Source organism: Streptomyces sp. NPDC060027 (assembly GCF_042737005.1).
GTDB lineage: Bacteria > Actinomycetota > Actinomycetes > Streptomycetales > Streptomycetaceae > Streptomyces.
In genome coordinates, this window is the sequence record NZ_JBHWVI010000020.1 from 1 (window position 1) to 55,393 (window position 55,393).

Here is a 55,393-nt window from a genome sequence, read left to right on the forward strand (position 1 = left end):
GCGCCGGATGCCGTCGGGATCCGCCTCTGCCAGGCCGTACCGCAGGGTGATGGGATCCCACAGCTTGGCGAAGGCCTTCTTCGCCGAGCTCGCTTCCCTGCTGTGGGGTGCGGCCTCGCAGGCGGCCCGGCAGCGCTCCCGTCACCGCCCACGGCGGCGACCCCGTGGCCCGCGCGCGGGCCACGCGCGGACGGGCGGTATTGGTCCCCGCACGCCCTCATCGGAACCTGCGCTCTCCGGAGCCGAGGGCGGGTGCGCGTCCGGCCGACGAGCGGGCACGGTCGTCCAGTTCGATGGCCAGCGGGTTGGCGGTGAACATGGAGGAGTAGGTGCCCACCGCGAGGCCGATGAGGAGGGCGAGGGCGAAGTCCGCCAGGGTGTCGCCGCTGAGGACTGCCAGTGCCGTGAGGATGAAGGCGGCGCCCATACCGGTGTTGACGGTTCGCGGGAGGGTCTGGAGGAGCGCCTGGTTGGCTGTGCGGACGAACGGCGCCCGGCTGTCCTGGCGCCGCAGTTCCCTGACGCGGTCGAAGACGACGACCGAGTCGTTGACGGAGTAGCCGATGACCGTCAGGAGCGCGGCGAGGAAGACGCCGTCGACGGGCTTGCCGAGCCAGGCGAAGATACCGACGAGGATCACGACGTCGTGGGCCAGCGCGGCGACCGCCGCGGTTCCCAGCAGCCAGCGGAAACGGGCGGCAAGGTAGAGGAGTTGGGCGGCAAGCGCGATCACGAGGGCGACCAGAGCGCCTTGGCGCAGCTCCTTGCCGAGGCTCGGGCCGATGGTCTCGTCGCGGAGCCTGTCGGCCTGCGTGGTCAGGTCGCCGACCACTTCGGTGATCGTGACTGCCTGGGCGTTGGTCAACTGGTCTGTCCTGACGGTGAGTTGACGCTCGCCGGAGGTCTGGACGACGGCCCGGGGGAACCCCGCGTCGGCGAGCGCGTCGCGCAACCGGTCGGGGTCGACGGGGGTCGCGGTGGAGTATTCGATCAGCCGGCCGCCGGTGAATTCGATGCCGAAGTCGAGGCCGCGCACAGCGATTCCGGAAGCGGCCAGGACGAGAGCCGCGGCGGAGGCGGCCAGCCAGCGGCGCGGGGCGCGCATCAGGTCGGGATTCCTGCGGGTGAGGTGGTCGCGGACACGGCCGGTGTGGGCGATGCCGGTGACGCGGGGACGGCGGCGTATCCAGGGGCGCGCGGCGGCGTACTCCGCGAGGACACGTGTGATCACCAGGGCGCTGAACATGGACGCGAGGACGCCGATGCCCAGCGTGACGCCGAAGCCGCGTACGGGTCCGGCGGCGAGGAAACAAAGCAGTCCGGCGGCGATGAGGGTGGTGACGTTCGAGTCGGCGATCGCGCTGAAGGCACCGCGGAATCCCGCGGTCAGGGACGAGCGCGGGGTGGGACGTTTTCGCGCGGCGTAATCTTCGCGGGCGCGCTCGAAGACGAGCACGTTGGCGTCCACCGCCATGCCGATGGCCAGCACGAACCCGGCGAGGCCGGGCAGTGTGAGGGTGGCGCCGACGGCGGCCAGGGCCGCGTAGGAGATCAGGGCGTAGCAGGCCAGACCGACGGTGGCCAGGACACCCATGAGCCGGTAGACCACGCTGATGAACAGCGCGGTCAGGGCGGTGCCGAGGACGGCGGCCCAGGCGGCGGCCGCGATGGCCTCCGCTCCGAGGGTGGGACCGACGATGCGCTGCTCGACGGTCTCCACGGGCACGGGCAGGGCGCCGCCGTTGATGAGCAGGGCCAGTTCGCGTGCCTCGCCGTCGCTGAAGGAGCCGGTGATCCGGGTGGAGCCGCCCCCGATCCCGGAACCGCAGAGCACCGAGGGGTCGACCTCGGGCGAAGAGATGACCTTGCCGTCCAGGACGATGGCGACGCGTCGGGACGGGTCTCCCGCCGGACGGCAGGCGGCCTCGCCGGTGAGGCGGGCCCATGCGTCGCGGCCTGACCCCTTGAAGTCGATGGTGACGTGCCACCCGGCACCGCCCTGCTGGTCGAAACGGGCGGCGGCTTCGTCGACGTCGTTGCCGGTCAGCGTGGCGGCCGGCAGGCGCAGGAACCGGCCGGACTCGTCGGGCAGGATCAGCTGGCGAGGCCGCTTGGGCAGGGACGCGGGCTCGTCGTCCGCGTCGGCGGCGCTGCCGAGGACCGGGTGGACGGTGAGCTGAGCCGTGCGGCCGAGCACATCGGCGGCCTTCCTGGGGTCCTGCACTCCGGGCAGTTCGACGACGATCCGGTCTCTGCCGGAGCGGACGATGGTGGGATCGGCGACTCCGAGCGCGTCGATACGGCCGCGCAGCACCTCCACGGTGCGGTCCGTGGCCCCAGCGCCGGGGTCGCGGTCGGCGGGTGAGGCGGGGCGGGTTTCCAGCACGATCTGGGTGCCACCGCGCAGATCCAGTCCGAGCTGGACGGGCACGGTGAAGGCGACGTAGAGCGAGAGGGCGACAGCGGCGAGAGCGAGCAGCCCTCGGATGCGTAGGGCGCGGGTCAAGGCGGGCCTCCGGCAGGCGAACGCGGCCAGGACAGTGGCGGCGGTGATCGGGATGACGACATGGAGATGTCTCGGCTGGTGATGGCTGGTCGGAAGCGGTCCCGAGCGCTGGTGGGGTCGGGGCTCAGGCCGTGGGAGGCCTCAGGGCTCCGACGGGGGAGTGGGGCCGGAGCCCTGAGGCGGTCGGTGGGGCGGACGTCAGGGCTCGATGAGGCCGGCGCGGATCGCGTAGCGCGTAAGCTCCAGGCGGTCGCGCAGGCCGAGCTTGTGGAGCATGTTCGCCCGGTGCCGGTGGACGGTCTTGATGCTGATGAAGAGCATCTCGGCGATCTCCTTGGAGGAGTGGCCCTCGGCCACGAGCTTGAGCACTTCCTCCTCGCGGGGCGTCAGGACCTGCTCGGGGAGTTCTTCGCCGTCGTGGACGCGGTCGAGGTAGTTGCGGACGAGCGCGGTGACCGCGCCCGGGTACAGGAAGGGCTCGTCCCGCATGGCGGCCCGGCAGGCGGCGACCAGATCGCGGTCGGCCACGGACTTCAGCACGTATCCGCTGGCGCCCACCTTCAACGCCCGGAAGAAGTACTGCTCGTTGTCGTGCATCGTCAGCATCAGGACACGTACGCCCGGCTTCAGCGCGATGAGCTCGCGGGCGGCCTGCAGACCGGTCATCCGGGGCATGGCGATGTCCAGTACGACCAGGTCGACCTCGTGTTCGCGCGCCATGGCGATGGCCTCCGCGCCGTCCCCCGCCTCGGCGACGACCTCGAGATCCGGCTCGCTGTCGAGGATGAGCCGCACCCCGCGTCGTACCAGCGCGTGGTCGTCGGCGAGAAGGATACGGATCACGGACGCGTCGGACGGGGTCATGACTGCTTCCTCGGGTCGGGCACGGTCAGCCGGATCTGTGTACCGGAGGGCGCGGAGGTGATGTCGAGCGTGGCCCCGATGAGCAGGGCACGCTCACGCATCCCGCGGATCCCGGCGCCTTCCCGCGCGACGCCGCACCCGTGGCCGTCGTCGGTGACGGCCAGGACGACCGTGCCATCGGCGTGGCGCAGGCTGACCTCGACCCGCCCGGCCTCGGCGTGCCGGGCGGCGTTGGTCAGGGCTTCCTGGGCGACGCGGTACAGCACCAGTTCGGTCTGCGGGTCCAGGGACGGCAGGCCGGGGTCGAAGGCGCGCAGCACACGCAGTCCGGTGTGGGTGGAGAACTCGGTGGTCAGTGAGGTCAGGGCGCTGACCAGACCGAGATCCTCCAGCACCCCGGGCCGCAGTCGGCGTACCAGACGGCGCACCTCGTCCAGGCTCGCTCTGGTGATCTCCTGCGCTTGCTGGAGCTCGCCGCGCAAGGGCTCGGCGGCCTCGTCCGACGACCGCTTCAGGGACAGCAGGATCGCCGTCATCGTCTGCCCGACCTCGTCGTGGAGCTCCTGGGCGACACGACGCCGTTCCGCCTCCTGCGCGATCAGGACACGGGCGCTGCTGGCGGCCCGTTCGTGCTCAAGGCGCTCCAGCATGGCGTTGAAGGTGCGGATCAGCTCGGAGATCTCCCCGCGTCCACGCTCCGGCAGCCGCTGGCCCGGGCGCAGCAGGTCGACGGTGGTCATCAGCTTCTTGAGCCGGGCCACCGGGGCCAGCCCGATCCGCAGCAGGGCGGCGTTGGCCACCAGCATGACGGCCAGACCGCCCACGAGGATCACGGCCTCGGTCAGCACCACCGGCACGGAGACGGTCACCGGAGCCCACAGCAGCAGCGCGGTGGCGCTTCCGAGCACCAGCGCGTTCAGCGCGAAGATCCGCCAGAACAGGGACAACGGGATGACACCTTCCTCGTGTGCACGGCTTCTTCTCTACTGTCGGCCACCGCGCACCCCGAGCATGAGCTGCGGCCACTGGTCTCGACCGGCCTGCCGTCCAGCCTGCCTGGGTCCGGCTCCGTCCGTCGATGGGGTCCCATGCCCATTTCCGCACGCGTGCCCGGCCACGCCACGAGGGCTGCCCGGCACTCCGTACCTGCTGGTCCTCGGCGTACACGGGTGCTTCGGAGGCCGGCCGCACATGGGTATTGCGCCCGATGGGTTTCGCGCGGCGCATCGGCCAGGGTGAAGGCATGGCAAGGCATCGCACAGCCACCGCGTTGCGAAAGCCGTGCTCCGCACAGGGCCCCGGCCCTGTCACGCCGTGCCGTACGGCACTCTCCGTGTTGCAGGAAGGACCCACCATGTCGCTCGACACGCCACGGACCGGACCCCACCGTCCTGAGCTCCTGACGGCGCACGAGGCACGTCAGCGTCTCGAACACGAACGCAATGCCCGGCTGACGCAACTGCGGGCGATCGACGAGGCCGTCGGGAGCGCGGAGGAGCAGGTGATGACGGCGCAGAAAGACGTCATCGAGCGTGTCCTCGGCGAGATCGACGCCGCCTCCGGCCGCCTCCAGGACGGCAGTTACGGAGTCTGCCAGGCCTGCGCCGCGTCCATCCCGGCCGAGCGTCTGGAGATCCTGCCGTACACAGGGTTCTGCGTCCCGTGCCGGCGCGACACCGCCTGACGAGCGGCCGTCCGCCCTTCGCGTCCCGTCCGGCCGCGTCAGATTCCCGCCCTGCCCGAGGGGTGAAGTGGTGACCCATCAGATCATCGGCGACCGCCGTACGACCCTGTCGGCCGAGGACCTCGCCGCGCTGCGCGAGGACCTGTATGAGCAGCGCCTGTTCCGGCAGGAGCAGCTCCAGCAGATCGCTGCAGCAGCCACGAACGCCACCGAGGCGCTGCCGACCCGGCAGACCGCCTCCCGGATCGAGGTCCGCGTCAAGCTCGCCGCCTCCGCCCGAATGGTCCTCGCCGACGTCGAAGCGGCCCTCCGGCGCATGGACGAGGGCCACTACGGCGCCTGCCACCTGTGCCGCGGGCCCATCGACCGGGAGCGTCTGAGCATCGTGCCGCAAGCCCGCCACTGCGGGCGCTGCCAGCAGGTCAGGGAGGCGGACCGGTGACCACGACACCCCGCCTCGGACGGCACCGGCCCTGGCCCCGGTGCCGGCACTGCTGCGGCATCGCGCTGGACCTCGGCAGCTCCCGCACCCGCGCCTGGATGTCCGGCCGGGGAGTGATCCTCGACGTGCCGACGGTGACCTTCTCCGGCGACGGGGCCGCCCACCCCGTCCAGCGGGGCACGATCGTCGACACCCCCGGAACGGCCCGGATGCTCGACCGCCTGCTCACCCACCGCCTGCCACGCCTCGGCCGCCCCCTGCTCATCATCACCGCGCCCGTCCTCGGCGGAATCGCGTTCCGTGCCGAGGCCCGCCTCGCGGTCGAGACCCTGCGACCGCGCACGGTGCTGACCGTCCCGGCGGCACGAGCCGTCGCGGCCGCCGCCGGCGCCGACCTGAGTACGCCCCTGCTCGTCGTGGACCTCGGGGCCCACGTCACCGAGGTCGTCCTCCTCACCGACGGCACCGTCACCGATGCCCGCCGCGCCGCTCTGGGCACCAGCGATCTGGACGCCCTCACCCCGTCCACGCGGATCGCCGACGCCGTCGTCGCCATGGTCACCACGATGCTGGAGCAGGACCACACCACCCAGACCCTCGACGCCGTCCACCGAGGAGCGCTCCTGGCGGGCGGAGGCGCCTTGCGCCCCGACATCACCTACCGCCTCACCGAGCATCTGCACGCTCCCGTCAGACCTGCCCCGGCCCCCCACACCGCGGCTGTCCGTGGCGCGGCCCATCTGTTGGCGGCGGCCCACACCCACCCGTCGTCGCTCTTCCTCTGCCCGCCGACCGTGCGGTGAGGCGGGCGTGGACCACGGAGGCGTACGAAGGCGTCGGAGGCGCGCGCCGGTAGGATCGTCCGCTCATGGATACGGGCACAGAGCACGAGATGATCGCGATCCCGGCGGGGCGGGTCACCCTGTCGGACCGGCGGACAGAGCGCAGTTGGACGGTGGAGTTCGCGCCGTACGCCATCGGGGAGCACCCGGTGACCCAGGGGCTGTACGCGGAGGTCACCGGCCTGTGTCCGAGCGGCGTCCGTGGGGACCGGCTGCCCGTCGAGGGCGTCTCCTGGTGGGACGCGGTGCGGTTCTGCAACGCCCTGTCCCGACGCGAGGGACTGAGGCCCGTCTACCGTTTCGGGGCCGACGGCGAGGACATCGAACGCGACGCATCCGCAGACGGATACCGGCTGCCCGGCGAAGCGGAGTGGGAGAACGCCTGCCGGGCCGGTACGACCGGACCGCGTTACGGCCCCCTCGACGAGATCGCCTGGCATCGGGACAACTCCGGCGAGCGGATGCACGAGGTGGGCGGCAAGCGGCCCAACTCGTGGGGCCTGCACGACATGTTGGGCAACGTGTGGGAGTGGTGCTGGGACATCTACGACCCCGAGATCTACGGCAGCTACCGGGTGCTGCGCGGCGGCGGCTGGTTCGACGAACACTGGAGCTGCCGAGCTTCCGTAAGGCGCCGCAGCCACCCCACCTTCACGGTGGACGACGTCGGCTTCCGCGTCGCCCGGTCCCTGGTCGGCGACGAGCCGGAGAACGAGACCGAGGAGAATCGAGTCGTGGGCGACCCGGCGAAGCCCCTCACTCAGCTCCTCACCGACCCCCGGTAGGGGCGGAAGAACGCGCGCAGTTCCTCCGCGTAGAGCTCGGGCTCCTCGAAGGCGGCGAAGTGGCCGCCGCGTGGCGGCTCGGTGACGCGCGTGAGGTTCGTGGTGCGCTCGAGCCACGCCCGCGGCGGGCGGACCACGTCGCCGCGGAAGATCGAGAAGCCGGACGGCACCTCGACGCGGCGGGCGAGCTGGGCGGGCGCGATCGCGCCGTTCGCGCGGTACATGCGCATGGACGAACCGATCGTCTCCGTGAGCCAGTAGAGCGTCACGTTCGTGAGGATCTCGTCCTTCGTGAAGGACCGTTCGATGTCGCCGTCGCAGTCGCTCCACGCCCGGAGCTTTTCGACGATCCAGGCCGCGAGCCCGGCCGGCGAGTCGGTGAGCCCCACGGCCGCCGTCTGGGGCTTCGTGCGGTGCATGGCGGCGTACGCGCCCTCGGTGGCGCCCCACGCCGCGGCGTCCTCCATCCAGTCCCGCTCCTCCTGTGTGAGGTCGGCGGGATCTCCGGTGAAGACGGGCAGACCCCCGTCCGTGCGGTGGACGGCCACGACGCGGTCCGGGTGGTCGAGCGCGAGATAGCGGCTCACATGGCTGCCGAGGTCACCGCCGGCCGCGCCGAACCGCTCGTATCCGAGGACGTCCATGAGCTCGGCCCACAGACCGGCGACGGCGATGGAGTCGAGTGGCCGGCCCGTGGGGCGGTCGGAGTATCCGAAGCCCGGCATGTCGGGCACGATCACGTCGAACGCGTCGGCGGGATCGCCTCCGTGCGCGCCGGGATCCGTCAGCAGCGGGATCACCTTCGTGTACCGCCAGAACGAGTCCGGCCAGCCATGGCTGAGCACCAGCGGCAGGACGGGCCCGGCCGGTGCGACGGCCCGGGCGTGCACGAAGTGAATCCCGAGACCACCGAGCCGGACGCGGTAGCGCGGGAGCCGGGCGAGCGCCGCCTCGCGCGCCGGCCAGTCGAACCCGTCGGCCCAGTGGGCGACGAGCTCACGCAGGTAGTCGAGGTCGGTTCCGAGTGACCATCCGGCGTCCTCGGGGGCGTCCGGCCAGCGCGTCCCGCGCAGTCGTGAGCGGAGGTCGTCGAGGGCGGCCGGGGCGGTCCGTGGTGTGAACGGCTCGGCGCGAGGCGCGACATCAGGCATGAGGCGCATCCTAGGGAGCGTGCCGCGCGACTTCCCGAACACGCCGGGCAGGTGTGGCGCCGCCGGCCGTCACCCTCCGGGGTCCCCCGACGGGAGGAGGCCGGTGCCGACGTGCCGCCGGGCGGCGGTCTCGCGGTGAATCGACGACCCGCGGTCGGCGGGCTCCGCGCCGAAGTGCCGTCGAGCCTGACGCACCGTCGGGCGACGAGCGACCTCCCCGCCGGGTGTGGAGCGGGTCCCGCCGGGCGGACCTCCGCCCCGGGTCACCGACCGCGCTGAGGCAGGCGGACGATCGCTGTCCCGCCGTCCAGATCCACCATGGTCCGGTTCGGCGGCGCTCCGTCCTCCTCGTCGTCCCGCAGGATCAGCACCGACTGCCGCTCCTTCAACTCGCTCTGCTTGCCCGGCGAGAAGCTCGCGTGCAACTGCTCGAAGCCGGTCGCCGATATCTGCCCGTGCCGGACGCCGACCGGGACACCAGGCCGTCGCGCTCCAGGTTCCGCAGGGTCAGCGTCAGCATCCGCTGCGAGATGCCGGGTATCTGCCGCTGCGGATCGGTGAAACGCGGATGTCCCCGCTCGAGGGTCGTCACGATCAGCAGCTTCCACTTGTCGCAGATCCGGTCGAGCACGGCGCGGATCGTCCGGCCGCCGTCCCCGCGGATCATGCACGTGTGTTCGTACTGCGACATGACAACAGGCTCGAATCGCCGTCCACGTCTCCCGCGGCGAGGCCCGGCTGATCGGACTCAACATCGCCCTGCTCGTGACCGCCGCGGCGACCGTCTGGCTGGGGACCACCTGGCTCTGACCGGCCCGCCGCGTGCCGAGGACCAGGACCCGACATGGCGCCGCGCGCGCCTCACAGGCCCCGCGCGGCGAAAAGGCGGGAGCCGGCACCTGGTGCCGACTCCCGCCCCGGAACGCGACCGCTCAGGTGCGGTAGGCGTAGTACGCCGCGTTCGGGTACGACGCGATGACGCTCGCCAGCGACCTGTTGTAGGTGTTGGTCGAGTGGTACGACACATACGGCACACCCTGCGGGCTGCGGTACGTGACGATCATGGTGTGGTCCTTGGACCCGTCCTTGTTGAAGTCCATCTGCAGCACGTCACCGATGTCCGCCTGGTAGACGTTGGCGAGGCTGGTGACCCGCTTGGACGACAGGGCGAACCAAGAGAACTCGTTGACACCGACGAACGAGTCCGACTGGATGTCGGCGTTGCCGAACCACTTGTGGAAGTCGTTCGTGTAGCCGGGAGCGTGCTTCCAGCCGCCGGCCTTCAGGGCCTGGCTGACGAAGTTGGTGCAGTCGCCGCCGGCGCCCTCCCCGTTGAAGTCGGGGTAGGCCGGGTTGTAGTTCTTCCAGTACTTGGCCGCGTACGCCGCCATGGCCTTGTAGTCGTAACCGGTGCCCGAGAGCTGCTTCGGCTTCGACGGCGCGGGCCGCGTGGTCGCGGAGCGCGTCGCCGAGGGCGGAGTGGTGTCCCCGGTCATCGGCGTGGCGACGAGCGGCGTGGTGGCGACCTGGTTGACCGCGACCCCGTCGTCCGTGTCACGGACGCCGGTGAGCTGCCAGTCGCCCTTGCGGTCGGCCTTGAACGTCAGCTCGTGGTGCGCCACGAAGCCGGTGGTCTTCGGCTCGGTGCCCTTGGCCTCGTCGTAGGTCAGCGTCGTCGTCTCGGTGACGCTGACCGTGGCGTGACGGCCCTTCAGCTGCGTACGGTCCAGCGACACGGTCGTGTTGGCCGCACTGTACTTCTCGCCGAGCGACGCCAGGCGGGCCTTGCGGCTCTCCAACTGCGACAGCGCGGCCTTCTCGGCGTGGGTCTGGGTGGACGACAGCCGCACGTCGCCGGAGAACCGGGACGCCTTGCGCTTGCTGTCGTCCTTGTCCACCAGGGCGTCGGTACGGTCGGTGAAGACCGCGTCCGCCAGCCGCTGGAAGGTGGCCTTCGTCGACGCGTCCACCTTGGGGTCGGCGGCGACATTCGCTGCGCCCGCGGACCAGTTGGGCAGCAGAGCCGCACCGGCGACGACCGACGCGGCCGCCGCCCCGACTATGGTCGCGCGCTGCCGCTTACGGCTCAGTTTCCTTGATTTCAATGGTGTTCCCCTCTACGCCGGTATTCGATACCGGAGCCGCATCCTCGCACGACGTGTGAGGCTCCTGTGAAGGGGGTTACCGAAGCGGTATCACGGCCTCCGCGGAAGGCGGCGAGAGGGGGCAATCCGGTCGATCGTGTCGCAGGGGGCACCCCTCCATCCGGTGATGGAGAAGTCGACGCGAGACCCGTCGAAAGCCATGAACGAGGAGGCCCACGTAACCTCTTCACCGTGGCAGCCTCCCCCTTGCATCACGTCGCCGTTCTCGTGCTCGAGGGTGCGAAGCCGCTCGATGTCGGCATCGCCGCGCAGGTGTTCACGACCCGCGCGAGCATGCCGTACGAGGTACGGGTGTGCGGCGCGGAACCCGGTCTCGTGACCGGCGGCGACGGCCTGTCGTACCACGTCGCCCACGGACTCGAACAACTCGCCTGGGCCGACATCGTCTTCGTCCCCGGCTACCGCTCACCGGACCGTGAGGACCCGCCCCGGGCCGTCGTCGACGCGCTGATCGACGCCCATGACCGGGGCGCACGGCTCGCCGCCATCTCGACGGGCGCCTTCGCGCTCGCGGCGACCGGGCTGCTCGACGGAAAGCGCGCCACGACCCACTGGCACTACACGCGGGCGCTCGCGGCGAAGCATCCGCTCATCAAGGTCGACGAGAACGTTCTCTTCATCGACGAGGGAAGCGTGCTCACCTCGGCCGGCGCCGCCTCGGGCATCGACCTGTGCCTCCACATTCTGCGAGGCGACCTCGGGGTGGCCGCGTCGAACCATGCGGCCCGCCGCCTGGTCGCGGCCCCCTACCGCAGCGGCGGTCAGGCGCAGTACGTGCCCCGCAGCGTTCCCGAACCGCTCGGCGAGCGCTTCGCCGCGACCCGCGAATGGGCGTTGCACCGGCTCGGCGAACCCATTTCCCTCGAAGTGCTCGCCCAGCACGCGGCGGTGTCGCCGCGCACCTTCTCGCGGCGCTTCGCCGACGACACGGGATACACGCCGATGCAATGGGTCATGCGGGCCCGCATCGACATGGCCCGCGAACTCCTCGAGCGTTCGCAATGGAGTGTCGAGCAGATCGCGGCGGGCGTCGGCCTCGGCACCGGAGCCAATCTGCGACTGCACTTCCACAAGATCCTCGGCACCTCCCCGAGCGAGTACCGGCGCACCTTCACCCAGGGCGAGTAGTCCGCGGACGGGTGGCGCGATCCTTGCGGACCATGGCGATCTCGCCGCTGTCACGGCCCGACGCCGCGCGCGAACCTGGGAGGGAACCGAAGGGACACCACTCATGACTCGTATCGCCATCAACGGATTCGGCCGCATCGGACGCAATGTGCTGCGCGCCCTGCTCGAACGCGACACCGACCTGGAAGTCGTCGCGGTCAACGACCTGACGGAGCCCGCCACGCTCGCGCGGTTGCTCGCCTACGACTCGACCGCCGGCCGGCTCGGTCGCCCGGTGACCGTCGACGGCGACACCCTCGTGGTCGACGGCAGGCGCATCAAGGTGCTGGCCGAGCGTGAACCGGGCCAGTTGCCCTGGGCGGAGCTCGGGGTCGACCTCGTGCTGGAGGCGACCGGCCGTTTCACCTCGGCCAAGGCGGCCGGAGCCCACCTCGACGCGGGTGCGAAGAAGGTCCTCGTCAGCGCGCCGGCGGAGGGCGCCGATGTGACGCTCGCGTTCGGTGTCAACAACGACGCCTACGACCCGGACGTGCACACGATCATCTCGAACGCGTCGTGCACCACCAACGCGCTCGCGCCCCTGGCCGCGGTGCTCGACGAACTCGCCGGCATCGAGCACGGCTTCATGACGACCGTGCACGCCTACACGCAGGAGCAGAACCTGCAGGACGGCCCGCACCGCGACGCCCGCCGTGCCCGTGCCGCCGCTGTCAACATCGTGCCGACCACGACCGGCGCCGCCAAGGCGATCGGCCTGGTGCTGCCGAACCTCGACGGCAAGCTGTCGGGCGACTCGATCCGCGTGCCGGTCCCGGTGGGCTCGATCGTCGAGCTCAACACCACCGTGGCCCGCGACGTGACGCGTGACGAGGTTCTGGAGGCCTACCGCGCCGCTGCCGAGGGGCCGCTCGCCGGCGTTCTCGAGTACTCGGACGACGCGCTCGTGTCGTCCGACATCACGGGCAACCCGGCTTCGTCGATCTTCGACTCGGCCCTGACCCGCGTCGACGGCCGCCACATCAAGGTGGTCGCCTGGTACGACAACGAGTGGGGCTTCTCCAACCGTGTGATCGACACGCTTCAGCTCCTCGCCGCCGGCTGACGGAAGCTGCGGGGCAGGGGCGTTGTGCGCAGCGCCCCGCCCCTGGACCGACCGGAACGACGGGAACGACCGGGACGACGGGAACGACCGGGACGACCGGGACGACCGGGACGACCGTCAGGAAACCGTTCGACAGGCCCAGCCGGGACACGCCATGATCCACACCGTGGATACGATGAAGCAGTCCCTGGTCATGGCCGCCGCGTCCAACAACGCGGAATGGTGCGCGGCGATGAGCCGATCGCACGGCTCGGTGGGCCGATTCGGACCGCAGGCCTGGGCTTCCCCGACCCGCACCCCGCTGTACTACCCGGACGCGGTCACGTTGGTCCCGGGCGCCGACCCCAGCGCGCTGGCGGCCCGGATCGACACCGCGCCCGGGGCGTCCGTCAAGGACAGCTTCGCCGACCTCGATCTGACGGGAGCGGGTTTCCAAGTGCTGTTCGAGGCACAGTGGATCCACCGTCCCGCGATCGCGCCCGCCACCGCCCCGGAGCTCGCCTGGGACGTCGTGGCCGGACCGGACGCTCTGCGTGCCTGGGCGCTCGCCTGGGACGACGGAGACGGCAGCGCGGACCTCTTCCGGCCCGAACTGCTCGACGACCCGGCCACGTTCGCGCTGGCCGGGCGGTCCGCGCAGGGCCGGGTCGTCGCCGGCGCGATGGTGAGCCGCAGCGACCAGGTCGTCGGAATCTCCAATGTCTTCGCGCTCGACGGCGGCCCTGACACGGCATGGCCGGTCGTACTGGAAGCGGTGCACTCGCTGTTCCCGCTGCTGCCGGTGGTCGGGTACGAGCACGGCGAGGCCCTCGCGGCGGCGGTCCGCCATGGCTTCGAGCCCATCGGCCCGCTGCGCGTCTGGCTGCGTGCCTGATCGCCGGACCGTCCCGAGCCGTCAGGAGCCGTCCCGGGCCGTCCCGAGCCCGGCATCGGGCGGTCCACGGGCCTTCTGCCCACGGTCGTGCGGCAGGATGGGGTCATGAGCGTAGTCAAGATCAACGTACTGACCGTGCCCACCGAACAGCGGGAGACGCTGGAGAAGCGGTTCGCTTCCCGCGCCCACGCGGTGGAGGGTTCCGACGGGTTCGAGTGGTTCGAACTCCTCCGCCCCGTCGAGGGCACCGACAGCTACCTCGTCTACACCCGCTGGCGTGACGAGGAGTCCTTCCAGGCCTGGATGGAGGGCCCGATGAAGGCCGCCCACCAGGGCGGTGACGCGCAGGGTGCCGAGCGTCCGAAGCCGGCGGCGAGCGGGTCCACGCTGTGGTCCTTCGAGGTCGTCCAGCAGGCGGAGCCGACCAACCCGTAGCCGGATCGTCGCGCGACCGGCCGGCGGTGCCGCGGTGCCGCCGGCCGGGACGTGAGCCGGCGGATGACGCCTCGGGCGGCGGGGCGCTCGTGCGGGGCCACCCGGACCCGCCGGTGGCAACGGGGGCGTAGCGGCGCCGTAGAGACAGACGGTTTGTGCGCTGGAGATCAACTGCCGCGCGTTGAGCGGTAGTTGGCCCCCGAGGGTGCTGGTCACGGGATGCCGACCTCGAACAGGACGTATCCGGCGTAGGAGCCCGAGGCGAGTGCCGCGACGGTGAGGACGGTGCACAGGACCGGTGTGCTGAGCCGGCGCATGGCGGTGGCGCAGGGGATGAGCAGGGGGAAGGCGGGGAGCAGATAGCGGGAGACGTTGCCGAAGATCTGCTGGCTCCCCAGGACGAGTGCCATGGTCAGGAGCGTGTAGACGGTCAGGACGAGGGGTGGGCGCAGCCGGAACAGCAAGGGCAGGATGATCAGGGCCAGCAGGACGGTGGCGGCGCCGATGGCATCCTCGTAGGGGTAGGCGTAGAGGTAGTCGAAGTGGCCGACCATGAGTGAGCCGAACACCTTGACGGTGTGTCGGCCGTAGTCGAACGAGTGGGCCCAGGCGCCGTCCTGCAGTGTGAAGTACCCGCCGAGGTCGCCCATCCGGTAGCCCACCCAGCCGAGATAGCCGGCCAGGCCGACAGGGGCGATCGCGACGGCCGTCAGTGGGCGCAGGACCGCGCCCCGGCGCGTTGTCCCGTCGGGGAGGGGTGCGTCTCCCCAGCGACGCACCGCGCGCAGATGGCGCAGCAGGTCCACCAGTACGGCGAGGGTGAGAGCCGCTATCAGTGCGGTGGCCGTCGGCCGGGTGAGACCGGCGGCGCAGGTCAGGAGGCCGGCCGTGAGCCAGTGGCGGCGCATGACGGCGTAGCAGGCCCAGGCGGCGAGGGCGATGTAGAGGGATTCCGAGTAGGCGGACCACTCCATGCCGGAGCCGGGCCAGACAGCCCAGAGGCCGGCCGCGGCCAGCCCGGCGCGTCGTCCGCCGACCCGGGCGGTCACGGCGTAGATGCCCAGTGCGGCCACGAACGACGCGGCGATGGAGACCACGAGGCCGGCGCCGAGCAGACCGAGTCCGGTGCAGGACGAGACCAGGCGCATGAGGGCGGGGTACAGCGGAAAGAACGCGGCCGAGTTGCCCTCAAGGGTGATCAGGCCCGTGGCACCGGGCACCGGCACGAGCGCGGGGTGGTAGCCGTGCGCGGCGATCTGCTGGTACCACCAGCCGTCCCAGGTCGCCAGGACGTCCCAGATGTGGGCGCCACCGCCGAAGCGGGGGTTCTTCCTGCGGAAGTCCCCGGAGGAGTCCAGCAGGTACATGAAGACGCAGAAGCCGATGAGCTTGACCGTGCCGTAGAGCGCGAGGACCGGGCCGTGCCGCCGCGCCGCCCGGCACAGCCGCTCCCACCCGTCGCGGGCCCGGTCCCGGGCATGGTCGCGCGCCGAGGTGACGGCGGGGGCGTGGGAGGCGAGCGGGACCGTCGCGCGCGCTTCGGTGGGGACCGGTGACGGGTGGGAGCCGAGGCCGTGGCGGTCCGTCGCCCAGGCCGTTGTTCCGGCCTGGGCTACGGCGTCGCAACCGGCTCCCTCGCCGTTCGCACCGGCGCCGTACGTCGAGCGAGTGCCGTGGGCCGCGGAGGCGCCCCGCGTCGAGCGGGCGCCGTGGGCCGCACCGGTATCGTCCGCCGGCTCGACCACGGGCCAACGGACCTCCGTGCGCGGCCTGTTGCCCTGTTCCGCCGGGGTGTTCGCGGGGCCGTGGTCGTTCATCGCGACCCGGTTCCCGTGCGGTCGCCACGGGCGGCGGAGGTGAACACCCAGGTGCGCAGGAGCAGGAAGCGCAGCAGCGTCGCGGCCAGGTTGGCGGTGACGAGGACCGCGATCTCGATGGACCGTCCGGGTCCGGGCGTCCAGCGGTGCAGCGCGGCCAGTGAGCCGCTGGTGAGCACGAGACCGAGACCGAAGACGGCCAGGCCCTTGGCCTGGTGGCGCAGCGCGCCGCCCCGGCCGCGCAGTCCGAAGGTGAGCCGTCGGTTCGCAGCGGTGTTGGCGATGGCGCAGACCAGCAGCGCCCACGCGTTGGCGGCCTGTGGTCCCGCCGCCGGGCGCAGGGCCGCGTACAGGAGGACGTACCCGATCGTGCTCACCGCGCCCACGGCGCCGAACCGCACCACCTGTGCCGTCAGTGAGCCGGGCGGCCCACCCTCGGGCGCGCGCCCGAGCCGTGCCGTCGGCAGCGTGCCACGGGCCAGCGCGCGGCCGATCCTGACGATGCCGCGCAGGTCGGCGACGGCCGTGGAGACGAGGTCGACGCGGCTGTCGGGGTCGTCCACCCAGTCGACCGGTACCTCGTGGATACGCAGCCCGGCGCGTTCGGCGATCACCAGCAGTTCGGTGTCGAAGAACCACCCCGAGTCCTCCACCAGGGGCAGCAGGCGCTCGGCGACATCGCGGCGGATCGCCTTGAAACCGCACTGCGCGTCGGAGAAGCCGACGGCGAGCGTGGAACGCAACAGGACGTTGTAGCAACGGGAGATGATCTCGCGGCGGGGGCCGCGGGTCACCCGCGAGCCGCGGGCCAGCCGGGAGCCGATGGCGATGTCGGAGTGCCCGGATATCAGCGGGGCGACCAGTGGAAGCAGTGCGTTCAGTTCGGTGGACAGGTCCACGTCCAGGTAGGCGAGTACCGGCGCCTTCGAGCTCGACCAGGCGGCGCGCAGGGCCCGGCCGCGTCCCTTCTCGTCGAGCCGGATCCACGTGGCCTCGGGCAGGTCGGCGGCCAGCCGGGCGGCGATGCGCGGAGTGGCGTCGGTGCTGGCGTTGTCGGCGACGGTGATGCGGAAGGGGTACGGGAACGTGTCGCGCAGATGGGCGTGCAGGCGCCGCACGCTGGGCTCCAGGTCCGTCTCCTCGTTGAACACGGGGACGACCACGTCCAGGACGGGTTCCGCGTGGTCCGCCGGCAGCGGAAGGCGGACGGGCAGGCGGTCCACGGACAGCCGCTCCGCAGACCGTCGCTCCACGGACCGTCGTTCCACGGACCGTCGTTCCACGGACCGTCGTTCCACGGACCGTCGTTCCACGGACCGTCGTTCCACGGGCTTGCGCGCCACCTGTGGTCCCCTCTCGAAGTCCGTGGGAGCGGACCGCAATGCTTTGGCCATGATTCGTCCTGTTCTGTTCGCTGTCGCAGGGCAGGCCGAAGACGCTCGCGGCCGAAGTGCGACAACGGAGTGCGGATGGGTGGCGCCCGGGCAGGGGCGGCAGGGCGGGTGGACGGTGCGGGCGAGGACCCGTCCGGGGCCGGACCCGCCCGGTGGTGCGGGCAGGTGGAGACCGTGCCGGAGCTACGCGGTGCCGGTCTCGCTCGCGAACGACGACGGCTCGAGCGTCGACGTCGGCGGGGACGAGGGTGTTCCGCTCGGTGTCGCCGGTGCGGTGGCCGGCGCACCGGTCGTCGCTGTTCCCGCGGGGTCGGTGGCCACCGAGGTCGAACTCCCTGTCGTAGTAGGTGTGTTGGGTAGGCCGGAAATCCCGTCCGTGTCCTCGGCAGTGGCCGACCCGGTGGGTGTCCCACTCGGGAAGCGGGTCGGTGTCGGGGTGCCGTACGGGGAGGTGGGGCTGGTCGCGGGCCGCGGCACAGGGGCCAGGGGCCGGTCACGGTCCGGGGCGTGCGGCAGCAGGAACAGGCCGAGGCTGACCCCGGCGACGGCCAGGACGCAGCTCGCGGCCATCTGTGCCGCGCGGACCCGGCGCCGGACGCGCACACCGGCCCGGAGGCTGTTCTGCTGCGCGGGTTCGAAGGGGGTGTGTTCCTGGGCGTCGCGCATCATCCGCGACAGCTCCCGCTCGAAGTGGTCCATGCTTCCCTTCACCCCACCGGCTCGATGACGTCCGCCAGGATCTGGCGCAGCCGCGCCACACCGCGTGACGCGTGGGAACGGGCGGTGCCCAGTGGGCAACCCAGGACCTCCGCCACCTGTTTCTCGGGCAGGTCCTGGTAGTAGCGCAGTACGACGGCCGCCCGCTGTTTGGGCGGCAGTTGGGCGAGTGCCGCCTCGAGCCGCGACCGTTCCACCACGGCGGCGGACTCGTCCCTGGTGTGGGCCAGGTCCGGCAGTTCCTCCACGGGGCGTTCGCCCCACCACCGTCGTCGTGCGGAGCGGGCGGCCGCGCGGGCCAGGACCTTCCGTACGTACGCCTCGGGTGCCTCGTCGGCGACCTTCGGCCAGACGAACCAGAGTTTGACCAGCGACTCCTGGAGCAGATCCTCGGCGCGGTGCCGGTCACCCGCGCAGAGCAGGCGTGCGAGGTGGAACAGCGCCGACCAACGGGCCGCGACGAAGCCGTCGAAGCCGTCGATCCCCTCGGTCCTTGTCTGTTGCATCCGCACCGTCCCCGCCCTTGCCGCCTTCGTACACCTGGGGAAAGACGTCGGCGGGGGCCGCACTATGCACCCAGATCACGTGATCTGGGTCACGCGCCCTGTGAGGGCCGTGGGTTCCCGGTTCGTGGGCGGAGGGAGACAGCAGGGACGAATCCCGGGCAGCAGCTGATGAAGGTTGGACAAGCCGAGACTGATCAGACTATGGCCCGGCGGCCTACCGGCCGGTATACAAGCGACGTTGGGTCTGCCGGGCAGGAGCCGCCCGGCCTCCGCGGCGTCGCGATGCCTGGTGCGCGCCGACGGGAGCCGGTGCCCGTCCCGCAGGCCGTCATGGCTTCAGGGAGGGGCACGATGAACCATCACACGCGTCCGGACGACGCCGTCCCGAGGCGACGCGGCACCATGGCGCTGGGGGCCGCGCTGAGCAGCTGCGCGCTCGTCGCCGGCGTCGCCGCGGCGACACCCGCCGCGGCGGGGCAAGGGCACACGCATTCCGGCGTCGACTATGTGGCGCTCGGCGACTCGTACACGTCCGGGCCTCTGATTCCTCAGCAGATCGACGCGAACTGCGCGCGGTCCGACCACAACTACCCCTCGATCACCGCGGCCGAGCGCAAGGTCCGCTCCTTCACGGACGTGAGCTGCGGCGGCGCGAAGACCGACGAGATGTGGAAGGCGCAGGGGACCAACGGACCCCAGCTGGACGCGGTGAAGCGGGACACCGACCTGGTGACCGTGCAGATCGGGGGCAACGACATGGGCTTCGGCCCCATCATCGCCACCTGCGCCGGGCTCAGCTCGAAGGACCTCGCGGGCAATCCCTGCCAGCAGTACTACGGCGCCTCCGGCTTCGACCAACTCACCCTGAACATCGTCGAAACGGCTCCCAAGGTCGCCCGGGTGCTGCGCGCGGTGCACGCCAGGGCACCGCACGCGCGCGTGGTCGTTGTCGGCTACCCCGATCTCCTGCCCGACGACGGCAGCGGCTGCTACCCGACCGTTCCGTTCGCCGCGAAGGACTTCCCCTATCTGCGGGACACCGGCAAGCGGCTCAACCTGATGCTGCGCACGGTGGCGCTGCTGAACCGGGCCGAGTACGTCGACACCTACGGGCCGACCGTGGGCCACGACATGTGCAAGGCGCCCGCAGACCGCTGGATCGAACCACTGCGCCCGACCTCTCCCGCCGCTCCGGCCCATCCCAACGCCAAGGGCCAGGAAGCGATGGCGCGAGCGGTGCTGGCGCGTCTGGGCAAGGGAGCCGGGCACCACTGACCGGTCCGGTCGCGGCGCCCGGCTCTGAGCGTCCCTGTCGGCGAGCGCCCGTGCGCCCGCCGGCGGGGATCCCGTTCAGAGCGTGCCGCGCATGCGCTGGGTGAGGCGGTCGCGTTGTTCGTTGAAGGCATTGCGCACCCCTTGGAACTCCTCGGTGTCGAAGGTCAGTCCGCGCGCGACGGTGTCGCGGTAGGTGCGCAGCAGTGCGACGGTGAGGGTGGCTTGCTCGACGACCTGGTCGTCGGCCACGAGAGACAGTTCCAGTCGGCGGGGCAGCACATTGCTGTCGCGCAGGACCGTCCCGGCCCGGGCGAGCGCCGTTTCGTCGCGGTCGTGTCCTCTGGCGATGTTGATGAGGATCTCGCTCGCCTCCGCGGTGGCGTTGAGGAAGGCGACGTAGGCGGCGCGGCGGTCGTCCCGGGTACGTTGCTCACTCTCCCGCAGCCAACGGCGCCGCTCCGCCAGCGCGGACGCGGCGAGGGCGATGAGCGCACCCATGGTGGTGCTGAGGAGGCTTGTCCATTCCACCTCCTTACTGTGCTCCGGCCGCGACTCGTCCAACCCGCGTGTCGCCCATGACACAGCACTTACTGCCCAAGAGGCGGGGCTGCACTCGGGGTTCGCCGATCCGCTCCGACGTCGACGAACCGGGGCCGGGCACCCGTTCCGGCCGGACCGGCGGCCCGGCCGGAACGAGGGACCCTGCCGACCGGGGACGTCAGGAAGCCGGGACCTCGTCCACGAACGCGGTGCCGGCACCGCGGTACGCGGCCACCTTCGCGGCCACCTGGGCCGGGGTGAGGGCCTGGTCCTTGACGTGCAGGACGTAGTCGACCTGCTGGTTGTAGGCGCGGGACGTGGTCGAGGTCTGTCCGGCGAGGTCGATCAGCCACTGGTTGAAGTTGATCGACATCGGCCGCTCGGGCAGGTACTGGGCGTCGTGGGTGCCGAAGAGCTGTCCGTCGATGTAGTACTTGATGCTGCTGTCGTCGATGGTGAGCACCAGGTCGTGCCATCCGGCGTAGCTCTGGCGTGCCTCGGTGTGCTGGTTGACGGCCTGCCAGGGATCCGGGTTGTACGTCTCCCAGGAGGTCGTGTAGAGGATGTTGCCCGACTCGCCCCAGCCGCCGTTCGGCAGATACTCGAAGTCGTACTCGGCGTAGTCGTCGGCCATGGGCGCCTTGAGGTCGTTGATGGTGAAGAACGTCTGCACCAGGCGATCGCCGTCCGGGCCGGACTGGGGCGCGTCGGCGAATTTCACCCGCGCCGCGTAGGTGCCGTCCTTGAACTTCGTGCTCTTGGTGAGGACTTCGGTCTGCCTGGTGGACGCGGCGGTCCCCGCGGTCGAGGTCTCCAGGTTCATCACCGAGTTGCCGGACACCTTCGGGAAGGTGACCTTGGAGGGGTCCCAGGTCGCGCCGGGGACCCCGGGGCCGCCGGAGTTGGAGCGGACGTTCCAGCCATGGGCGGAGATCGCGGGGTCGGTGTACGACGAGTAGGTGAAGTCGTCGAACAGGGCCTGGCCGCCACCGGGCGGATCCGTCGGCGGATCGGTGGGGTCGGTCGGATCCGTGGGGTCGTTGCCCTCCGGTGCCGTGCCCCACACGGTGGTCCCGGCGAGCTGAGCGGTGACCTTGCCCCAGTCCGCGTACGAGGTCTGCGCGGCGTTGAACGAGTAGTCGTCCGCCTGGTTCACGCGCTGCCAGTTGGACTGGTAGAAGCGAAGCTGCAGGTCGCCGGTGTCGGCGCCCGGTGCCAGTGAGCCGGCCCCCGAGGTGAAGCCGATCTCCAGATACCGGTCCGCCGTTCCGGTGGGACGAGTCAGTGTGCCGAACGTGCCGGTGATGTTCGCACACCCCTTGACCGCCCAGGAACAGGCGAAGCGATAGGTGGTGCTCGCCGAGTCCGCCTTGAAGTAATAGCGGATCCTCACCTGGCTCAACTGCACCGAGGAGGAGCTGGTGTTGCGCACCTTGAACCAGGGCTCGCTCTGGTCGGCGGTGGCTCCGCTCGCGCTGGTGCGGTACTGGACGGCGAGACCTCCGGCCGCGGCGGCGGGGGCGCTCAGGGGAACGGCGACCAGGGCGGTGCCGCCCAGGAGAGCCGACAGGGCGAGGGCCACGCGACGGCGGCCTGTGGGTGGACGGTTTCTCATGTGAGTTCCTTTCGGGGGCTCCCGCGGAGGGCGGGAGAGTGGGGGTACTCAGGAACACGAGGAGACATTCCGCGCTTGACCAGTTGGCCGGCCGGGCTTACCAGTTGGCGTCGCATGAAAGTGGCATAGACCATTGCACTCGTCAACCCCCTTGTCAGCAAGGGGACTTGCTCGAAGTCGGAGGGTTCGGGTTATCTGTGTCGCGGCGCCGATCGGAGTCGACCCCGTTGACCAGCGGACCAGTTATGGTCAGAAGCCATACCAGTTGGCCCGTACCGACGAGGAACGAGAGTCCTGCATGGAGATCGATCCCGCCGCCTCCCGCGCGGTACTCAAGCGTGAGAGAGTCCGTGACGCGATCCTCGAACTGATCGAGGGGCGCCGCCCCGGTGACGCCATTCCCTCCGAGCGCGCGCTCTGCGCCGAACTCGGCGTCTCCCGGCCCACGTTGCGGGCGGCGGTGGACCAACTCGTCCTCGCCGGACTGCTGGTGCGCGAGCACGGCCGCGGCATGTTCGTGGCCGCGGAGAAGATCACCCAGGAACTGGTGTCGGACCGGCAGACCTTCAGCCTGCCCCAGGCCGCGGGCACCTGGACAAGCAGACTCCTGGAATTCAGCACGCTCCCGGCGGGCGCCCGGGTGGGCCGCAGGCTGCGCATCTCGCCCGCCGCCCGAATCCGGTACGTGGCACGGCTCCGCCTGGTGGACGGCTCACCCATGGCCATCGAGTACCTGCACGTCCCCGCCGACCTGGTACCCGACCTGACCAGTGACGAGCTGGAGAACGGCGACCTGTACGAACACCTCGGGGAACGGCACGGAATCCAGGTCAGTGAGGCCGTCCAGTCGATCGAGCCCACGGTGGTCACCCGCGACGAGGCGGGCCTGCTCGATGTGCCGGAGCTGTCCCCGGCCCTCCTCTTCGAACGCCTCACCTCGGACGCCCGGGACCGGCCGGTGGAGTACGTCCACTCGATCTACCGGGGAGACCGCTATCGCATCGTCTCCCGTCTGGCACTCGGTCCGCGATCCGGGCACGCGTCACCACGCGACGGGCACCACCCCGGCATCCCGCCGGGAGACTTCCTGCCGGGAGAACCCGTCACCTTCTCCACCCGCGGCGTGGTGGCGGGCGACCTCTTCGGGCACGGCGGCGGACGGGGCGGGGTCGGACCGGCGACGTGACAGCGGACGGTCCGGCCGTCCCCGTCAAGGCGCCGCCGAGGTCCGCGGCCCCCCGGCTCCGGACTCGATGATCGATTCGGACACCGCGCCAACGCCCGGGCGCGACCGGAGGATACGGAAACCGGCGAACCGGGGGCGCCGGAACAAGCGAGATCGCTCCGGCGGATCAGCGCTTCGGGCGGCCTCGGAGGCGGTGACTGCCCGACGCGCCGAAGCGTGGTCCCTCGGCTAGAGTAATGCGGACGACGTGCTCATTCCGGTCATTCCGTGCTGCCGACCGCTCCGTCGCCCCCGTGCGTCCACCGCTGATCCGTGGCGTGGCGGTTCGGCGTTCGCAGCCCGGCGCGGGCACCGCAATCGCGTGAAGCGTGGAATTCCGTACCAGTTGGAGAGGAACCACAGATGCCCTTCGCCACCGCCAAGGACGGCACGCAGATCTTCTACAAGGACTGGGGATCGGGCCAGCCCGTCGTCTTCTCCCACGGCTGGCCGCTGACCGCGGACGCCTGGGACGCCCAGATGAAGGTGATGGCGGACAACGGCTTCCGGGCCATCGCCCACGACCGGCGCGGTGGCGGACGCTCCGGCCAGACCTGGGACGGCAACAACCTCGACACGTACGCCGACGACCTGGCGGCGGTCATCGAAGCCCTGGATCTCCGGGAAGTCATTCTGGTCGGACACTCGACCGGCGGCGGTGAGGTCACCCGCTACATCGGCCGGCACGGCTCCGGCCGTGTGGCCAAGGCGGTCCTGGTCGGCGCGATCCCGCCGCTGATGCTCAAGACCGACGCCAACCCCGAGGGCCTGCCGATCGACGTCTTCGACGAGATCCGCACAGGCGTGGAGACGGACCGGTCGCAGTTCTACAAGGATCTCAGTGCCCCGTTCTACGGGGCCAACCGCGAGGGATCGACCGTCACCCAGGGCACGCGGGACGAGTTCTGGCTCTGGGGAATGACCGTGGGCATCAAGGGCGCCTACGACTGCGTCAAGGCGTTCTCCGAGACCGACCTCACCGAGGACCTCAAGAAGATCGACGTCCCCACCCTCATCGTGCACGGCGACGACGACCAGATCGTGCCCATCGTGGCCTCCGGCGAGAAATCCTCGAAGCTCGTCAAGGACGTGGTCTACAAGGTGTACCCGGGCGCTCCGCACGGCCTGGCCATGGTGCCCAAGTTCGCCGAGGTGTTCAACGCCGACCTCCTTGCGTTCGCACGCAGTTGAGTCGGCGGCCCCCTGGCAGGCGCGGGTGGTCCGACCCCGAGACCGAACAAGCGGTCCGGCGCTGAGAGGCGCCCGGACCGCTTGTTCGGCCGCGCCCCCTTGGAGGACCACCCATGCGGATGGGGGGCGTTGATGCAGGCAGCCCTGCGCATCGAGCGCCGGGCAGTCCGTTCACGCCGCTTCAGCCCGCCAGCCGCGCGAGGGCCAGCGCGTAGGCTCGGTCGAGGGAGTCGGCGGCGGCGCAGGCGATGTCCGGCTGCACGCCGGTGCCCTCCCAGTTGGTGCCGGAGACGGGGTTGACCGCGCGGCCGACCGGGATGGCAACCTCCAGGTGAGGGTGCACCGTCCAGCCCTCACGCGGGTGCGCCCCACCGCCGGTGCGCTCGCCGACGACGACGGCGCGGCCGAGCTGCTGCAGGTCGTTAGTGAGTTCCTCCCCGGCGGAGAAGGTGTGGTCGCTGCACAGCACGTACAACGGCTTGGTGCCGCCGAAGCGCGCGCCGGGGACGTGCGGCAGGGTCCAGGACTGCTCGCTGCGGTCGCCGTCCCGCCATTGCATGGTGTTGAGGTGGGTGCGATCGTCCAGCAGATAGCTGCAGACGAAGGCGACGGTGTCCGGGTCACCGCCCCGGTTGGCGCGAAGGTCCAGGATCAGCGCCCGGGCGCTCGAGGCCAGGGTGAGCGCGGCCCCCAGCGGTTCGGCCGCCCACTCCAGAGGAAACAGCGACGGTGCCAGTTCCACCACGGCCACCCCTCCCTCGAGCAGTTCCACGCGGCGCGCGCCGCCCAGCGAGGTGTCGAAGTTCCGGCGCAGGGCGGCCAGGGCGGCCGCACCCTGCTCCTTGGGCACCGGCTCGGCGTGGTACGCCAGTCTCAAGTGCCGGTCGCCGTTCACGGATTGCAGGTCCGCGGTGACCAACCGGCCCAGCTCTTCGGCGCTTTCGACGTCATAGGCGCCCTCGGCGAGGCGCCGCCGCAGCAGTTCCGCCAGCTGCTCGGCCGTTTCCGGGAAGACATAGTGCTCGGTCAGGAGCCGGGCCGTCTCGTCGATGACCGGGGCGGGCCGTAACTGCGTCAGGGTCGTCATGGCAGGGAGCAGAGCACCGCCCTTGCGGAAGCGTCAAGAGAATTAAACACCTTCGGAATGCACGATCAGCCTCTCAGTCCGCAGCCTCCCCGGACAGATCCCCGTCCGTCGGCTCTTCCGCGCCGGGGAGCGCCTGCTCGGTCCAGATGGCCTTGCCCTCCGTGGTGTACCGGCTTCCCCAGCGTTCACACAGGGCGCTGATGAGCTGGAGCCCCCGGCCCCCCTCGTCGGTCTCCGAGGCGCGCCGGATGCGGGGCATGGTCAGACTCGCGTCGGACACCTCGCAGACGAGCGTCCCACTGCACAGGAGCCGCAGCCCGATGGGCCCCCTGGCGTGGCGGATGACGTTGCCGACGAGCTCACTGGCCAGCAGCTCCGTCGTCATGACCAGGTCGTCCAGATGCCATTGAGCGAGCTGTTCCCGAACATGGCGGCGGGCCTCACCCGCGGCCTCCGGGCCCTCCGACAGGTCCCAGGAAGCCATCTGCCGGTCGGCCACCGTGTGCAGGCGTGCGATCAGCAGGGCGGCGTCGTCGTGGGCGGGCTGCCCGTCCGGCAGCAGGCCCGCGGTGACCGTGTCGCACAGCTCCTCCAGATCCGGACAGCAGGCGTTGCGGGGGAGCAGATCGGCGAGCTGGGTCATGCCCAGGTCGATCTCGCGTTGCGGTGACTCCACGAGTCCGTCGGTGTAGAGGACCAGAAGGCTGTCCGCCGACAGCTTCAGTTCCGTCGTCTCGAACGGAGGGAACGCGGCGCCGAGGGGAGGATTGGCGGCGACCTCGGGGAAGTAGGCGCTGCCGTCGGGCCGTACGACGAGCGGCGGTGGATGCCCCGCCCGCACCATGGTGCAGGACCCGTCGGTGGAGTCGTAGAGCGCGTAGAGGCAGGTCGCGTACGCGTGCTCGCCGAGGGCGCCGACGATGTCGTTGAGGTGGCCCATGATCTCGTCGGGAGGCAGTTCCAGAGCGGCCAGGGTGTGCAGCGCGGTGCGCAGGCGTCCCATGGTCGCGGCCTCGGGCAGACCGTGGCCCATCACGTCGCCGATGACCAGGGCCACCTGGCCCGCGGACAGCGGGATCAGGTCGTACCAGTCCCCGCCCACGTCGGAGGTCTCCCCGGCCGGCAAGTATCGTGCCGCCGCGGTGACTTCGGGCACGGTGGGCAGTCGCAGGGGCAGCAGCGCCTGCTGGAGCTCCTGCGAGCGGGTGAGTTCGGCCTCGTAGAGCCGTGCCCTCTCCAGAGCGTGCGCCACGAGCGCGCTGATGGTGATGAGCAGGGTGCGTTCCTCGGAGGTGAGGCGCCGGGCGGTGTCGAAGGCGATGACACACACGCCGAAGGTGTGGCCGGAGGCCGTCAGCGGAAGGAAGGCCCAGGCCTCCTTGTCCGTCGGAGGCTGGTGCTCGCCGTCCGGGAACGCCGAGGCCCATTCCTGCCGCGACGAGTAGAAACGGGCTTCTCCTGTCAGGACCGCCTGCCCGGCGGGATCGGCAGAGGACAGTTCCATGCCGTGCGCTCCGCGCATGTGCCGCAGAAAGGAGCTCGGATAGCCGACGGACCCGATGTGCACCAGCCTCTGCTCCTCGATGACGAGCACGAGCAGTCCCTGGGCGTCGAACGGCGGCAGGACACGGTGGGCGACGGCCTTCACCACGTCCTGCGAGGTGGTCGCCGCGGCGAGCTGCGTGGTCAGCTCCACCGTCCGGCTCGCCCGCTCGGCCGCGGTCCGGATGGCCGCCACCTGCTCGGCCTCGCGGCGGCGCCGGTCGGTGACGTCGGTGAAGTAGAGGGTGAGACCGCTGGGCACGGGGACGAGCCGCAGGTCGTAACAGCGGCCGGTGTCGGCCATCGTGACGTCGAAGCCGGTGGCCGTGGACTGCGCGGCACCACGCCGGCACCGTTCCTCCAGCTCGGACATCCGGCGCAGGGCGGGCAGGTCCCACAGGTCACGTCCGAAGAGCTGTTCGTCCTCCGAACCGAGGACGCGTTCCGCCTCCAGGTTGGCGAAGGTGATGCGCCAGTCGTCGTCCACGGACAGGAAGGCGTCGCTCATGTGCTGCAGGGCGCGGCTGAGGGTGTCGCGGGTGGAGCGCGCGGCGTCGCTGGCCCAGCCCTTGCCGATGATGCGCGCGACCTGGCCCTCGTCGTCGAGTACGACGTGACCGGACGCCCGCGTCCACGTGTAGCCCCCGTCGGCGCGCCGGACCCGGTATTCGGCCTCGAAGGGAGCGTGGGTCCGGATGGTGCGTTCCGCCGCCGCCAGCGTGCTCGGCAGATCGTCGGGGTGCACCACCTTCATCCAGCTCTCGACGCCTGGGACGAAGGCCGCCGGATCGGTCTGGTAGACCGTCATCGCCGCCTCGTCCCACAGCAGCTCGCCGGTGCGCACGTCCCACTCCCAGGACCCGACCGGAGTGAAGTCGAGGTCGGTGCGCAGGCGGGCGGGCTCCGGCATCCTCCTCACACGGTTCATGGTCCATCGTGCCACCGAGGTGAGGAACGTCCACTGGGCGGGCGTGGGCTCCTCGTTGTCCCCGGTGAGGCAGGTGATCGCGCCGATGGCACGGTTCTCGTCGACCAGCGGCACGGAGAACCAGCCGGACCGCGACAGGAGCGGCGCGTCGGGTTCGACCAGGTCGGCGGGGAGAGCGGCCACCCATACGTTCTCGGCCGAGCGCACGGCACGGGCCGTCGCCGTCGGCCCGTCCTGGTCGACGATCTCCCATGCCCGCGTGAGCGACGACGGCAGTCCGGTGGAGGACACCAGACGCAGAGCCGACATGGGGCCCCGCAGATAGACGGCCCCGCCGACACAGCCCAGCTCCGCGATGGAGTGTTGAAGGGCGAGCCGGAAGACCTCGCTTTCCGTGATGTCGTCGTCAGCGGTGTCGAGTAGGTCCAGCCGCCTGATCACAGACCCAATATAGGGTGGAATGCCGTAAATGACATTAATGGCATTGTCTGCTACGGAGAGTGCCTCGGGCCGGACCGGCGCGGTGGGAGCCGCCTCGGTCCGGGCGGGCGCGGTGACCGGCACCGGCGCGGGGCGGCGCGCCAAGGGACGGCTCAATCCGCGCGTGTCGGGCGGGAGATCGCTTTTGGTGGTGGAACTGCAGAACCACCGACTGCGAAGGAACGCACTCATGCGCATCAGAACGGCTCTCGCCCTCCCCGCCATCGCTGTCGTCGCCCTGGTCGGCCTGGCCGGCACCGCCGCGGCCGACGGTGACGCCGGCAACGGCAACGGTGACGGCACCACCGCGACGCAGACGATCAGCGACAACACCCTCAGCGGTCTGGACTTCACCGGCCATGTGTTCAGCGTCGGCAACACCGGCCTGGAGCAGGACCCGATCACGATCACGTTCGCGGCCATCGGCTAGTGCGTGCGGCCGGCGGCCGCGGCCGCTCGCGCGGGGACGTGTGTGCGGACACGACACTCCTGTGCCGAGCTGCCCCGGTCGGCTCGCCGTACGGAGACCGCCGGCGTCCTGGGCCGCCACGGCCGGGGGCGCCGACGCGTCCTCCGCAGGCCGGGCTCGTCCCCCGCAGCGTCGGCGGCGGGTCATCCGGGCGGCCCCGCGAGCGGCGCGCCGGACCGCCGCTCGGCGCCGCCCACCGTCCGTGTCCCGGGTTGCGGGGCCCGGTGCGCGACACCACGCTGGCCAGGACGCCCGCGTGATCGACGGTCTGCGCCGCCCGGTCGCCCGTTCCCCCGGCGTCGCGCGGCGGTTCCCATAGGGGCACACGTGGCGGACGGCCCCGACGTCGGGAGGACGGTGGCACACAGGTGAACGCCGGATCGCGCCGTTCTCACCGGCGGCCGGACCTGCCCGGCACCGGTCGCGGCGGGCGCCGGATGCGGTACGTCGTCGTGGGGAACCGTTCCTCCCGCGGCGCCCGGTCGGTGGCGCGAGCGCGTACCGCCGGTGCCGCTGTGCGGCGGGGCGCCGGACACGGTGACGGAGCGGTGGTGAGTCACGGGCTGCGCGTGGCCGCCGCGTACGCGTGGCGGCTGCTCGTCCTCGGAGCGGCCGTCTACGTGATCTTCGCCTTGCTGGGCAGGTTGCAGCTCGTCGCCGTGGCGCTGTTCCTCGCCCTGGTCGTGACGGCGGTCCTGCGTCCGCTCGCCGATCTGCTGGCGCGTCACATGCCGAGGACCGTGGCCGTGATCGTGAGCATCATGGGAAGCATCCTCCTGGTCCTGGGAGTGATGGCGCTGATCGGCAGCCAGGTGGCGGGCGAGTCGGGTCGTCTGGGCCATGAGTTCGCCGGGGGCCTCGGGCGGATCGAACCCTGGTTGGAGGCCTCCCCTTTCCATGTGAGCCACGCGGTGCTGTCGGATCTCCAGGGCAAGGTGGCCACCTTCGTCTCCGAGCACCGCTCCGTGCTGATCAGCAGCGCCCTCAGTGGCGCGGGCCGGGCGGTCGAGTTCATCACCGGCCTGGTGCTCGCCCTCTTCTGCTCGCTGTTCTTCATCCGTTCCGGGGACAGGTTCTGGCGCTGGTTCCAGGCGCTGATGCCGGGGAGAGCGCGGGATCCGTTGAACCGGGCGGGGCGGGCGGCCTGGCGGACCTTCGCCGGGTACACGCGCGGCATCATCATCGTGGCGGCCACCAACGCCGTGCTCGTGGGAATCGCCCTCTACGTGCTGGGTGTCCCCCTCGCACTGCCGCTGACGCTGCTGGAGTTCTTCGCGGCGTTCATCCCCCTGGTGGGCTCGCCCGTCGCGCTCGGCGTGGCCACCGTCGTCGCCCTGGCCACCCGAGGACCCGTCGTCGCGATCGTGGTGCTGGCCCTGATCGTCGTCATCGGCCAGTTGGAGGGTCACGTACTGCACCCGCTCGTCCTGAGCTGGGCGGTTCGGCTGCACCCCGTGGTCGTGGCCCTCTCCGTCATCGCGGGCAGCATCCTGGCCGGTGTGATCGGCGCCGTCGTGTCCGTGCCGATGGTGTCGGTCGCCTGGTCCGTGCTCTGCGAACTGCGCGCACCCCCCGAGCCCGAGCCCGCCGGCCGCTCACCGGGTGACCCGTCCGCCCCGCCCGGCCCGAGCTCCCGGCCGACCGGGCGGTCCCGGGCCACGGACCCCACGCGGTGACGCTCCGGCGGGCCGGGGCGGCCCCGTGGTGGCGGTCTCGGCGTCGGCCGCGCCGATCGGTCCGGCGGTGTCGGGTGTGGTCGACGTCGCGGCGCCGCTCCGGCGCCCAACGCTCCGTGCCCGGACGGGGCCCAGCACGCCGAGGCGGTTGTCGTCCGACCTGGCGGCGGAGTTCATTCCGTCCAGCCCAGGTGCGTGTAGGACTCTCCGCGGGCGATGGCGGCGAGCGCCGTGCGGGTGTAGTCGACCAGCCGGTCGGGGAGCGCGTCCAGCGGCCACCACCGCCACTGCGTGCACCGGTCGGGTTCCAGGACCTCGGGCTCACCGCTCCAGCGGGAGGCGGCGAAGAACAACTGCACGCGGGGGACGGGGCTCCAGGGGTTGTGCTGATCCACGGTGTGCACGAGGGCGAGGTCGCTCGCCGCGATGGTGATGCCCGTTTCCTCCGAGGTCTCTCGGACCATGCACGCCAGCGCGGATTCCCCCTGTTCGCGGTGTCCGGCCGGTACGTGCCAGGTCGATGGCGCGAAGCCGCTGTCAGGGTGGCGTCTGCCGAGCAGGACCGCGCCGTCACGTACGAGGACGAGATGGGCGCCGACGATGCTGCGCCCGCGGTGCTCGCTCTCCTCCCGGACGAGCACGGTCGGCGGTGTGCCGCTGCTGTCGAGGCGGGGGAGAGGGTGCCTCCGGTGCTCGCGGATGACGGCCGCCGCCCCCGGGTCCATGGTCATGTCCGCCGTCTCGTCGGCGTGGGTCCAGCGGAGCTGGATGCCCTCGCGGAGCGGGATCTCGTGGGCGGGCCGGTTCAGGGTGCCCCGGTAGACGAGGGCACGGTCCGTGAGCGTGCCGGACGCGTCGAGGGTGTCCTGGATGACGAAGGGGGTCAGGTCGGGGACGGTGAGGCCGGTCTCCTCGTACAGCTCGCGGGCGATGCCCTCGGCACACGTCTCGCCGGGCTCGGTGCCCCCGCCGAGCAGGGCCCAGGTCCCAGGGCGCCAGATGGGCTTGTTCGCGTCACGCAGGTGCAGCAGATAGCGCCCGGAGTCGTCGACGAGAAGGGCGGCTGTGCCGTGCACCTCGATGGTGCGAGGACTGATCGGGGGTCCGGAGGCGCTCGTGTCGGTCACGGAGAGGGTCCTTTCGTGTCGCGCGAACCCGGAAAGCGCGTCGGGAAGCGGTGCCGTGAAGGGGGGCAGGCGGTGATGGTGTGAACCGGGGCGGTGGGCGTGCGTGAACCGGTCGGGCGTTCAGCGTTCCTGGGACAGGCGCAGGAGATCGGCGAAGGTGCCACCGGCGTGGACGAGGTCGTCGTACGTGCCCTGTTCGGTGAGGCGGCCCTGTTCCATGACGACGATGCGGTCGGCGATCCGGGTGTTCTCCAGCCGGTGCGTGACCACGATGGTGATCCGGTCCCCGGAGATGGTCTTGATCTTCTCGAAGATGCCGTGCTCGCCTCGCGGGTCCATCTGCGAGGTGGGTTCGTCCAGGATCAGCAGAGGGGGCCGCCGGTACAGGGCCCGGGAGCAGGCCAGGCGCTGCCATTGGCCGCCGGAGAGTTCGGCGCCGCCGAAGATCTCGCGCGCGAGAAGGGTGTCGAGCCCGGCGGGGAGTTCCTCGATGGCTTCGCGCATGCCCACCGCCTCGACGGCGTCCCACACGTGGTGGTCGTCGGCGGACCTGGGCTGGCCCAGGTTCACGTTCTCGCGGGCCCGGAGGGGCCATTGGGCGAAGATCTGCGGTACGAGACCGGTGCAGTTCCAGGCCGTGGCGGGATCGGCGTGAGCGAGGTCGGTGCCGTTCCAGGTGACCCGGCCCTTGTCGGCGAGGTAGATCCCGGTGATCAGCCGGGTCAGAGTGCTCTTGCCCGAGCCGTTCACGCCGACGATGGCGAGGATGTCGCCGCGCCGCAGGGTCAGGGAGACGCCGTCGACCGCGGGCTTCGATGTGCCCGGGTACCGGTAGGTGACCTCGTCCAGCCGGATCTCCTCCAGCGGCGCCTCGATGACCGCTTGCCCTCGTTTGGGCGCGCGGTCGGCGGCGTCGTCGAAGAACGCCTGCATGTCGCCGAGGTACAGGCTGGTGTGGAACACGGCGGCGCCGTTGATGACGACCTGGGACAGCGCGGCCAGGGTGGTCTGGACGGCGACGACGGCGGTGGCGGCGATCGCGGGCGCGATCCGTTCCGTGACGGCCAGCCAGGCGAGCACGCCCCAGGCCGCCCCGAGGAAGGCTCCGCCGGCCAGGGAGGACAGCACCGCGATCCGCAGAGTCCGGGGCGCGGCGGCGAGCGTGCGTCGGTCGACCCGCTCGGAGAGGGCCCGGTACCAGTAGAGGAGGTAGTCGGTCATTCCGTTGGCGCGGACCTCGTCGCCGTACTTCGGTGTGGTGGCCCACCAGCGCGTCATCCCGCGGACGTTGCGGTCGGCGACGTTCGCGTAGTGGATCTCGTAGTCGACCCGCGCGGTGAGGACCGCGCCGACGCCGGCCGGGGTGACGGCCAGGAGGAGCAGCGGCAGCATCAGGGGGTTGAGCACGGACAGGACGCCGCCGGCGGTGACCATCCTGATCAGGGCGGACAGGAAGCGCTGGGCATCCATGACCATGACATGCGTGCGCATCACTCCCATCTCTGCGGCTTCCTGACGGTCGGAGAAGCCGTCCACCGCGTAGGCCGACGCTTCGACCCGGCAGACGGCCTCGACCAGCGCCGAGTCCGTGATCGTCGTCAGTCGCGGGGTGATGCGCCGCTCGGCGTACGCGGCCACGGCCACCGAAAGCCGGGCGACCGCGCTCGCCCCGGCCACGACGGCCAGGGCCGGAAGCGCCTCGTACAGGCGGTCCGACACCGCTCCGCCAGCGAGGATGGGGGACATGGCCCTCGCCGTGGCGGCCAGCAGCACGGCGGCGGTGACGCCCGTGGCCAACTGGCAGGCGAGGATGAGGAGTACGGCGCGACGGTCGATCCGCCAGGCCATGCCGGTGATGCGGCCGAGGACGCGCGGGAGCTGGGAGCACAGGGCCCGGAAGCTGACTTCGCCGAGCGGATTCACGGAGTACTGCCCGGAGTACGTGATCTCGGCGGGCGGCGGCGGTGGAACGGACGCGGACATTGAGGTCAACTGCTCGTCTCCCTGGGCGATTTGATGGGGATGAAGACGACTTCAGATGACTCAACGACAGGTACCGCGATATCGAACACACGTGTTTCGGCCGCATCGGAATCCATGCGCGGCGGGGAGAGCCGGTCGCGGCCTTCCGGAATACGGGGGCCGGTGGCCGCGAACGGATGGCCGAATCGCCGTGGTTGATGCATGGGTGACGGACGGGGCTTGCGGTGCGGCCCGCGAGCGCCCGCCGCGCTCCGGCAGCGGCGATACGGGCGTATCGACAGCGGTCGCCGCCCGCGGGCCGCTGTCCCGATCCGGGGCCCACTGATCCGTACCTGGAGAACAGTGACCGCCCTCTCCTCCCCGGCGGTACCCTGGGCCTACGGCCCGCCCGTGTCCCCGGCCCTCTCCGTGCAGTCTCGTTCCGCGCAACAGAGGCACTGCGCAAGGCGAAAGCCATCCCGCCTGCAGAGGAGTTGGGACGCATGGGCCCGCATCCCGAGTTGTTCGACGAGTTGCGCGTGGTCCGGGCCGAAGGCGAGCTGGATCTGACGACCGCGGCCGCCTTCGCGCATGACCTGGAGAACGCCCGGCACGGCACCGGGCGGCTGTTCCTCATTGTGGACCTGCGCGGCGTGACGTTCATGGACGGCAGCGTCCTGGCCCCGCTGTGCGCGGCGTGGGAGGAGTGCCATGAGCGGCTCGGATGGGTCCGCGTCGTACACACCCGGCCGGGCCCGGGTCTCGTGTTCCGGGCCGGCGATCTGCTGGAGCGGTTCCCGCGCTACGCGAACGCTCAGGACGCGTGGCAGGGCTTTACCGCCGACCGTGCGCCGGCGGACCGGGACACGTGAGGTACGTCGGGAGCCGGGCGGTATCTCGCACCGAGGACTCCCGGCCGGGAAGGAGCGGAGCACGGTGATCAGCGACGGCATGGCCGATGCGCTGCGGTCGCTGCGCCGGGGCGGCGGCGATCCGGCACTGGTGTGCGTGCGGGCGCTGGGCGCCGAGGGTGTCGCGCTGTCGTTGCTGGTCGGTGAGGACCGGGCTGCCGAGCCGCTCTGGTGCCGGCCCGGGCCGAGCGAGCGCTTCGAAGAACTCCAGTTCACGCTGGGCGAGGGCCCGGGGCCGGACGCGGTCCGTACCGGCTTGACCGTGCTGGAGCCGGACCTGCGGCGGGTGCACCCCGGGCGATGGCCGGTGCTGCTGCCGCTGGCACGGGAGATCGGCGTGCACGGTGTGTGCTGCTTTCCGCTGGGCGTGGGGGCCGTCCGGGTCGGCGTACTGACCGTGCTGTGCGACAAGGACCGGCGATTGAGTGAGCAGCAGTGCGCGGACGCGACCGCCCTGGCGGCGGCGCTGACCGGCGCCTTCCTGAACGTGGAGCAACGCGGAGGGGCGAGTGGAGATGGCGATGTGTCCGGTCTCGGCATCGTGCTCCAGTGGCCTTCCGGGCTGCATCGTGCGGTCGTGCACCAGGCCACGGGCATGATCAGCGTGCAGCTGGGCGTGCCCATGGACGTGGCCCTCCTGCGCCTGCGTGCCCGTGCTTATGGCAGTGAGCGCCCCCTCGGCGAGGTCGCGGAAGACGTCGTCGCCCGCAGGCTCCGTTTCAACGACGACTTCGACGACGACAAGAGCGGGCCGTATGCGCCCGACGGTGGAAAGGGATGATCGGCATGACACGCGAACGACGTCTGGCCGAGACCTTCGTGGAGGTCGCGGACTCCCTCGTCGAGGACTTCGACGTCATCGACCTCCTGCACCGGCTGTCGGCGCGCTGCGTCGAGCTGCTCGACGTGTCCGCGGCCGGGATCCTCCTCGCGGACGCGCACGGCGAACTGCAGGTCATCGCCGCCTCGGACGAGCACACCCGCCTCCTGGAACTCTTCGCCCTCCAGCACGACCAGGGTCCGTGCGTCGAGTGCTACCGCTCCGGCACGGCCCGGACGAACATCGACCTGTCGCGTACCGAGACGACCGCCGGCTGGCCGCGGTTCGCCGCGCGGGCCCGCGAGACGGGGTATGTGACCACGCACGCCATCCCGCTGCGCCTGCGCAACCGGGTCGTCGGCGCGCTCAACCTCTTCCACACCACCCGGGACCGCCTCGGTGACGACGACATCGCGCTCTCCCAGGCACTCGCCGACGTGGCGACCATCGCGATCCTGCAGCAGCGCACGCTGGAGCAGTCGCACGTCGAGAACAGTCAGTTGGAGACCGCGCTGACCAGCCGTATCTTGATCGAGCAGGCCAAGGGAGTGCTGGCGGAACGCTGGGACACCTCTGTCGACGACGCCTTCACCGCCTTCCGGTCCTACGCGCGCTCCCGGCATCTGCGGCTCTCCGACCTCGCCGTACGCATCATCTCGGGGGGCTTCGACACCGCGGCCATCCCGGCACCGGTCCGGCCCGAGGGGCACGGAGGCTGATCGCCGCCGTTTCCGGGCCGCTCACGCCTGGCAGGGCGGGTCCTGCGGGGCACGCGGGAGTAGAGTGAAAGATCCGGTCAGCTGATCTCTGCCCCGAACGACGAGGTCGCCATGCAGTCATCGGAATCGCGCTCGGACGGACATGCCGAGGTACACATCGTCGCGGCGTCCCCGGATGTCGCCCGTCGCGTGGCGGAAGTGCTTCGACGATGCTTCGACGCCACCGAGCAGCGGAGCTATCCCGCGAGCACCGACGGGGGTACGCGGCTCCAGCTCACCGTCGACACCGATCACCCGGCGGAACCGGCGCGCTCCTGGCTGGAGACCAGCCGCTCCCCGGCAACGCGTTCCGACCGGAAGTGAGCCGGCCTCCAGGAACGGTCCGTTCGGCCTTTCCCAGGAGTAGCGTGAGGTCATCGGGAGCATTCCGCGCACCGGCCCCGATGCCGGTGTCGTTCCCGGTGAGTCACAAGCGCCGGGCGATCGCTCGAGAACAGCGGCCCGGAGACGGGTTCGCGCGATGTACGCGACCGCCGGTCAACCCCCGCCACGGCCAACGCCCTTCAGGGCCGCCCCGACCGTGCGCCTCGCCCTGAAACCGGTGACTCCGTCAGGAGGGCGTGCCGAACTGGACGGTGCCTGGTGGCCTCGTTCTCATGATCTGACGCCCGAACTCTCCGCTCTGGCAGAGATGCTGGATCCGCTGTGGGGGCGGATCACCCGGATCGCCGTCGATCCCGGCCGCTGGCCGATCATCCCGCGCAGGGTTCTCGTCAACGGCCGGGCGGTGAAGGTCGATTGGTTCACTTCGGGGCAGGACCCGCACAAGATCCTGCTGCTTTCCTCCACGTCGGGCCGTTGGGATCTCCTGGTGATCCCCCCGGAGACCGGCGCCCCCGCGGCGGCCCGGCTGATGTCCGCCGCGAGCGCCGGCACCGGCCCGGCGCCGACCGCGACCGCCCTCATGGCGGCGGAACAGGTCGACACCCTGCCCTTGTCGGACGAGCCCGGCACCGGCTATCCCGAGCGACCGGTGCCGGTCAGGTGACGGCCCGCGCCACCGCCCTGGCCGTCAGCCCACCGGCGATCCCCAGGGCGGTCCATCGCGGGTGGGATCGGCCGTGAGGCCCGCCGCGGCCGCCATGAGGGGCTCGGCGGCCTCCGAGGCCGTATCCGGAGCCACGACCAGCAGGTCCCAGCGCCCCCGTCCGGGAGCGAGCAGGATCATGGAGTGCCGAGTGGATGCCGTCGGGCTCCTGTGCAGTCGCACGGCCTGCTCGCCGACGAGGATGCGGCCGGGCAGCGCTGACCACGCGGCCCCGCTGACCGTGACGCTGCTGATGTGGCCCCACGCGCGAGGCAACCCGGCGAGCAGCTGGGGAAGTTCGGCGAGCAGATCGTACGACCGCGGCCACCACGCTCCGTCGACGGCCCGGGGCAGGCCGCCGTGAGGCGCCAGGCGCAGACGGAGGAGGGGGTGGACGGGAAGCGGAGGCTGCAGTGCGGTGGTCATCGAGGCGCTCCTGCCAACTGCCTTGCATGGATGAGACTTTGACTCAGACGCGACGGGCGCCGACGCGCTCCGGGGTCGGCCAGCGCACCTCGGACACCCAGCCGAGGCGTTCGAGGACGCGGATGAAGGCGGCCGACGGGTCGATCTGGCCGCGGTCCACGCCGTGGCGGGCGCTCGTCGGGTCGGCGTGGTGGAGGTTGTGCCAGCTCTCGCCGAACGACAGCAGAGCCAGCGGCCACAGGTTGGTCGCCCTGTCGTGGCGCCTGGTGTGGAACGGGCGTTCGCCGATCATGTGGCACAGCGAGTTGACGCTCCAGGTCACGTGATGGAGCAGCGCGATGCGCACAAGGCCCGCCCACAGAAGGGCGGTCAGGCCGTACACCCAGGTGCCGCCGATCGCCCAGCCCAGTCCGAAGGGCAGGGCGAGGGTGAGGAAGCACAGTGCCGGGAAGGCCCGGGCGACGGCCCGGATGTCGCGGTCGGCGAGGAGATCGGGGGCGTAACGCTCCGCCGGTGTGGCCTCGTTGCGGAACAGCCAGCCGACGTGCGCGTGGAACAGTCCGCGCAGCTGGCCCCGCAGGTGCGTGCCGTAGCGGTACGGGGAGTGCGGGTCACCGGGCCGGTCGGTGAAGGCGTGATGACGGCGGTGCGTGGCGACCCAGCCGATGACGTCGCCCTGGAAGCTCATCGAACCGGCCACCGCGAGCGCCACGCGCACCGGGCGGACGGCCCGGTATCCGCCGTGGGTGAGGCCGCGGTGGAAGCCGACCGTGACGCCGAGGCCGGTGACCGTGTAGAGGACGGCGGCGAGCAGCACGTCGACGGGATGGATGAGGCGTCCCCACAGCAGCCAGCCGGCCAGACCGAGCGCCACGAACGGCAGGATCACGATCACCGCCGTCACCGTCACGTACAGCCGCTCCCCGCCGCCGCGCGCGGGCACCGAGCCGTCCGGCGGGAAGGGTGACGTCCCGTCGTAGACCTGAGGCGGAGAGGGACCGTCCGACGGACCGGCCGTCGTGGAGGGGGTGGAGATGAGAGGCATGCGGAACTCCTCGGCCTCGGTGCGGGTGGCGCGGCCGGGGTCAGGGGCTGCCCCTGTGAATGGGAGTCGTGAGAACGGGTCCGCCCCGGACAGCGACATAGGAGGTCCGGACAGCGACATGGGAAGAGTCCCCGCACTCTCCACCGTACTCCCGCACGCTCCGAAACGGGGCCTGCCGGATCGCGTGACCACCACGACGCCACGGACCTCGGGCGGACGGCGGCCCGACGGTCCGGCGCAGGGCCTCGTCACTTCGAGGACCGGGCGAGGCCCGCCGCCTCTCCGCCCCGCCCGGACCTCCGTCCGGCGAACTCCGGCTCGCGCCCCGGCAGTACACGGGAGATCGCACCACGACTGTTCGACATCCGGACGGCCGCGACGCCCCGCCTCGGGCATGCGCGGAGTAATGTTGCGAGTACCGAGGGCACTTCGCGCACCGGCTTCCATGTCGGGTCGTCCTCGGCGAGACACGAAACCCGGGTCGCCGCAGACGTGGCCCGGAGACGGGTCCGCATCATGTCGGCGACCTTGTACCCAACTCTGCCGCACGTCGAGCCCGTTGCCGCCCCGGCTGCCGCGCGTCTTGCCCTCAAGACCGACGGCGCCTCCCGCGGACTTCTGGACGGTGCCTGGTGGCCGCGCTCCCGGGATCTGCTGAGTGAACTGCCCGCCCTGGTCAAGACGCTGGACCCTCTGTGGGGTCGCATCACCCGGATCGCCGTCAACCCGCGATACTGGCCGGTCATCCCGCACAAGGTTCCCGTGGACGGCCACGTCGTCAAAGTCGGATGGTTCACCCTGGAGATCGACCCGCACAAGCTGCTGCTGCTCTCCTACGGCACCGGCCGCTGGGATCTCCTGATCATCCCGCCCGAGACCGGGGCGGCGTCGGCGGCCCGGCTGATGAGAGCCGCTTCCGACCATGACGGTCCGCCGTCGACCGCGAGCGCGCTCATGGCAGCGGACGAGGCCCTGCACGGAGACTCCGTGGCCGACCGGCCGCTGGGGCCGGACGAGGCGTGGGAGTACGAAGGCGGCGCTTCGGCGGCCGCCGCGGCCATTTCGGAACAGACCGGTCCGGACAGCCGGGCCAGTCGCCTGATCGTCGGAATGTGAGGCGGCCGCCATGAACGACCTTCTGACGGCTTTCGCCTGCCTGGGGCTCATCGCGGTGGCGGCCTACATGATCCACCGGCTCAACATCCAGCACGCCGAAAGGATCGCCGAGCACCGGTACAGCGCGGCCCGGCCCGCCCGCGGCGGCCGCGGTGCGCCGCAGCCCCCGGCGGGACCGCACCGGTCCGACGCGTCGGCCCGCCGCGAACGACGTGAGCACCGCGAAGGGGGCGGCGGTCGCTTCCCATCGCGGCGCCACCCCAGTCGCACCCCTCACGGCAGCTGACCGGCCGGGATTTCGCACCGGCCCCGTCCACGGACCGCCGGCACCGCGCGGACGGCCAGGCGTGGCACGCGGGAACGCACGGCCGGCGTGGGCGGCACGCGAACGTCGTCCGGCAGGAATCGGCTGAGGCCTCCTGAGACCGGCGTTCCTCAGGAAGCCTCCACCGCCGCCTTGATCCGCTTGCCGAAGGCGTCCGCGTCCTTGCGGGCCGCACTCAGCGCGAAGCCCACCAGAAGCTTGCCGATGCCATGGCCGGAGAGGACGTTGAAGATCCTGACACGGGTCGCGCCGGTGCCGGTCGACTCGAGGTCGTAGCCACCCTCGTCAGCCGTCACCGTGTTCTTCGATACTTCCGCCCAGCGGATCAGGTGGGGCGGCTCGAACTCGGTGATCCGGAACTTCCGGCCCGTCTTCATGCCGGCGTCCTTCACCGTGCTGGTGAAGACCGTGCCCACGGCCGTCGGGCCCTCCGGCGTCTTCGTGATCGACTGCACCCTGGGGCTGAACTTGGGGTCGTTCGTACCGGCGGCGAGGAAGGCGAAGACTTCCTCGACTGGGCGGTTGATCTCGGTTGTCGCCTCGAACTGACCGGACAAGGTTCCTCCTGTGCTGCGATCACGGACCGCCCGCTGAGGGCGCGCGGGCTTGCCGCGCACGCTCAGCCTAGGGGCCGGACGGTTCACTGGCGCGCCACACGGACCCATTCGTACGGTGACCGGGACGCGAAGAGGGGGCCTTGTCCATGCCCCCGCGTTCATGCCCCGGGCGACGGCCCCGCACGATCAGTGGTCGAAGCTGTCGGTCAGCCGCACGGTGTAGCCGTCCTCCTCCATCAGGACGACGGTGACGCCGAAGGGGTTGGGGTGGTCCAGTTCCATCGGGGTGAAGGCGTAGTCGACGGCGGCCCGAATGGGTGGCGGCAGTTCGCCGCCCGGCTGGGGTGCGGGAGCCGGCTTCCAGTCGAGAGCGGTCGTGGCCCCTTCCTCGGAGCCGTGGGACGGGCGCTCCTCTTCGTACGGGAACTGATGCAGCACATGACCGTCCGGGGTGGCGTGGACCAGGTTCAGGCAAGGGGCGGGGCCGACGACGGGCAGCCCGCCGCCGGTGGCGAGGTCATGGGTCTCCCAGGCGAGGACGACCTCGTCCGCGCAGGCCGCCGCGGCGATGTTCGACAGTGCCGCGATACCGGTCAGCGTGTCGGCGCCGGGCTTGGTGGGGCGGACCCAGATGAGCCCGACCAGCTCGCCTCGCACCAACGGCATGATGACCGGCCTGGGCACCGCGCCCTCGCCCACTCCGTTGACATAGGTGCTTTTCATCGAGCTGACCAGCGTGTCCCACGTCTGCGTGTCCACGGAAGCCCCCTTCGCCGCTGCTGTCTTCGATCACCGCCGACCCTGTCACGCGCGCCGTCGCCGTGTCAGCGGGATGTCCGGCATCCGACCTGGACTGCGGTACCGGACCGGTGGTGCGGGCCGTACGCAGCACGGCCAGGCCCTGCGTGTGGATGGACACCACACCAGGCCCGGGCCGCTTCGGCGATGACGAAGCCGTCGCGGTCCGGGGCGAACGGCCGGGAAGCCAGGCCTTGCCACCACCGATGCGCCCCTGCTCGGGGGACATCTCGGGGATGCGGCAGGAGAAGTCGACCGGGCAGCCCTTCAGTTCGGGATCGGTGGCCGCCGTGGCACGGCCCCCCAGGACACGGGACCAGGTGGCCTCCCTGCCGACCCCGGCCGGTGTGATCAACCCCAGGCCGGTGACGACGACTTCGTGCCGGTGCGCGCCTGTGGTCACAGGGCATCCCGCTCGGAACGCTTGGAGTGGAGCACGGCCACCAGCGCGCCGACGGTGGTGCGTTTGGCGGTCTCGTGCTCCTCGTTCGAGCGTGGCGTCCGGCAGGACGCTCTCGGGGGAGACCTCGAACTTCTCGGCGAGCACGGTGGTGAGGACACTCTGGACCGGGGGCATGGTTGATACGTCCTTCCGGGACGGGTCGAGACGGTGAACGGGTCATGGGGGGATGGGGGAGAGGAGTTCGATGCCGCGTCGGCCAGGGCGATGGGGATGGGTGCCGCGCCGGTGTTGCCGACCCGGTCGATGTTCGTCACCCGGCGTGGTCCGGGGACCGGTACGCGCTCCCCGACCGCTGTGACGATCCGGGCGTTGGCCTGATGGGCGCAGAAGCGGTCCACGTCGTCGGGTGACCAGCCCGCGTGCTTCAGTACGGCCTGCGAGGACTGCGTCATCCGGGTCACGGCGTGCTGGAACACCTCGCGCCCTCGCATCCGGAAATGCCGGTCGCCGGGACCGAAGTCGTCCGGGGCCGACCGCTCACGGGCGCCGCCGCCGCGCACCTCGATGAGCTCGTCGCCCGATCCGTCGCTGCCGAGGTCGAAGGCGAGGACGCTTCCGGGCTCGCCGGACCGGCCCCGGTGCAGCACGACCGCTCCGGCGCCGTCGCCGAAGACGATGCCGGCGGACCGGTCGTCGGGGTCGAGGAGTGTGGAGTACACATCGGCCGCCACCAGGAGAACCCGGTCCGCGCAGTGGGCCAGCAACGCGCCTGAGGCCGTGGCCAGCCTGTACAGGAACCCGCTGCACGCGGCGTTCACGTCCCATGCCGCCACGTCGCCGAGGCCGAGACGGGTCGCCAGCTGCGGCGCCATGGCGGGCATCGGCCGGTCCGTGAATCTGACACGCCTCTCCAGGCGTCGTGCTGACGCCCGGGGAGCGACCCTCTCCGGGTGGGACAACCGGGTCCGCGCACCGTGGGCAACGGTCCGGGTGCGCGGAACCTGTTGAACGTGTTGCACGGGCCGCTTCGTGCGGGGATTTCGTGACCGCCGGTCACGCGGGAGCGTGTCGTCCGTCCGGGCTGACGGCCGACCGCTGTCATTCAACCGATCGGTTGACAAAGGCGCGGACCGAGCCGTACGGTTATTCAACCGATTGGTTGAATAGGTGAGGTGAGAGGTGTCCGACGACCGGCTGTCCCGGGTGTTCTCCGCTCTGGCCGACCCGACCCGGCGCGACATCGTGGCCAGGCTGGCCGCCGGTGACGCCACGGTCAACGAACTGGCCGAGCCCTACGACGTGACCGTGCAGGCCGTGTCCAAGCACATCAGGGTTCTGGAGGACGCCGGTCTGGTCAGCCGGAGCAGGGACGCGCAGCGTCGGCCCTGCCACCTCGAGGGCGAGGTCTTCGACCTGATGACGCGATGGATCGAACGCTACCGCCGGGAGGCGGAGGACCGTTTCCGCCGGCTCGATGCCGTCCTCGAGCGGATGGAGGAACAGCCGGTGAAGGGCACCACGAAGAAGAAGGAGGCGTCGTGAGCACCGCGAAGGCGAACCGACGGCACGAGACGCAGATTGCCGCCGACCCGGCGCTGCCCACCATCCTCATCACCCGGGAGTTCGACGCTTCTCCGGAGCGCGTGTTCAGGGCGTACACCGATCCTGAACTCGTCGTCCAGTGGCTCGGCCCCCGTCGGCTCACCATGCGGATCGACGTGTACGAGGCGTACAGCGGCGGCTCGTACCGCTATGTGCACCGCGAGGACGACGGCACGGAGTACGGCTTCCGCGGCGTGTTCCACGAGGTCCGCCGCGACGAGCGCATCGTGCAGACCTTCGCCTTCGACGGCTTCCCGGACGGCGTCAGCCTGGAGACAACCGTCTTCGAGGACCTCGGCGGCCGCACCCGGGTCACGACCACATCCCTCATGGGCTCCATCGAGGCCCGCGACTCGATGATCAGAAGTGGCATGCAACGCGGCGTCCGCGAAGGACACGAGCGGCTGGACGAACTGCTCGCCGGCCACCCGGGCGGCGACGCGGCATGACGGACCGAGACGGAAGGCTTGAGATCATGACGAGCGCAGCCGATGAACACCGCACCGTCGCGGGGCTCTTCACGGACCGCGTGCGCGGAGTGCGCCCCGGAGCCTGGGACAACCCTGCGCCGTGCGAAGGATGGGTCGCCCGGGACGTGGTGCGCCATCTCGTCGAGTGGTTCCCGGACTTCCTGAAGGCCGGCTCCGGGGTCGAACTGCCGAAGGGGCCCTCGGTGGACGACGATCCGGTGGCGGCCTGGACGGTGCACAGCGACGGGGTGCAGGCACTCCTCGACGATCCGGCCACGGCAGGGAAGACGCTGTCGAACCCGCACATCGGAGAGGTTCCGCTGGACCAGGCGGTCGACCGCTTCTACACCGCCGATGTCTTCATGCACACCTGGGACCTGGCGCGGGCCAGCGGTCAGGAGGAGCGCCTCGACCCCGGCAAGTGCGCCCAACTGCTCGACGGGATGCTGCCGCTCGACGAGGTGCTGCGCAAGAGCGGGCAGTACGGGCCGCGGGTCGAGGTCCCCGAGAGCGCTGACGTACAGACGCGTCTGCTCGCCTTCATCGGACGTCAGCCCTGAGCGACGCGACCGGCCGGCTCGCCGCCCGGACGGGTCGTGTCCCGGTCGGGCGGTGAGCCGGTACCCGGACGAACCCGATACGGGCCGTGGCGTCACACCACGGCCCGTACCGGCTCGACCCGGGTGTGCGGCGCGTAGCGCGCGACACACGTGCGGGGCGCTGGGTCAGCGAGCCTTCTCCAGCTTGGCGAGGGCCTTCGCGAGGCCGTTGGCCCAGAGCTGGTTGACGCGGGAGCGCTCGGCCGTGTTCGGGTAGCGGTTGGTGCAGGACGTGCCCGGGCCGCCGCCCGACATCAGCTCGCTGCACGGACCGCTGTAGTGGTCCGGCAGACCCAGCACGTGACCGGTCTCGTGGGCGGTGACGCGGATCGAGTCGTACCGCCGGTTCTGCGCGTAGTCGAGGAAGATGTAGCCGCTGCCGTGGCCGTTCGTGGAGGCGTACGACCCGCGCGAGTCGTTGCCCTCGTAGTAGGTGAAGTCCGCACCGCTCGAGGTCGCCTGGAGCTTGACGTTCGACACGGAGCTGTTCCAGATCGAGGCGGAACTCGATATCTGGGAGCGGAAGGTCGGCGCCTGGGAGGCGTTGTAGTAGACGGTCACCGACTGCACGGAGGGGTTGGCCGCCTGCTTCTTGGCGACCGACTTCAGTACGGCGTCGAAGAACGCCTTGTTGCCGGCGGTCTCTTCGGCCGAGCCGGTGTACCGGGCCGTCGTGGCGGAGGTGGAACCGGCCGGGGCGGAGTCGGCAGACTTGGCGCTCGCCGGGACCGCGGTACCCAGCGCGGCGGAGGCCAGACCGAGACCGAGCGTGAGAGCCAGAAGTCTCCTGGAGGCCTTCGACTTCATGCGGGAGGACAGCATGTGGGGTGCTCCTACTCGTTCGTGTGGGGTGGTGAACGATTGGTTCAGCAGGAGTCTCGGGTAGGCCAAGGGGGTGGCGGATGATGGCATTCGGGGATAGCGCGGAGCTATCGGGGAGCCGACTCGTCAGGCTTCGTCGCGTTTTGAACATCTGGTGCGCCGCTCCGCGTCCCCCTACCCTTCCGGCATGGAGCTCGAGGTGAGGCACTTACGTGCCCTGTGCGCCATCGCCGACACGGGCAGCCTGCACAAGGCGGCCCGTGAACTCGGCGTGGCACAGCCCTCGTTGAGCACCCAACTGCGCCGCATCGAGCAGGCACTCGGCGCGCAGCTCTTCGTCCGCGCGGGCACGGGCTGCCGCCCCACACCACTGGGCCACGCGGTACTGAGCCGCGCCAGACCCCTCGTCGCCGAACTCGCCGCGATCGTCACGGAGACGAGGGCGGCGGTGGCCCGGGCCAGGGATGAGTACACACTGCGGATCGGGGCCACGGCCAGCCGTGCCCTGCCCGGCTGGCTGCGCCGGCTGCGTGCCCGTGTTCCCCGCACCGAACCCACACTCCGGATGGACGTCTCCGCGAACTCCCTGCTGCGCATGGTCGCCGGGGGGTGGCTCGAACTGGCCTTCGTGCATGAGGTCGAGGGCAGTCCCCTGTGCATCCCGTCCGGGCTCCGTCTGCGCGTCCTGGTCGAACGCGAACCGCAGTTCGTCACGCTCGCCGCCGACCACCCGGCGGCGGAGCGGTCCGAGGTGCGGCTCGCCGACCTGGCCGACGACCACTGGATGGTGGACTCCACGGTCGACGGCGAGTGGGACGCACTCTGCCGTGTCCTGCGCGACGCGGGGCTCGAACCCGACATGCTGCACGGCGACTACCTCACCGCGTACTCCCTGGCCGCCACCGGCGAGGTCGTCACGGTCAGCCAGCCCACCGCGCGCCCGCGATCCGATGTCGTCGTCCGGCCTCTGCAGGGCGACCCGATAGGAGTACGACTGCTGCTCGCCGCCCGCTCGGAGGCCGAACTCGACACCGGATACGACGAGTTGGTGGACGCCTACTGGGAGGCGGCCCGTCAGGCACCGGCCTACCGTGAATGGCTGAAGCGTTCGGGCACCCCGGAGGCCACGCGAGTCCTGCGTGAACCCGGGACCGCCGACACGCGGGTGACGCCCGAGCGGGTGCTCACGACGGACGGTACCGGCACGGGCAGAGCCGTGCGCTGACTCGGTGAGTCCGGGGGCCTGTGACCGATCTTCGCGCGTCAGGAGACGGCCCGGCAGACGGCCGATCCCTGTCCGAGCGGGCTGATGAACCGGCTGTCAGTGGGGCGGGGCATCATCGAACGCATGACACACGGATCCTCCGAAGCCCTCAGCACCCTCGCCCACCAGCACTTGTCCGCAGAGATGGCGGAGCGCTGGGTCCGCCTGCTCCGTCCGGCTGTCCGCCTGGAGGCGGCCGGGCCCTCGGCCGTGGCCGTCGGGCACCTGGGCGGTTCGCCGAAGCTGTCGGCACATCTGGAGTGGCCGCAGTGGGAAGACCATGGGCCGCTCTCGTTCGTCGGCTCAGTGGACTGTGCCCTGCTGCCCACGGACGCCCTGGACCTCGGGCTGCCGGCCGACGGGACCCTGTCGTTCTTCTATTTCGACGGTCAACTGGACGACGGCGAGGCGCTCGTGCTCGCCGAGGACCGGGAGAGCTGGGCCGGAGCGCGCGTCCTGTACACGCCGGCCGATGAGACATCGGGGGAGCGTGACACGCCCGCCGGTCTCCGGGCCCACCCCAGGATTCCGCTCGCCGCACGGCCGGGTCTGACCGCGGCCGAGCCCTGGCATCCCGGATCCGTGAGGCGTTCGCCCCTGGGGCACGGTTGGGCAATCGGTACGACCATCCGGTGTGCGCGCAGCAATTCCTCGACGCCCTCTGGGAGTTCGACGACGTGGCGGGCCATCAGATCGGCGGTCTTCCCCACTCGATACAGAACCCGGTGGAGATCGAGGTGGCGGAAGCGGTCATGGACGGGGATGTGTCGTGGGGCGACCCCGCTCTCGACGCCGAGATCGGCGAGTGGGTGCTGCTCGCCCAGTTCGGCAGCGACGACGCCGCCGAGATGATGTGGGGCGACGGCGGTGCCCTGTACTGGCTGATCCGCCCGGACGATCTGGCCGAACGACGCTTCGACCGGGCCATGTTCACTGGCAGTGCAGCTGAGGCCGGGTGGCCTGCCGGTGGGGATTCCGGGGCACCCTCTGCCTTCTCCGCGGTGTCGAGAGCACTCTGTGCCTGCCCTTCCGGGGAAGAGAGAGGCCGCGCCGACGAGGATCAGCGGCGCTCGCTCGACGGTCCGGTTCCGGAGGGACGCGGACCGCGGCGAGGACGCGGCACCGGCGGGCGGCGTCAACCGGCCCGGGACGCGGTACCCGAGTCCTGGCGGCCGCTCGTCTCCGGCCCGCCGCCCGCGACCGGAGGACGCTCGTCCGGTACGTTCCCGTCTCCGGCGATCGCCGTCAGGTCCGCCGCGAGGGTCCGGAGCCAGCCGTCGATGTCGACCAGCATGGGCAGTACGGGAGCCGGGGCCGTGGAGACGACCTCGGGCGGCAGGGGCGTCGGCCGCGCCCGTACATCACCGGACGGGAGCGCGGCCGCCCGGTCCATCGCCGCGGCCAGCTGCCCGACCGCGTCCCGCGCCCACCGGACCGCGTCGGGCGGCGCCGGACCGTACTCCTGCCGAGGCAGCCAGTGCGATCCGACCACCGCGTGGGAGGCACAGTTGAGCGCCACATGCCAGTCGGGTCCGCCGTCGACGGGATGCCGGCCCCCCTCCGTCCGGTACTGCGCGTAAGCGGCCTCCGCGATACGGAGCCGGTGCCGGGTCAGCCGCAGCGCCTCCTCCGCCGCGGCGCGCCGAGGCCCTGGATCGCCGGGCGCGCCGACCGCGGTGACCACGGTGAGCCGCACCAGGGGCGCCACCGCCCGCAGCAGCTCCGCGACACTGCGCCGAACCTCGCCACGGGCTCCGGCGGGCCAGGCGAGCACACCGCACACCAGTCCGATCGCGCAGCCCGTCAGGACGTCGAGCAGCCGTGCCTCCGCGAGCCGCCAGTCGGGCGGAGCGAGCTGGCTGAACGCGGCGGCGACGACCAGGGTGAACAGCCCCTGCGCCCAGGCAGGTCCGGCGATCGGTCCCACGGAGAAGGCGACGAACATCGCGGGGACCAGCGCGACGGCGTAGACGTCGACGGCACCGCCCGCCTCGAAGAGCAGCGCCCCGGCGGCGAGTGAGCCCACCAGCGTGCCGAGTGCCGCCGAGCGCACCGTGGACCACGTCGCCCCCGCGGTCGTGCGCCCCAGCGTCAGCACCGCCAGCAGCACCCAGAAGCCGTGCGAGAGATCCAGGACTCCGGCCACGAGACGGGCCGCGCCGAGCCCCAGGGCCGTGCGCACGGCATTCTGGAACAGGACCGAGCGCAGGGTGAGATTGCCGGTCAGCCGCAGCACCAGGAGCCGTCGCACGGGCGGCTCCGCGTACCAGAACTGCTCGTGCGGCAGGCCCGGCGAGGTGCGGCGCCCTCCGATCGCCACCGCGACTGCGGCCTGGGCGGTCATGGCCGAGGCCGCCGTGGACAGGACGCCGGACCGGTGACTCAGCAGCCGCGGCGACGCCTTGCCGTCCGTGCCGGCCCGCGTACCGGACGGGCGCCCGCGTACGGCGATGAAGTCGGCGGCCATCTCCTCCAGGCCCTCGGGTCCCGGAACGGCCCGCGCACCGCGCAGAGCGCCCGCCGTAGCGGCGCATCCGGCCGCGACTCCGCGCAGCAGCGCCTCGGAGGGCGGATCGCCGACCGGCGCGGACTCGGGCCGCTCGGCCATCCGGGCCAGCTGGTCCAGTACGCGCCGTGTCGCGGCTCCGGCCTGCGCCAGTCCGCGGGCGGTGCGGCCCGCCCCGGTGGGGCGCGAGGCCGGTGGCGCCTGGGACAGGCGCAGGGCCAGCCCCTCCTGGCGCAGACGCCGTGCGGCCTCGGAGCCGTGACGGTGCCCCTGCGCGGCCGCGAGCGCCGCGGCGGCCGCGAGGTCCAGCGCCGCGGCGACCCGAGCGCGGTAGGGCTGCGAGGGTGGGGCGGGCAGGACCAGCAACTCGCACACGACCAGCAGAACGCCACCGGCGAGCACGCCCAGGAGTCGTTGCGGCAGAGTGTCCGGCGCGTACGGCGGGAAGCAGGCCAGCACGTAGAAGAGCAGCAGCCCCGGGACCACACTCGCCGGAGCCGGCCCGTAGGCGGCGGCGAAGGAGACGGTGAAGCCGACCACCAGCGTCCCCGCCACGGCGGAGCCGGTCGTCACGGCGAGAGCGGTGCCGAGGCCGGTCAGCGCCATGGCGACCGGCAGCGCGAACAGGACGGTACGCGCCCGGTCCCGGCCGCCGCCGGGAACGGGGGAGAGGACCCCGAGCGAGATCGCCGCGAAGAGGGCGTAGATCGCGGCGATCGGCCGGTCCAGCCAGTACAGGGCCGGGTAGAAGCCCGCGGCGGCCGCGACCGTGACCCGCGCGGACTGCCGCGCGGCCCGTACGCGAGCGGGCGAGAGGGGCCGCTTCGGCATGCACGTTCCTTCCCCGGCGCCTCCCCGGGGCCGTCCCCGCCGTACGTCCATTGTCGGCCGGGACCGGGGCACGGGCAGCGCGACCCTCCCGGGCCCTGTCCCTGCCCGGTGGGCCCGGCGCACGCTCCCACGGGTCCGGTGACCCGCAGTTCTCACACGCGCCGGAGCGTCCTCGCGGAAACCCGTCCGGCATCCGGCCGGACGGGGCCGGGTACACCGCCGCTGGGCAGGGGTTTTCTCTACCCACGCGGCAGGACAGGGCATAGCATCCGGACGGGCGGTCACCCAAAAGGCCTAGTGGGGTTCGAAGCTGATCCGCGACTACCTGTCACATCGCTGTCTGCTCAGGCATTCAGTCCCGCACGAAGGAACCATCTGTGAGCGAAACCGGCTCCTCCGGAAGAGTCCAGCCGGCTCATGCCGGCGACCCCTCCCGTATCGGCCCGTACCGGATCATCGGCCGCCTCGGCGCCGGGGGCATGGGTACCGTCCACGCCGGAGTCGCCCCCGACGGAACGCGTGTGGCGGTCAAGGTGATTCATCCCGCGCAGGCCCAAGAGCCGGAGTTCCGGGCCCGGTTCAGGCGCGAAGTGGAATTGTCCTCCCGTGTCGCCGGCCCGTACCTGATCCCCCTGCTCAGGGCCGACGCGAACGCGGCGACACCCTGGCTCGCGACCGCGTACGTACCCGGACCGACGCTGAACCAGCAGGTGCTCGCGCACGGACCGCTCACCGGGGCGAGTCTGTACGCCTTCGCGACCGCCACCGCGCAGGCGCTGGCCGCCGTCCACGCCGTCGGCGTGGTGCACCGCGATGTGAAACCGCAGAACGTCATCCTCACGCCCGCCGGCCCGCACGTCCTGGACTTCGGGATCGCGCACGCCGCGGACGGCACCAGCGTCACCCGTACCGGAGTCATGACCGGCACCCCTGGCTGGATCAGCCCCGAGCAGTACCGCACGGGAGCCACCGGGCCCGCGGGCGACGTGTTCGCCTGGGGAGCGCTCGTGGCCTACGCGGCCACCGGAAGAACGCCTTTCGGGACCGGCGCCCCCGACGTGGTCGCGTTCCGGGTGATGTCGGGCGATCCGGACCTGGACGGCGTCCCCGCGCCCCTGCGCGAGATCGTGCGGCGAGCCCTGGCCAAGGAGCCCGAGAGCCGTCCCTCGGCCGCCGACGCCGCCGAGGACTGCGTGGAACTTCTGGCCTCCCAGGTCACCCAAGTGGTGCGCGCCGAGACGCTGTTCACGCGGGCCGAGGACATAGTCACAGCCGTCTGGGACATACCCACCGGGAACGATCCGGTGTGGCCCGTGCCCGCGAGCGGCCGACGACGACCGTGGGCAGGCATGGTGGTTGTCGCGGCAGCGGTCATCGGGGGCCTGGCCGGCGGAGTGGTGGCCCTGACGCCCGGCAGGACGGAGGGGGACAAGCACCGGACCCCGGCCACGGTCTCCGCTCTGCCGTCCTCCTCGACCGCGGGCCCGGGACCGTCCGCGGCGAGCGCGAAGGCAAGCACGGCGGAGAGGCGGAAGCAGACCGCGAGCGACGGCCCGGCCGGTGCGGCGAGCTGGGCCGCGGCACGGACGGCCCAGGGCGAGGGCGAACACGACGTGGCGCGTGCCGTCCTGCACGACCAAGGTGTTCTCGTCCAGGAACTCGGCGACGGCATCGACTTCTCCCCGAAGACCGTCAGGTTCCGCGCGTCGCGCCGGGAGGTCTACCTCTCGTACCGGCTCTCCTCCGACGAGCAGGGCACGATGTACGCGGAGACGCAGGTCGCCGGTCTGATGTGCCGGACGCTGCGGGATGTCGTTCTGCGCCTGCACCCGGATCTGCCGTACCGCACCTATGTCCTGGTGAAGGAACCGACGGGCCGGGACCCGCAGGTGACGTGGTACGACGACTTCCGCACCGACGCGCGGTGCACGTCGGCCGCCGACGACGACACCGGGCAGGCCGCCGACGCCGGGCAGGACTGGCAGCCGGACGACCAGGGGCTCGGCCAGGCCATGATTCCCAGCACCGACGGCGATGAGATCAGGGTCGCGGACCGCGCCGCCAGGAAGATCATCGAGCGCACCAACGGGATGCGCACGACGCTCGGCACCGATCGCCTGCTGGGCAACAAGGAGCTCAAGGTGGGCTTCGACCCGGGAAACTCGACGATGTATGTGTGGTCGGACTATGTCGCCTGGAACCAGAAGCAGGTCGAGACCTGGGCGGCCATGACAGCGGGCGAGGCGTGCCGGGCTCTGGCGAAGCAGAAGGGCAGCGCGGGCGAGACGTGGCCGTACTCCCGCTATGCCGTGGCGGAGATAGGCGGCTCCGGCTACCTGATGATCCGTTGGGGCACGGCGGAGACATCGGCCGACTGCCCGGCCTGATCGCGGCCGGGCAATGATCACTGGCCGCCTGTGCTCGCCGGTCGCAGGAGGACCATGAGAAGAGGAACGTGCGCAGGCGATGGCCGTGTCCCTGTGGGTGGACCGGGCCGACGACACCGACGACACGAGTTGGAGACTCCATGTCTTGAACCGCTCACCGGACCCCGTGCCCTTCATGCGGGCGGTCTACCTCTGCCGTGGTTGGGGGTCACCGAAAGCGAAGGTGTCCCCGCCACCGCCCGGCTCCCGGTTGCACTTTGATCAGTTCGCGTTCGCCTCCTTCGTGGCCCGCGATGGACGGGCGTGGTTGCGCTGGGGTCAGGGCCGGTTCGCTCCGTTTGACGTGGAGACCTGGCGTCGCATCGCTGCTCCGTCCGAAGAGATCATCTGGGAGAAGCAGACGAAGGGCGATCCGGTGACGCGGCCGGCGGCGTCGTGCGGTGGGACGGACTGATACTCAGTGGGCGCCGGCGGCTGCGGGGTGGGAGAACGGCCTGTCCGACCGAGGTTGACCCTCGACCTGGTCGAGGGCTCAGAGTTCCGGGTGTGGAGAGCGAGATGCGCAGCATTGGTGAGATGGCCCGGGACAGCGGACTGAGCGTCAGCGCCCTGCGGTTCTACGACCGTGGCGGTGTGCTGGTCCCTGCCTGGGTGGATCCGGTGAGCGGCTACCGCTGGTACGACCCCGGGCAGCTCGACGAAGCCCGGCTGCTGGCCCGGTTGCGCCGGGCCGGTATGCCGTTGGCGGACATCCGGTTGATGCTCGCGGGCTGGTCCAGCGCGGACACCGACCTCGTGCTGAGGCTCTTTCAGGCGCATGTGCGCCGTCTTGAGGCGGGGTTGTCCGATGCCCGCAGCGAGTTCTCCACGCTCCGAGCACTCCTCGAACGCAGGGAGAAACCCATGTCTTTGCCCCGCACCGCCGCCGCCCGCCTGACCGTCTCCGCGCCGGAGCTGGCCGCCGCGCTGGACGCGGTCCGTTTCGCCGTCGGCACCGACCCGGAGCTGCCGATGCTCGGCGGTGTCCTGTTCGACGTCGACGGCGGGACCCTTCACGTCGTGGCCACCGACCGGTACCGGATGGCCGTCGCGCGCGCCGACGCCGACGGGCACGCCGAATCCCGCGCGCAGGTCATCGTCCCCTCCGCGCTGGCCGACGCGATGCGCGCCTTGCTCAGTGGTGAGGAACAAGTCCAACTCGCCGTGGACGGCGACCGCGTGACGCTCGAGTCCGGGGACAGGCAGGCGGCGGGCCACTGCCTCGACCACGACTTCCCCGACTACCGTCGCCTCGTCCACCTGCCGGCCGGACGCCGCGCCCTCGTCGATGCGGAGGCATTCCAGGAGGCGGTGCGGACCGGTCCCGTCCGTACGAGCGACGTAGGCGGGCCGGACGACAAGGCTCCCGACCTGAGTGTGCTCAAGGTGACGGCCGACGGCACGGTGACCCTGGGCGAGGACGGTGACGACGACCAGGAGCAGGTCGCCGTCAACCGTGAGTTCCTGCTGCACGCGCTCGCCGCAGGAGCCCGGGACCGACTGATCCTGGAGGTCGGTGCTCCCACCGCGCCCATCGCGATCCGACGGCCCGACGACGAGAACACGTTCTCCATGCTGATGCCGGTCCGGCTGGACACCTGAGCACAGGCCCCGGGCCCCACGCGCAGGACCCGGCGGCGGTCGCGCGCCGGCTCCTGAACGCGCCGAAGCACGGACGTCCAGGGCATCGCGGGTGGGGAGCGGGAACATGCGCCCGCGACAGGGCCGTGCCGGGCGTCAGGGGATGTCGGGCCTCACGAGTGCCCTGGCGAAGGGCTCACCGGTGCGTCGGGCGTACGTCATCCGCTCGCGGACCTCGCGCAGGGTGCGCGGACGATAACCGGGCCCGCCGCAGCAGCTCTTGTGGAACCGGACGCCCGCGTGGAGCAGGACGGAGAGTGTCCGCCAGGCCGCGGTGTCCCGACGCCGCGGCGGAGCGAAGGCCGACCCGACGTGGATCAGTGGCTCGGCACAGCGGGGACAGATCCACTCCGTCCGATATGCGTCGTACGGCTGCTTGTACGAAGCCTGGCACGGCAGGCAGACGTACGAGGTCTTCGCGTGGGTCATGGTGCCAGGGTAGGCAGCGCACCGGGAGAAAGCACGCTGTTTCCGGGCCGCGACGATCAAGGCGTCAAGTCGCCCCGAACGGGCCTAGGGGGTGTCGTTCGGGCAGCCGGGGAGGACGGTCCCGAGACCTGCGGCAGGATGGGGCCGTGACAGGTGAGCCGGACAGGATCGAGCTGTGCGAACACGAACTTCGTGAGATCGCGGGATACGCGGCCGACGGTGCGCGGAGGGCACTGTCGATCTTCGAGCGGGCTCTTCCCGCTGATACACGCCCTCGCGACGCCATCGGCGCGGCGTACGACTTCGCTGGGGGCGGCCGGCGCACGGGGGCTCTGCGGGAGGCCGCGTGGGCGGCGTACAAAGCGGCGCAGGAAGCCGCTTCACCGGCGGCGGCCGACGCGGCACGAGCGGCGAGTCACGCGGCAGCCGCCGCGTATCTCCATCCCAAGGCCAGCGCCCATCAGGTGAAACACATCCTCGGTGCGGCGGCGCATGCGGCACGGGCGGAAGAGCTGGCGTGCGAAGAAGACCCGAGCGTCGTCGGCGGGACCCTTGAATGGGCGCGCCACCACGCACCGCCGGCGGTCACCGCGGTACTCGGCCGACTGCCCGCGGCCCCTCCCGGAGGCGGGCGCGTGGGAGCGTTCATCCGTGAACTCGACGTCGCACTCCGCTCCTGAGCGCGGTCCGACCGTCGGCCCGGCCGCGTCTCGACGCTCGGAAACGGCGTGGCTGTCGCGCCGGTGTTGTCGTACGGTCTGCAATCCCGGCCGACCGCACCAGCGGTTTGCCACGTCCAGAGAGTGACGCCCATGAACAGTCCGCGCGCGACGACGACTCTGTGGCGCCCGACCGGCCCCACGGAACTGGACCTCGTCCGGGCGCTGGACTGGAGCGCCTGGCCACCCCGCCCTCCCGCGCAGCCGATCTTCTACCCCGTCCTCAACGAGGACTACGCGGTGAAGATCGCGAGGGACTGGAACGTCAAGCACGACGGTGCCGGTTCGTCACCCGCTTCGAGGTCGACTCGGAGTTCCTGCGCCGGTACCCCGTCCGGCAGGCAGGGG

51 protein-coding genes and 4 pseudogenes (1 of these 55 cut by a window edge) are annotated in these 55,393 nt (G+C 71.3%); 30 read left to right on the forward strand and 25 right to left on the reverse strand.

The window, feature by feature from the left end; all coding sequences use genetic code 11:
• Nucleotides 1-217: 217 nt before the first annotated feature.
• The 3 genes from secD to ACFWBT_RS07745 all read right to left on the reverse strand — a co-directional run bounded on the left by secD (nucleotide 218) and on the right by ACFWBT_RS07745 (nucleotide 4,317).
• Entirely contained in the window at nucleotides 218-2,506 is a 2,289-nt protein-coding gene (gene secD, locus ACFWBT_RS07735) for a protein translocase subunit SecD (RefSeq protein ID WP_385697148.1), read from the reverse strand.
• 198 nt (nucleotides 2,507-2,704) lie between these two features.
• Nucleotides 2,705-3,370, reverse strand: a complete 666-nt coding sequence (locus tag ACFWBT_RS07740) for a response regulator transcription factor (protein WP_266764643.1) — start codon at nucleotides 3,368-3,370, stop codon at nucleotides 2,705-2,707.
• Nucleotides 3,367-4,317: a HAMP domain-containing sensor histidine kinase gene (locus ACFWBT_RS07745; RefSeq protein ID WP_385697150.1), complete on the reverse strand. Its 951-nt coding sequence runs from the start codon at nucleotides 4,315-4,317 to the stop codon at nucleotides 3,367-3,369. The genes ACFWBT_RS07740 and ACFWBT_RS07745 overlap by 4 nt, the downstream gene beginning before the upstream one ends.
• Before the next feature lie 407 nt (nucleotides 4,318-4,724).
• Between ACFWBT_RS07745 and ACFWBT_RS07750 the strand changes: the two genes are divergently transcribed.
• From ACFWBT_RS07750 to ACFWBT_RS07765, 4 genes are all read left to right on the forward strand, one after another.
• The gene (locus ACFWBT_RS07750; RefSeq protein WP_385697152.1) at nucleotides 4,725-5,054 is read left to right on the forward strand and encodes a TraR/DksA family transcriptional regulator; all 330 of its coding nucleotides are present in this window, start codon (nucleotides 4,725-4,727) and stop codon (nucleotides 5,052-5,054) included.
• Between the two features lie 67 nt (nucleotides 5,055-5,121).
• A complete protein-coding gene (locus ACFWBT_RS07755) occupies nucleotides 5,122-5,496 on the forward strand; it encodes a TraR/DksA family transcriptional regulator (protein ID WP_385697154.1) in 375 nt (124 codons plus the stop codon).
• Nucleotides 5,493-6,299 (forward strand): rod shape-determining protein, encoded by an 807-nt coding sequence (locus tag ACFWBT_RS07760; protein ID WP_385697156.1) that lies wholly within the window; start codon nucleotides 5,493-5,495, stop codon nucleotides 6,297-6,299. Before ACFWBT_RS07755 ends, ACFWBT_RS07760 begins: the two co-directional genes overlap by 4 nt.
• A gap of 65 nt (nucleotides 6,300-6,364) precedes the next feature.
• Complete coding sequence (locus ACFWBT_RS07765) at nucleotides 6,365-7,123, forward strand: formylglycine-generating enzyme family protein (protein ID WP_385697158.1); 759 nt, start codon at nucleotides 6,365-6,367, stop codon at nucleotides 7,121-7,123.
• Here the strand turns inward: ACFWBT_RS07765 and ACFWBT_RS07770 are convergent.
• The 4 genes and pseudogenes from ACFWBT_RS07770 to ACFWBT_RS07785 all read right to left on the reverse strand — a co-directional run bounded on the left by ACFWBT_RS07770 (nucleotide 7,099) and on the right by ACFWBT_RS07785 (nucleotide 10,379).
• Nucleotides 7,099-8,274 carry an epoxide hydrolase family protein gene (locus ACFWBT_RS07770; protein ID WP_385697160.1) on the reverse strand — a complete coding sequence of 392 codons (1,176 nt, stop codon included), beginning with the start codon at nucleotides 8,272-8,274 and terminating at the stop codon, nucleotides 7,099-7,101. The two genes, ACFWBT_RS07765 and ACFWBT_RS07770, sit on opposite strands and share 25 nt — an antisense overlap.
• A 263-nt stretch (nucleotides 8,275-8,537) precedes the next feature.
• A pseudogene (locus ACFWBT_RS07775) lies at nucleotides 8,538-8,738 on the reverse strand (DUF6191 domain-containing protein); the annotation flags it as partial.
• Entirely contained in the window at nucleotides 8,660-8,965 is a 306-nt protein-coding gene (locus tag ACFWBT_RS07780) for a winged helix-turn-helix transcriptional regulator (protein ID WP_385697161.1), read from the reverse strand. The pseudogene ACFWBT_RS07775 and the gene ACFWBT_RS07780, both read right to left, overlap by 79 nt.
• Before the next feature lie 241 nt (nucleotides 8,966-9,206).
• Nucleotides 9,207-10,379, reverse strand: coding sequence for an amidase domain-containing protein (locus ACFWBT_RS07785; RefSeq protein ID WP_385697163.1), 1,173 nt, complete (start codon nucleotides 10,377-10,379; stop codon nucleotides 9,207-9,209).
• A gap of 231 nt (nucleotides 10,380-10,610) precedes the next feature.
• Between ACFWBT_RS07785 and ACFWBT_RS07790 the strand changes: the two genes are divergently transcribed.
• From ACFWBT_RS07790 to ACFWBT_RS07805, 4 genes are all read left to right on the forward strand, one after another.
• Nucleotides 10,611-11,567, forward strand: a complete 957-nt coding sequence (locus tag ACFWBT_RS07790; RefSeq protein ID WP_385697164.1) for a GlxA family transcriptional regulator — start codon at nucleotides 10,611-10,613, stop codon at nucleotides 11,565-11,567.
• Nucleotides 11,568-11,670: 103 nt separating this feature from the next.
• A complete protein-coding gene (gene gap / locus ACFWBT_RS07795) occupies nucleotides 11,671-12,669 on the forward strand; it encodes a type I glyceraldehyde-3-phosphate dehydrogenase (protein ID WP_385697166.1) in 999 nt (332 codons plus the stop codon).
• Between the two features lie 175 nt (nucleotides 12,670-12,844).
• Nucleotides 12,845-13,543 carry a hypothetical protein gene (locus tag ACFWBT_RS07800; RefSeq protein ID WP_385697241.1) on the forward strand — a complete coding sequence of 233 codons (699 nt, stop codon included), beginning with the start codon at nucleotides 12,845-12,847 and terminating at the stop codon, nucleotides 13,541-13,543.
• Between the two features lie 105 nt (nucleotides 13,544-13,648).
• Nucleotides 13,649-13,978, forward strand: a complete 330-nt coding sequence (locus ACFWBT_RS07805; protein ID WP_356464324.1) for an antibiotic biosynthesis monooxygenase — start codon at nucleotides 13,649-13,651, stop codon at nucleotides 13,976-13,978.
• Between the two features lie 212 nt (nucleotides 13,979-14,190).
• On the opposite strand, the gene ACFWBT_RS07810 is transcribed toward ACFWBT_RS07805, so the two are convergent.
• From ACFWBT_RS07810 to ACFWBT_RS07825, 4 genes are all read right to left on the reverse strand, one after another.
• Nucleotides 14,191-15,423, reverse strand: coding sequence for a hypothetical protein (locus ACFWBT_RS07810; protein WP_385697242.1), 1,233 nt, complete (start codon nucleotides 15,421-15,423; stop codon nucleotides 14,191-14,193).
• A 368-nt stretch (nucleotides 15,424-15,791) separates the two neighbouring features.
• Complete coding sequence (locus tag ACFWBT_RS07815; RefSeq protein ID WP_385697244.1) at nucleotides 15,792-17,018, reverse strand: glycosyltransferase; 1,227 nt, start codon at nucleotides 17,016-17,018, stop codon at nucleotides 15,792-15,794.
• A gap of 354 nt (nucleotides 17,019-17,372) precedes the next feature.
• Nucleotides 17,373-17,888 (reverse strand): hypothetical protein, encoded by a 516-nt coding sequence (locus ACFWBT_RS07820; protein ID WP_385697167.1) that lies wholly within the window; start codon nucleotides 17,886-17,888, stop codon nucleotides 17,373-17,375.
• A gap of 8 nt (nucleotides 17,889-17,896) precedes the next feature.
• A complete protein-coding gene (locus ACFWBT_RS07825) occupies nucleotides 17,897-18,412 on the reverse strand; it encodes a SigE family RNA polymerase sigma factor (RefSeq protein ID WP_385697169.1) in 516 nt (171 codons plus the stop codon).
• A gap of 351 nt (nucleotides 18,413-18,763) precedes the next feature.
• Between ACFWBT_RS07825 and ACFWBT_RS07830 the strand changes: the two genes are divergently transcribed.
• Complete coding sequence (locus ACFWBT_RS07830) at nucleotides 18,764-19,687, forward strand: SGNH/GDSL hydrolase family protein (protein WP_385697170.1); 924 nt, start codon at nucleotides 18,764-18,766, stop codon at nucleotides 19,685-19,687.
• A 75-nt stretch (nucleotides 19,688-19,762) separates the two neighbouring features.
• Here the strand turns inward: ACFWBT_RS07830 and ACFWBT_RS07835 are convergent, their stop codons facing one another.
• Both ACFWBT_RS07835 and ACFWBT_RS07840 read right to left on the reverse strand, forming a co-directional pair.
• Nucleotides 19,763-20,215 (reverse strand): hypothetical protein, encoded by a 453-nt coding sequence (locus tag ACFWBT_RS07835; RefSeq protein WP_385697172.1) that lies wholly within the window; start codon nucleotides 20,213-20,215, stop codon nucleotides 19,763-19,765.
• 190 nt (nucleotides 20,216-20,405) lie between these two features.
• Nucleotides 20,406-21,842 (reverse strand): cellulose binding domain-containing protein, encoded by a 1,437-nt coding sequence (locus ACFWBT_RS07840; protein WP_385697173.1) that lies wholly within the window; start codon nucleotides 21,840-21,842, stop codon nucleotides 20,406-20,408.
• 298 nt (nucleotides 21,843-22,140) lie between these two features.
• Between ACFWBT_RS07840 and ACFWBT_RS07845 the strand changes: the two genes are divergently transcribed.
• Nucleotides 22,141-23,028 (forward strand): GntR family transcriptional regulator, encoded by an 888-nt coding sequence (locus ACFWBT_RS07845; protein ID WP_385697175.1) that lies wholly within the window; start codon nucleotides 22,141-22,143, stop codon nucleotides 23,026-23,028.
• 402 nt (nucleotides 23,029-23,430) lie between these two features.
• Entirely contained in the window at nucleotides 23,431-24,258 is an 828-nt protein-coding gene (locus tag ACFWBT_RS07850) for an alpha/beta fold hydrolase (RefSeq protein ID WP_385697176.1), read from the forward strand.
• A 181-nt stretch (nucleotides 24,259-24,439) separates the two neighbouring features.
• Here ACFWBT_RS07850 and ACFWBT_RS07855 read toward each other — a convergent pair whose 3' ends face one another.
• Nucleotides 24,440-25,345: a S41 family peptidase gene (locus ACFWBT_RS07855; RefSeq protein ID WP_385697178.1), complete on the reverse strand. Its 906-nt coding sequence runs from the start codon at nucleotides 25,343-25,345 to the stop codon at nucleotides 24,440-24,442.
• Between the two features lie 73 nt (nucleotides 25,346-25,418).
• Nucleotides 25,419-28,256, reverse strand: a complete 2,838-nt coding sequence (locus tag ACFWBT_RS07860) for a SpoIIE family protein phosphatase (RefSeq protein ID WP_385697180.1) — start codon at nucleotides 28,254-28,256, stop codon at nucleotides 25,419-25,421.
• A gap of 229 nt (nucleotides 28,257-28,485) precedes the next feature.
• Between ACFWBT_RS07860 and ACFWBT_RS07865 the strand changes: the two genes are divergently transcribed.
• Together ACFWBT_RS07865 and ACFWBT_RS07870 are read left to right on the forward strand one after the other, a co-directional pair.
• Nucleotides 28,486-28,725, forward strand: a complete 240-nt coding sequence (locus ACFWBT_RS07865; protein ID WP_385697181.1) for a hypothetical protein — start codon at nucleotides 28,486-28,488, stop codon at nucleotides 28,723-28,725.
• 476 nt (nucleotides 28,726-29,201) lie between these two features.
• Complete coding sequence (locus ACFWBT_RS07870; protein ID WP_385697246.1) at nucleotides 29,202-30,440, forward strand: AI-2E family transporter; 1,239 nt, start codon at nucleotides 29,202-29,204, stop codon at nucleotides 30,438-30,440.
• Nucleotides 30,441-30,613: 173 nt separating this feature from the next.
• Here the strand turns inward: ACFWBT_RS07870 and ACFWBT_RS07875 are convergent, their stop codons facing one another.
• Both ACFWBT_RS07875 and ACFWBT_RS07880 read right to left on the reverse strand, forming a co-directional pair.
• Complete coding sequence (locus tag ACFWBT_RS07875) at nucleotides 30,614-31,567, reverse strand: NUDIX domain-containing protein (RefSeq protein WP_385697183.1); 954 nt, start codon at nucleotides 31,565-31,567, stop codon at nucleotides 30,614-30,616.
• Between the two features lie 120 nt (nucleotides 31,568-31,687).
• On the reverse strand, nucleotides 31,688-33,550 hold the full coding sequence (locus tag ACFWBT_RS07880) for an ATP-binding cassette domain-containing protein (RefSeq protein ID WP_385697248.1): 1,863 nt from the start codon (nucleotides 33,548-33,550) through the stop codon (nucleotides 31,688-31,690).
• Between the two features lie 482 nt (nucleotides 33,551-34,032).
• On the opposite strand from ACFWBT_RS07880, the gene ACFWBT_RS07885 reads away from it, so the two are divergent.
• The 5 genes from ACFWBT_RS07885 to ACFWBT_RS07905 all read left to right on the forward strand — a co-directional run bounded on the left by ACFWBT_RS07885 (nucleotide 34,033) and on the right by ACFWBT_RS07905 (nucleotide 37,027).
• Nucleotides 34,033-34,401: an STAS domain-containing protein gene (locus tag ACFWBT_RS07885; RefSeq protein ID WP_385697185.1), complete on the forward strand. Its 369-nt coding sequence runs from the start codon at nucleotides 34,033-34,035 to the stop codon at nucleotides 34,399-34,401.
• Nucleotides 34,402-34,465: 64 nt separating this feature from the next.
• Nucleotides 34,466-35,221 (forward strand): ANTAR domain-containing protein, encoded by a 756-nt coding sequence (locus tag ACFWBT_RS07890; RefSeq protein ID WP_385697187.1) that lies wholly within the window; start codon nucleotides 34,466-34,468, stop codon nucleotides 35,219-35,221.
• The gene (locus tag ACFWBT_RS07895) at nucleotides 35,218-35,979 is read left to right on the forward strand and encodes an ANTAR domain-containing protein (protein WP_385697189.1); all 762 of its coding nucleotides are present in this window, start codon (nucleotides 35,218-35,220) and stop codon (nucleotides 35,977-35,979) included. The genes ACFWBT_RS07890 and ACFWBT_RS07895 overlap by 4 nt, the downstream gene beginning before the upstream one ends.
• 111 nt (nucleotides 35,980-36,090) lie before the next feature.
• A complete protein-coding gene (locus ACFWBT_RS07900) occupies nucleotides 36,091-36,342 on the forward strand; it encodes a hypothetical protein (RefSeq protein WP_385697190.1) in 252 nt (83 codons plus the stop codon).
• Nucleotides 36,343-36,499: 157 nt separating this feature from the next.
• Nucleotides 36,500-37,027, forward strand: a complete 528-nt coding sequence (locus tag ACFWBT_RS07905; RefSeq protein WP_385697191.1) for a DUF5994 family protein — start codon at nucleotides 36,500-36,502, stop codon at nucleotides 37,025-37,027.
• 24 nt (nucleotides 37,028-37,051) lie between these two features.
• Here ACFWBT_RS07905 and ACFWBT_RS07910 read toward each other — a convergent pair whose 3' ends face one another.
• Both ACFWBT_RS07910 and ACFWBT_RS07915 read right to left on the reverse strand, forming a co-directional pair.
• Nucleotides 37,052-37,492, reverse strand: coding sequence for a DUF5994 family protein (locus ACFWBT_RS07910; protein WP_385697193.1), 441 nt, complete (start codon nucleotides 37,490-37,492; stop codon nucleotides 37,052-37,054).
• 43 nt (nucleotides 37,493-37,535) lie between these two features.
• Complete coding sequence (locus ACFWBT_RS07915) at nucleotides 37,536-38,537, reverse strand: acyl-CoA desaturase (RefSeq protein ID WP_385697195.1); 1,002 nt, start codon at nucleotides 38,535-38,537, stop codon at nucleotides 37,536-37,538.
• A 516-nt stretch (nucleotides 38,538-39,053) separates the two neighbouring features.
• Here ACFWBT_RS07915 and ACFWBT_RS07920 point away from each other — a divergent pair.
• Both ACFWBT_RS07920 and ACFWBT_RS07925 read left to right on the forward strand, forming a co-directional pair.
• On the forward strand, nucleotides 39,054-39,653 hold the full coding sequence (locus ACFWBT_RS07920; RefSeq protein ID WP_385697196.1) for a DUF5994 family protein: 600 nt from the start codon (nucleotides 39,054-39,056) through the stop codon (nucleotides 39,651-39,653).
• Between the two features lie 10 nt (nucleotides 39,654-39,663).
• Nucleotides 39,664-39,939 (forward strand): hypothetical protein, encoded by a 276-nt coding sequence (locus tag ACFWBT_RS07925; RefSeq protein WP_385697197.1) that lies wholly within the window; start codon nucleotides 39,664-39,666, stop codon nucleotides 39,937-39,939.
• 149 nt (nucleotides 39,940-40,088) lie between these two features.
• On the opposite strand, the gene ACFWBT_RS07930 is transcribed toward ACFWBT_RS07925, so the two are convergent.
• The 3 genes from ACFWBT_RS07930 to ACFWBT_RS07940 form a co-directional block, all read right to left on the reverse strand.
• Nucleotides 40,089-40,535 carry an SRPBCC family protein gene (locus ACFWBT_RS07930; RefSeq protein WP_385697199.1) on the reverse strand — a complete coding sequence of 149 codons (447 nt, stop codon included), beginning with the start codon at nucleotides 40,533-40,535 and terminating at the stop codon, nucleotides 40,089-40,091.
• A 186-nt stretch (nucleotides 40,536-40,721) separates the two neighbouring features.
• Nucleotides 40,722-41,294, reverse strand: a complete 573-nt coding sequence (locus ACFWBT_RS07935) for a hypothetical protein (protein WP_385697201.1) — start codon at nucleotides 41,292-41,294, stop codon at nucleotides 40,722-40,724.
• Between the two features lie 438 nt (nucleotides 41,295-41,732).
• Nucleotides 41,733-42,617 carry a 3-oxoacyl-[acyl-carrier-protein] synthase III C-terminal domain-containing protein gene (locus tag ACFWBT_RS07940; protein ID WP_385697203.1) on the reverse strand — a complete coding sequence of 295 codons (885 nt, stop codon included), beginning with the start codon at nucleotides 42,615-42,617 and terminating at the stop codon, nucleotides 41,733-41,735.
• Nucleotides 42,618-42,915: 298 nt separating this feature from the next.
• Here ACFWBT_RS07940 and ACFWBT_RS07945 point away from each other — a divergent pair, with 298 nt between their 5' ends.
• From ACFWBT_RS07945 to ACFWBT_RS07955, 3 genes are read left to right on the forward strand one after another with little or no spacing between them, the layout of a single operon-like run.
• Nucleotides 42,916-43,278: an ArsR/SmtB family transcription factor gene (locus ACFWBT_RS07945; protein WP_385697204.1), complete on the forward strand. Its 363-nt coding sequence runs from the start codon at nucleotides 42,916-42,918 to the stop codon at nucleotides 43,276-43,278.
• Entirely contained in the window at nucleotides 43,275-43,787 is a 513-nt protein-coding gene (locus tag ACFWBT_RS07950) for an SRPBCC family protein (protein WP_385697206.1), read from the forward strand. Before ACFWBT_RS07945 ends, ACFWBT_RS07950 begins: the two co-directional genes overlap by 4 nt.
• A 26-nt stretch (nucleotides 43,788-43,813) precedes the next feature.
• Nucleotides 43,814-44,368 (forward strand): TIGR03086 family metal-binding protein, encoded by a 555-nt coding sequence (locus ACFWBT_RS07955; protein WP_385697208.1) that lies wholly within the window; start codon nucleotides 43,814-43,816, stop codon nucleotides 44,366-44,368.
• A 165-nt stretch (nucleotides 44,369-44,533) separates the two neighbouring features.
• Here ACFWBT_RS07955 and snpA read toward each other — a convergent pair whose 3' ends face one another.
• Nucleotides 44,534-45,229: a snapalysin gene (gene snpA, locus ACFWBT_RS07960; protein WP_385697210.1), complete on the reverse strand. Its 696-nt coding sequence runs from the start codon at nucleotides 45,227-45,229 to the stop codon at nucleotides 44,534-44,536.
• Between the two features lie 187 nt (nucleotides 45,230-45,416).
• Between snpA and ACFWBT_RS07965 the strand changes: the two genes are divergently transcribed.
• The 3 genes and pseudogenes from ACFWBT_RS07965 to ACFWBT_RS07975 all read left to right on the forward strand — a co-directional run.
• Nucleotides 45,417-46,454 carry a LysR family transcriptional regulator gene (locus ACFWBT_RS07965; RefSeq protein WP_385697212.1) on the forward strand — a complete coding sequence of 346 codons (1,038 nt, stop codon included), beginning with the start codon at nucleotides 45,417-45,419 and terminating at the stop codon, nucleotides 46,452-46,454.
• Nucleotides 46,455-46,637: 183 nt separating this feature from the next.
• Nucleotides 46,638-46,961, forward strand: a pseudogene (locus ACFWBT_RS07970) (DUF1963 domain-containing protein); the annotation flags it as partial.
• 257 nt (nucleotides 46,962-47,218) lie between these two features.
• Nucleotides 47,219-47,368, forward strand: a pseudogene (locus ACFWBT_RS07975) (DUF1963 domain-containing protein); the annotation flags it as partial.
• Between the two features lie 260 nt (nucleotides 47,369-47,628).
• Here ACFWBT_RS07975 and ACFWBT_RS07980 read toward each other — a convergent pair.
• The gene (locus ACFWBT_RS07980) at nucleotides 47,629-49,830 is read right to left on the reverse strand and encodes an FUSC family protein (protein WP_385697214.1); all 2,202 of its coding nucleotides are present in this window, start codon (nucleotides 49,828-49,830) and stop codon (nucleotides 47,629-47,631) included.
• Between the two features lie 377 nt (nucleotides 49,831-50,207).
• On the opposite strand from ACFWBT_RS07980, the gene ACFWBT_RS07985 reads away from it, so the two are divergent.
• Both ACFWBT_RS07985 and ACFWBT_RS07990 read left to right on the forward strand, forming a co-directional pair.
• Nucleotides 50,208-52,217 (forward strand): serine/threonine protein kinase, encoded by a 2,010-nt coding sequence (locus ACFWBT_RS07985; protein ID WP_385697216.1) that lies wholly within the window; start codon nucleotides 50,208-50,210, stop codon nucleotides 52,215-52,217.
• A 558-nt stretch (nucleotides 52,218-52,775) separates the two neighbouring features.
• A complete protein-coding gene (locus ACFWBT_RS07990) occupies nucleotides 52,776-53,858 on the forward strand; it encodes a MerR family transcriptional regulator (RefSeq protein WP_385697218.1) in 1,083 nt (360 codons plus the stop codon).
• Nucleotides 53,859-53,993: 135 nt separating this feature from the next.
• Here ACFWBT_RS07990 and ACFWBT_RS07995 read toward each other — a convergent pair whose 3' ends face one another.
• Entirely contained in the window at nucleotides 53,994-54,326 is a 333-nt protein-coding gene (locus tag ACFWBT_RS07995; protein WP_385697220.1) for a deoxyxylulose-5-phosphate synthase, read from the reverse strand.
• A 146-nt stretch (nucleotides 54,327-54,472) separates the two neighbouring features.
• Between ACFWBT_RS07995 and ACFWBT_RS08000 the strand changes: the two genes are divergently transcribed.
• Both ACFWBT_RS08000 and ACFWBT_RS08005 read left to right on the forward strand, forming a co-directional pair.
• Nucleotides 54,473-55,006, forward strand: a complete 534-nt coding sequence (locus ACFWBT_RS08000) for a putative immunity protein (protein ID WP_385697222.1) — start codon at nucleotides 54,473-54,475, stop codon at nucleotides 55,004-55,006.
• Nucleotides 55,007-55,138: 132 nt separating this feature from the next.
• Nucleotides 55,139-55,393: pseudogene (locus ACFWBT_RS08005) on the forward strand (hypothetical protein); it runs 98 nt beyond the window's last position.

What these genes read in the sequence shown, in the direction of transcription:
- ACFWBT_RS07740 (WP_266764643.1), bottom strand. Translation starts at nt 3,370, where the DNA reads ATGACCCCGTCCGACGCGTCCGTGATCCGTATCCTTCTCGCCGACGAC.
- ACFWBT_RS07750 (WP_385697152.1), top strand. Translation starts at nt 4,725, where the DNA reads ATGTCGCTCGACACGCCACGGACCGGACCCCACCGTCCTGAGCTCCTG.
- ACFWBT_RS07765 (WP_385697158.1), top strand. Translation starts at nt 6,365, where the DNA reads ATGGATACGGGCACAGAGCACGAGATGATCGCGATCCCGGCGGGGCGG.
- ACFWBT_RS07770 (WP_385697160.1), bottom strand. Translation starts at nt 8,274, where the DNA reads ATGCCTGATGTCGCGCCTCGCGCCGAGCCGTTCACACCACGGACCGCC.
- ACFWBT_RS07780 (WP_385697161.1), bottom strand. Translation starts at nt 8,965, where the DNA reads ATGTCGCAGTACGAACACACGTGCATGATCCGCGGGGACGGCGGCCGG.
- gap (WP_385697166.1), top strand. Translation starts at nt 11,671, where the DNA reads ATGACTCGTATCGCCATCAACGGATTCGGCCGCATCGGACGCAATGTG.
- ACFWBT_RS07800 (WP_385697241.1), top strand. Translation starts at nt 12,845, where the DNA reads ATGAAGCAGTCCCTGGTCATGGCCGCCGCGTCCAACAACGCGGAATGG.
- ACFWBT_RS07805 (WP_356464324.1), top strand. Translation starts at nt 13,649, where the DNA reads ATGAGCGTAGTCAAGATCAACGTACTGACCGTGCCCACCGAACAGCGG.
- ACFWBT_RS07820 (WP_385697167.1), bottom strand. Translation starts at nt 17,888, where the DNA reads ATGGACCACTTCGAGCGGGAGCTGTCGCGGATGATGCGCGACGCCCAG.
- ACFWBT_RS07825 (WP_385697169.1), bottom strand. Translation starts at nt 18,412, where the DNA reads ATGCAACAGACAAGGACCGAGGGGATCGACGGCTTCGACGGCTTCGTC.
- ACFWBT_RS07830 (WP_385697170.1), top strand. Translation starts at nt 18,764, where the DNA reads ATGAACCATCACACGCGTCCGGACGACGCCGTCCCGAGGCGACGCGGC.
- ACFWBT_RS07840 (WP_385697173.1), bottom strand. Translation starts at nt 21,842, where the DNA reads ATGAGAAACCGTCCACCCACAGGCCGCCGTCGCGTGGCCCTCGCCCTG.
- ACFWBT_RS07845 (WP_385697175.1), top strand. Translation starts at nt 22,141, where the DNA reads ATGGAGATCGATCCCGCCGCCTCCCGCGCGGTACTCAAGCGTGAGAGA.
- ACFWBT_RS07850 (WP_385697176.1), top strand. Translation starts at nt 23,431, where the DNA reads ATGCCCTTCGCCACCGCCAAGGACGGCACGCAGATCTTCTACAAGGAC.
- ACFWBT_RS07855 (WP_385697178.1), bottom strand. Translation starts at nt 25,345, where the DNA reads ATGACGACCCTGACGCAGTTACGGCCCGCCCCGGTCATCGACGAGACG.
- ACFWBT_RS07865 (WP_385697181.1), top strand. Translation starts at nt 28,486, where the DNA reads ATGCGCATCAGAACGGCTCTCGCCCTCCCCGCCATCGCTGTCGTCGCC.
- ACFWBT_RS07870 (WP_385697246.1), top strand. Translation starts at nt 29,202, where the DNA reads ATGCGGTACGTCGTCGTGGGGAACCGTTCCTCCCGCGGCGCCCGGTCG.
- ACFWBT_RS07880 (WP_385697248.1), bottom strand. Translation starts at nt 33,550, where the DNA reads ATGTCCGCGTCCGTTCCACCGCCGCCGCCCGCCGAGATCACGTACTCC.
- ACFWBT_RS07885 (WP_385697185.1), top strand. Translation starts at nt 34,033, where the DNA reads ATGGGCCCGCATCCCGAGTTGTTCGACGAGTTGCGCGTGGTCCGGGCC.
- ACFWBT_RS07895 (WP_385697189.1), top strand. Translation starts at nt 35,218, where the DNA reads ATGATCGGCATGACACGCGAACGACGTCTGGCCGAGACCTTCGTGGAG.
- ACFWBT_RS07900 (WP_385697190.1), top strand. Translation starts at nt 36,091, where the DNA reads ATGCAGTCATCGGAATCGCGCTCGGACGGACATGCCGAGGTACACATC.
- ACFWBT_RS07905 (WP_385697191.1), top strand. Translation starts at nt 36,500, where the DNA reads ATGTACGCGACCGCCGGTCAACCCCCGCCACGGCCAACGCCCTTCAGG.
- ACFWBT_RS07910 (WP_385697193.1), bottom strand. Translation starts at nt 37,492, where the DNA reads ATGACCACCGCACTGCAGCCTCCGCTTCCCGTCCACCCCCTCCTCCGT.
- ACFWBT_RS07915 (WP_385697195.1), bottom strand. Translation starts at nt 38,537, where the DNA reads ATGCCTCTCATCTCCACCCCCTCCACGACGGCCGGTCCGTCGGACGGT.
- ACFWBT_RS07920 (WP_385697196.1), top strand. Translation starts at nt 39,054, where the DNA reads ATGTCGGCGACCTTGTACCCAACTCTGCCGCACGTCGAGCCCGTTGCC.
- ACFWBT_RS07925 (WP_385697197.1), top strand. Translation starts at nt 39,664, where the DNA reads ATGAACGACCTTCTGACGGCTTTCGCCTGCCTGGGGCTCATCGCGGTG.
- ACFWBT_RS07940 (WP_385697203.1), bottom strand. Translation starts at nt 42,617, where the DNA reads ATGCCCGCCATGGCGCCGCAGCTGGCGACCCGTCTCGGCCTCGGCGAC.
- ACFWBT_RS07955 (WP_385697208.1), top strand. Translation starts at nt 43,814, where the DNA reads ATGACGAGCGCAGCCGATGAACACCGCACCGTCGCGGGGCTCTTCACG.
- snpA (WP_385697210.1), bottom strand. Translation starts at nt 45,229, where the DNA reads ATGCTGTCCTCCCGCATGAAGTCGAAGGCCTCCAGGAGACTTCTGGCT.
- ACFWBT_RS07965 (WP_385697212.1), top strand. Translation starts at nt 45,417, where the DNA reads ATGGAGCTCGAGGTGAGGCACTTACGTGCCCTGTGCGCCATCGCCGAC.
- ACFWBT_RS07980 (WP_385697214.1), bottom strand. Translation starts at nt 49,830, where the DNA reads ATGCCGAAGCGGCCCCTCTCGCCCGCTCGCGTACGGGCCGCGCGGCAG.
- ACFWBT_RS07990 (WP_385697218.1), top strand. Translation starts at nt 52,776, where the DNA reads ATGCGCAGCATTGGTGAGATGGCCCGGGACAGCGGACTGAGCGTCAGC.
- ACFWBT_RS07995 (WP_385697220.1), bottom strand. Translation starts at nt 54,326, where the DNA reads ATGACCCACGCGAAGACCTCGTACGTCTGCCTGCCGTGCCAGGCTTCG.